This window comes from Planococcus notacanthi, assembly GCF_030407825.1.
GTDB classification, from domain to species: Bacteria; Bacillota; Bacilli; order Bacillales_A; family Planococcaceae; genus Planococcus; species Planococcus notacanthi.
In genome coordinates, this window is the sequence record NZ_JASDCQ010000005.1 from 114,958 (window position 1) to 172,271 (window position 57,314).

Consider the following 57,314-nt stretch of genomic DNA (forward strand, 5'->3'; position numbering starts at 1 on the left):
CATGTTATTACGCTTGATAAAGAGAAAAAACAATTGCACGAAGACATTTTTGCATTTCTCGAATCGCTTGATTGGAGTGTGTGAACCGTCACAAAGGAGGAGTTAGATTTGAGTACTAACGAACGTTCATTGGAACAGCGATTGCTGGTCTTCATGCGTGAAGAAGCATACAAGCCGCTGACTGTACAGGAAATAGAAGAGCAATTCGGTTTTGAAGATGCCGATGAATTTAAGGAATTGGTGAAAACATTGGTGCGTCTTGAAGAAACGGGTGCACTTGTCCGTTCAAGATCAAACCGTTACGGTGTGCCGGAACGCATGAACCTGATGCGCGGAAAATTCATCGGGCATCCAAAAGGCTTCGGCTTTGTCGCTCCTGAAGAAGCAGGATTGGATGATGTCTTTATTCCGCCGACTGAAACAAATGGTGCAATAAATGGTGATACCGTGCTGATCCGTGTATCTGAAGGGTCTTCTGGGGACCGTCGCGAAGGCGCGATTATCCGGATCATCGAACGCGGCACCACAAGAGCTGTCGGAACATTCCAGGACAATAAAGGTTTCGGTTTTGTTGTAACAGATGATAAAAAAATGAACATGGACATCTTTATTGCTAAAGACGATACATTAGGGGCTGTAGATGGCCACAAAGTGGTCGTTGAGATTACCGGCTGGCCGGAAGGCAGAAAATCTGCAACAGGCATGGTCACGCAGATTCTTGGCCATAAAAATGACCCGGGTGTCGATATTCTTTCCATTATCCATAAATACGGCATTGAAACGGAATTTCCGCCGGATGTTCTGGAACAGGCGAATAATGTACCGGATGAAATTGATCCGGCCGATTTGAACGACCGCACCGATTTGCGCAACGAACAGATTGTGACGATTGATGGGGCTGACGCCAAAGACTTGGATGATGCCGTTCAAGTAGTGAAGTATGAAGATGGCACGTATAAATTAGGCGTACATATCGCTGACGTCAGCCATTACGTGACGGAAGGCTCGGCTATTGACCGGGAAGCCTATGACCGTGCAACAAGCATCTATTTGACTGATCGTGTCATTCCGATGATCCCGCACCGTCTGTCAAATGGCATTTGTTCATTGAATCCGCAGGTGGATCGTCTGACTTTGTCTTGTGAAATGATTTTCAATGAACAGGGCGAAGTGCTGTCCCATGAAATCTTCCAGAGTGTCATCAAGACCTCGGCACGTATGACTTACACAGATGTCTATGAAATTCTCGAACAGGACAACCAAGAGCTGAAAGAAAAGTACAGCGAATTGGTACCGATGTTCGAATTGATGAAAGAACTTGCTGAAGTACTTCGTACGAAGCGGATGCGCCGTGGTGCCATCGATTTCGATTTCAAGGAATCCAAAGTGCTGGTGGATGAAAATGGCTACCCGGTGGACGTTGTGGTTCGTGAACGCACAGTAGCTGAACGTCTGATTGAAGAGTTTATGCTGGCTGCCAATGAAACAGTAGCTGAACATTTCCATCACATGAATGTGCCCGCTATTTACCGTATCCACGAAGATCCAAAGCCTGAAAAACTGCAGCGCTTTTTCGAATTCGTTACGAATTTCGGCATCGTGGTGAAAGGTTCAGGAACACAAATTCATCCAAAAGCTTTGCAGGAAATTGTTGAGTCGATTGCAGGGACTCCGGAAGAACCGGTCATTTCAACTATGATGCTTCGTTCGATGCAACAGGCGAAATACTCGAATGAAAGCCTGGGGCATTTTGGTTTGTCTACGGAATTCTACACGCATTTCACGTCGCCGATTCGCCGTTACCCTGATTTGGTTGTACACCGCCTAATTCGAACTTACTTGATCGAGAAGGACCTGTCGAAAAAAACAATTGCCTATTGGGAAGCCAATATGGATGATATTGCGACACATACGTCGGAACGCGAACGCCGCGCAGTGGAAGCTGAACGAGATACAGACGCTTTGAAGAAGTCACAGTTTATGGCTGATAAAATCGGCGAGCAATTTACCGGCATCATTTCTTCTGTAACGAATTTCGGTTTGTTCATCGAACTCGCGAACACCATTGAAGGTTTGGTTCACGTTTCCAATATGACAGATGATTATTACCGTTTCGACGATCGCAGCATGATGATGATCGGCGAACGAAATAAACGCCAATTCCGGATTGGTGATGAAATTGAAATCAAAGTCATCGGCGTAAAACCGGAAGAGTCGTCCATTGATTTTGAAATTGTCGGCATGGTGCAAAACACTCGCCAGTCGAGAAGAGAACAGCCGAAAGTAATCCGTGCCACGAAAAAAGACGGTGGCGGAAAACCGGGACGCGACGGCAAGAAGCCAGAAGGCGGCGGTCCTACACGCAAGCCAAAAAACAAAAAGAAAAAGTTTTATGAAGGCGCCGCAAAACAAGGACGCAACAAGAAAAAATAAAATAGCGGCTTCAGAGCCGCTTTTTTGAATCTAGCTGAGGTGAAACCACATGGCCAAAGGAGAAGGCAAAGTAATTGCCCAAAACAAGAAAGCCGGTTTCGATTTTTTCATCGAAGAAACGATCGAGGCAGGGATTGTCTTGCAGGGTACTGAGATTAAATCTGCACGAAACGGCAAAGTCCAATTGAAGGATTCGTTTGTTCGGATCCGTAATGGGGAAGCCTGGATTTCAAATATGCACATCAACCCTTACGAGCAGGGCAACCAGTTTAACCATGACCCGACACGTTCACGTAAATTGTTGTTGCATAAGAAACAGATCGCTGATTTGCAGGCACATTCGAAAGTCCAGGGTTCTGCAATCATTCCACTGAAAATGTATTTGAAAGACGGCTTTGCGAAAATTTTGCTTGGCGTCGGTAAAGGGAAGAAGAACTACGACAAACGGGAAGATTTGAAAAAGAAAGACGCAAAACGTCAAATCGACCGTGCCATAAAAGAACACAACCGCTAAGACTTGATGTCAGACCAATGTTGCCTTATACTAGAGATATAGCACATGAAGCTGTTTATTCATCTTCCGTGTCTCTTTTTAATAAGGGGACGTTACGGATTCGACAGGGATGATCTGGGCTTGGGTCGCGCGTCGGAGGGTCGGCTCCGTCACCAACGTATTTATAACAACTGGCAAAACAAACCAAAACCTAGCATTCGCAGCGTAAGCTCGGATCTGCTTTATCTATCCATCGCCCATGTGGCTGGGTAAAGCTCAACTTTAGTGGGATACAACGTTTGCTGCCATCTGAGGCAAACGGGAGAGATTCTCAGATTAGTGCCCAGGACGCCTGCTTATTGGCAGAATGGTGCATGAAACCTCAATGAATAAGCTACACGCGTAGACGCTCAAGTAGCGGAGTTTCTGGACGCGGGTTCGACTCCCGCCGTCTCCATAGTGAGATAAAAAACGTCAAAACCCTTACAGGTTTTGGCGTTTTTTTTGTTGTTCTGTTGCTGCTCCTTTCTACTTCTAGCAGAGTCTTCCATCAACAATTTATATTAGAAGGTTTATTAGTGTCATTAGCACTGATTTACAAGGGAATACAGAGCGAAATGGGTTTTTACGAACTTTTAATGATATATGACGTCCTCTTATAAAAGGGCTTTGAAAGAGGTGACACAATGGGATTTTGGTATTTTTTAATTTTAGGCATCGGAATGTATTTGCTGTTGAAAGGAATCTTTTCGAAAAGTCGATTTTCCTTGCTGATTCGAACAGCAGTAATCTGCATAGGAGCAGCAAGTATTGCTTTTTCACTGTTTATGTTTTCACCAGGAAGTGCTGAAATCATTTCACAATTATTGATCCAAGAATGAAGAAGATGAACCCATCTCTCCTTACAAAAGCCAACCTTATTTTACTGTGAAGCCACTGCCTCGACTATATAAGCACTGGAGGGATTTTTTTATGATTTCTCACAAAGTTTCCATTCGCAAAATGGTTCATGCCGATTATGACATTATGGCTCGGTGGTTAAGTACACCGGAAGTTCTGGAATTCTAAGGAGAGGTGGATTCCCCATATTTGTTAGATCAGGTAAAGGCAAAATATAAACCGAGAGTAAATGGAGAAGTTCATGTGTACCCGTTTATTGTAGAGTTGGACACAATGCCAATCGGATTTATGCAATATTATAAATTAGCTCAAGAAATCCAGGCAGAATTCGGCTATCCTTCAACATTGAATATATGCGGTATCGATCAATTTATCGGAGTACCCGAATATTTTAACCGAGGAATCGGGACGACCATGTTCGCAAAATTCACAAACACACTTTCTCATTTGAAAGACGTGGATTTAATTGCATTGGATCCTGAAGTTTCTAATACAAGAGCGGTTCGGTGCTATGAGAAATGCGGTTTTAAGAAAGTGAAAAAAGTACATAATGAAACTTGTTGGTTGATGGAACTAAAGGCAAAAAACGACTTAAATGATGTTAGTAAAGATTTTATGTGTTGAAAGAATTGGAATGGGATAAAACATTGAACAAATCGCCATATTTCTATCCAGTAGTTATCTGCACAAGTCTTCAGCAATGGTTTATGTTTTCACAGCTGGACTCAATGTGCTACACTAACGGACATGATGTTTGAGAGGGGAATTTTAATGATTAAAAAAGTTTTATTGACAATTGTACTTGGTGGATCAATGGCGGCAATGGCAGCTTGCGGTGGCGATGCTGAAGAGAAAACAAACGAGGAAGCAGCGCCACAAGAAGAAACTGCAGCAGCAGATGAAGCAACCGGTGAACAGCCGGAAATGCCGGAACCTGATTTAAAAGACATCCCTGATGTCGTTGCAGAAGTAAATGGAGAAGAAATCGATAAAAAAGAATTTGAATCGGCTTATACAGGCCAATTCCAGCAGATGGCCATGCAGGCCCAAATGTCTGGACAAGAGGTAGACCAGGCTCAGCTGAAAGAGCAAATTGCTGAAAGTTTAGTTGCACAAGAGCTGTTGGTTCAAGAAACGGAGAAACAGAAAATCGAAGTGACAGATGAGCAGACCGATGCCTCGTTGAAAGAATTGGCTGAGCAAAACGGACTGGCATCTTCTGAAGAGTTCTTGGCCGCACTTGAAGAGCAGGGGCTTTCTGAAGAAGAAGTGAGAAAGCAAGTACAAACACAAGTAAAAGTGGATCAATTGGTTGCACAGGAGGCCGGCGAAATAAAGCCGACTGAAGAAGAGCTCAAGAAAGTTTATGAGCAAGCCCAAGCCCAGCAAAAAGAGGCTGGCAGTGATGAAGAGCTTCCGGCATTCGAAGAAGTGAAGCCGCAACTTGAAGAACAGGTTAAAATGCAAAAAGAAAGTGAAGCTGTCCAAGGATTGATCGCTAAACTCCGCGAATCGGCAGACGTCACAATTAACTTATAAAACAGCAGCCAGATCCCGTGTGGATCTGGTTTTTCTATGCCTATTCTACATGTAAGTTCTTTCATTTTATTTCCTATTTATAAGAAAACGGTTTATAGATTGAAGATAAGGGTATTGAAAATAGGTGCAATTATCAGTCATATAACATATCGTCCGTATCATTTTCTAACTAAAACAGCGGGTTTGACAGGAATAGAAATCTTCCGTATGCTTTAAACTTGTGATAATGAGAAACTTGAGGCAGCGGAGGTTCTTCATTCACCGCTGATTTTAAGTTGCTCAATTCGTGCTTTGGCGGTCAGTGGACTCCTACTTAGAGCAGTAGGAGTATTGCTGGCCGTTAAAGCGGAATAAAAATTAAGGAGGGGGTACTATATGAAGAAAGTAACCAATGTTTTTTGGATTGCACTTGCGCTCGTATTATTGGCCATTGGCTACGGAGCAATTGCACCCGATAATTTTGCAGAAGTTACAGGGAATATAGAATCATTCCTGACAACTTCGTTCGGATGGTATTATTTATTGGTAGTTTCCATCATGGTTTTGTTCTGTTTGTTTTTCCTCATCAGTCCGATGGGGCAAATTAAACTGGGCAAAGATACAGACAAACCCGAGTTTTCATTCGGAACATGGATTGCCATGCTGTTTTCAGCAGGAATGGGAATTGGTCTGGTATTCTGGGGAGCCGCAGAGCCGCTGTCGCATTTTGCAATCGATTCGGCTACAGCTGAACCCGGAACCGCAGAAGCTATGCGCGAATCAATGAGATTCAGCTTTTTCCACTGGGGAATTCATGCGTGGGCGATATATGCCGTAGTGGCATTGGCACTTGCATATGCCCAGTTTAGAAAAGGGGAGCCGGGATTGATTTCCGCTACTTTGAAGCCGTTGTTTGGAGATAAGATGAAAGGTCCATGGGGAACATTAGTAGACGTCATCGCTGTTTTTGCAACAGTTGTGGGTGTCGCAACAACTCTGGGCTTTGGTGCTATTCAAATCAATGGCGGCCTTGCGTTCTTATTTGATGGAATAGCAGGAGACAGCTTTGCTGTTCAATTGATCATTATTGCTATTGTAACGGTATTGTTTATGTTTTCTGCATGGAGCGGATTAAGCAAAGGAATTAAATACCTGTCCAATACAAATATGGTGTTGGCAGTCGTATTGCTTATCGCAGTCATCATACTTGGACCAACTTTATTGATTATGAATATGTTCACGAATACAATCGGTACATACTTCCAAAACTTAATCGAGATGAGTTTCCGCTCAGCGCCGATAGATGGAGAAAACCGGGCCTGGATTGATGGCTGGACAATCTTCTATTGGGCATGGTGGATTTCCTGGGCTCCGTTTGTCGGTATTTTCATTGCACGTGTATCCAAAGGCCGGACAATTCGCCAGTTCTTGTTAGGTGTCTTGATGATTCCAACTTTCATCAGTTTCCTTTGGTTCTCAGCGTTTGGTACAACTGCAATTGATGTACAAAGCAGCGGAGTGGATCTGACAGGCTTGTTGACGGAGGAAACTTTGTTCGCAGTATTCAATGAATTGCCATTAGGTGTCTTGCTGTCGGTTATTGCGATTTTCCTGATTACGACGTTTTTCGTCACTTCTGCCGATTCCGCAACATTTGTACTGGGAATGCAGACGACAGGCGGATCATTGCATCCTCAAAATACGGTAAAACTGACATGGGGAATTTCCCAATCAGCAATCGCTGTAATCTTGTTATCCACAGGAGGACTCGATACATTGCAAACGGTGTTGATCATAGCGGCATTCCCGTTCTCGATCATCATGCTGCTGATGATGGCGTCCTTCTACAAAGCACTGAATATCGAATACAAAGCTATAAAACGAAAACGTTAAAACCGCCGCTTCGGCGGTTTTTTCATTGGAGAACAGGTATAATGGGAGTCAGGAAACAACAAGATGGAGGATTTTTAACTATGGAAAAACCGCATGTATTATTAGTGGACGGAATGGCGTTGCTGTTCCGCTCATTTTTCGCAACTTCAGCAGTAGGCCAATATTTCCGCACCACTAATGGATTGGCAACAAACGGAGTACAGGGTTTTGCGCGCCACGTATTGGCGGCGAAATCATTGATGAAGCCGACGCATATGGCTGTTTGCTGGGATATGGGGGCGAAAACATTCCGCACAGAGCTATTCGATGGCTACAAAGCGAATCGTCCGGCACCTCCAGAAGATATGGTTCACCAGTTTGATTTGGCTCAGGCGATTTCTGAACAGCTTGGCTGGAAGAATTATGGGGAGAAGGGAATTGAAGCTGATGACTTTATCGGTTCGTTCACAAAGCAGTGGCAGGATCAAGTGGATTTCACGATCATTACCGGTGATAAAGACATGCTGCAATTGCTGACGCCCTCAGTCAATATCGCGTTTATGAAAAAAGGCTACCACGTCTATGATGTTTACACGGAAGCCAGGTTCATCGAAGAGTACGGCATTCAGCCATCACAATTTGCGGATGTTAAAGCGTTTATGGGCGATCCGAGCGACGGTTACCCAGGAGTCAAAGGCATCGGTCCGAAGACTGCGCTTCAGCTGATCCAAAACTACGGTTCGACGGACGGCGTACTTGAAGCCATTGACGAACTAAAGCCTGCACAGAAAAAGAAAATCGATGAGCATAAGGAAATGCTTTTGCTATCAAAAAAACTGGCTGTCATCAAATGTGACATCCAGTTGGAAGTGGCACTGGAGGAACTCACTGTTCCTGCCTACACCAATGAACATATTCAATTATGCCGCGACCAGCAATTGCTGTTGCTTGCCAAACAACTCGAAAAAGATGTGGGTGTTACTGCCGATCCCTGGGCATAATCTTTACAAAAGTCAACACCTTACGATTTTCCAGATAAGAAACCGTCCGCATTTTACTGGGGCGGTTTTTTTGTCCGTTGTCGTGGATATACAAAACCAGATCATCGGCTTCCTCTTTAAAGCCGATCAGCGGTACCCAATGATAGCTGAAAAGCGGTTTTGAAAACCATTGGAATGTAAAATAGCGGTCGAACTTCATTGCAAGCGGCCGTCCTGCCAACAATTCTTCCTTGACCTCATCGAGGCTTCGAATTTTTTTCACTTCGTAACGTTTCCCGCCGACTTTATGGAAATTTTTAATCAACCGCCAAGTGAACAGTCCGATAGGGGTTGAGCCAAGCATGCGGTAAAGCTGGTCGACTCCAATTTTTAGCCCTTCATGGTGTTGAAGAATCGAGGCGGCAGTGACAGGGCCACATGCAGAAGAACGGTATTTCTCAGAAACGGATTCATCATGCTGAGACAGTCCTTGAAATGCGATCAGCTTTTTCACAGCGAATACCTCCGAATCATTTTGATTGCACAGCTTGTCATATTCTTAAAGGCTAGTTTTTATTTTCCGTAAGCAACTGTTCCAAAGCAACTCTGAAAGTTGTATACACTTCCAGCTCTACTTGGATGCCGGCGTGAACAATCTCACGCACAAACAATGGATTAAATCCTGCGTAAATAGCACGCAGCCCCATTAGTCCAAGAGCAGAATTTAACTGGCTCAATTCACTGCCAAGCCCGTCGTAATCGAATTCTGCAAAATCATCCGTCGTTACGCCGGTGAAATCGAAAATGACGCGTTCTGTTTCGCGATGCTTTTCTGCATACTTCAAGACTTTCGTGCGGATCATATCAAAACGGTCTGTGAAAATGAAACCCGCAATTGGCACTAAAATAGTTTTAGGGACAATCGATGGAATAATGGGTGCCGACATGTTCTTAATAAGCTTTTCGTAATAAACAAGCTGTTCTTTTAATTCTTTAATTTCCTGTTGTGAATCCATTTCCAATACCTCCGCAGTTTTTATAAGATGCTCGAATCAATTAGTGAATATGAGAATAGTATTTGATCAGCCTCTTTGTTCACTACGAATAGAGTTTACATCAGCAGCTGAAAATTTAATACGTTCTATATTATAGCGAAAAAAAGGAGCAGGCGGGAGCCTACTCTTTTTGGTCATTTAAAAATTCAGTAACCGATTCAGGTGATTTGGCGTTGGCGCTGTGAAGATGAGCGGTCTTTTCGCCGTCTTTAAAAATTAATAGACTTGGAATACCCATGACATCATATTTTTCAGCAAGGTCTGGAAGCTCGTCGCGGTTCACGTCAAACCATTGGTACTGGTTGAATTCTTCGATGATAGGATCGATGAACATGTCCATGCGTGTGCAGTCCGGGCACCAGCCTGCTTGGAATTTCACAATAACCGGTTCACTGCCTTTTATAACTTCGTTAAATTGGTCGTTCGTAGTAAGTGATTTCATCATGTTGCCTCCTTCTAGGTTCTCTTTAAGTTTACCGTGCTTTTCTCAAATTGCAAAGAATCTGTTTATGAAAATTTATGGGAATTTTTTAACGATTAAATATTGCGAAAAAAGGAAATATAACTTACACTAAGAGACATAGAGAACGTTCTATTTTTTTAATCAAAAAATGAATGAGGGTTCATTCAAAAATTCAAGGAGGGTTTGCTAGTGGCTTACCAAATTAGAAAAGCGGCTGTACTCGGTTCAGGTGTAATGGGTTCAGGAATCGCAGCGCACCTTGCAAATATAGGAATCCCTGTATTGTTGCTTGATATTGTTCCGCGTGAATTGTCGAAGGAAGAACAGGCAAAAGGGTTAACTTTAGAGGACAAGGCTGTACGCAATCGCATTGCAACTGGTTCTATCCAGAAACTGCTTAAGCAGAAACCGGCTCCATTGACAGCTAAAAAGAATCTTCAATTAATCACACCAGGAAATCTGGAAGACGATCTTGAAAAATTACAGGAAGTCGATTGGATCATTGAAGTCATTGTTGAAAATCTTGACGTGAAAAAATCATTATACGAAAAAATTGATGGCGTCAGAAAAGACGGCACCATCATTTCTTCAAATACATCAGGCATCAGCATTAATGCGATGGTGGAAGGGCGCTCGGAAGATTTCGGCAAACATTTCCTTGGGACCCACTTTTTCAACCCGCCTCGCTATTTGAAACTGTTGGAAGTAATTCCTGCGAAAACTACAGCTCCTGAAGTCGTGGAGTTTATGACAACATTCGGAGAAGACGTTTTAGGCAAGGGTGTAGTAATTGCAAAAGACACACCGAATTTTATCGCTAACCGCATTGGGACATACGGATTGCTTGTCACTTTGCGTGAAATGATGGCACGTGGCTATTCAATCGGGGAAGTGGATTCTGTAACGGGGCCATTAATCGGCCGTCCGAAATCAGCGACATTCCGTACATTGGATGTTGTAGGGCTGGATACCTTTATGCACGTAGCTAAAAATGTCTATGACCAAACTTCAGGTGAAGAACAGAAAGTGTTCGAAGCACCCGTATTTATGAAGAAGATGGTAGAGAACGGTTGGCTTGGCGCAAAATCGGGCCAAGGGTTTTTCTTGAAAAAAGACAAAGAAATCCTGGAGCTTGATCCGGAGACGCTTGACTACCGCGCAGCCGGAAAATTGAAAACGCCTTCACAGGAAATGGCGAAACAGCAAAAAGGCCTTGCGGCTAAAATGAAAACGCTTGTCTATGCAGAAGATCGCACCGGAGAACTGCTTTGGAGCGTACTGGCTCCGACATTGCGTTATTCGGCCGAATTGAACGGGGAAATCGCAGACGACATCGTTGCCATCGATAATGCCATGAAATGGGGCTTCGGCTGGGAACAAGGTCCGTTTGAAACCTGGGATGCCATCGGTGTCCAAAAATCAGTTGAAAAAATGAAACAGGAAGGGCATCCGGTTCCAGCATTCGTGCAGGCCTTGCTCGACAGCGGAAACGAAACCTTCTATAAAGAAGAAAATAACGACCTTCATTTCTTCAACGGCACAAGCTATCAGCCAGTTCCAGTGAATGAAAAAGTGATTGACTTGAAACGCTACAAGAAAAAGCACGGCGTCATCAAATCAAATTCAGGTGCAAGCTTGATTGACTTAGGCGACGGGATTGCATTGCTTGAATTTCATTCACGCTCGAATGCCATTGGCTTGGATATCATGCAAATGATCAATTACGCAGTCGATGAAGTGGAGAAAAACTTCAAAGGGCTAGTCATAGGCAATCAGGGCAAGAATTTCTGTGTAGGCGCGAACCTCGCCATGATTCTGATGGAAGCACAGGATGACAATATTTTTGAACTTGATTTCACCATCAAGACATTCCAAAATGCCATGATGAAAATCAAATACAGCAATAAACCGGTAGTAGCAGCACCATTCGGCATGTCTCTTGGCGGCGGCGCAGAAGTGGCATTGCCGGCTGCACACATCCAGGCTTCGATGGAGACCTATATGGGCTTGGTGGAGGCAGGCGTCGGGCTGATTCCGGGCGGCGGCGGAAACAAAGAGCTTTATATGAAGCAGTTGAAAGGTTTGCCAAATGGCGTGACCGTAGATTATCAAAACGTCGCCAGCAAAGTATTCGAATCGATTGCGATGGCGAAAGTCTCCACGTCAGCAGAAGAAGCACGGGAAAACAACTTCTTGAATTTCGTGGACGGCATCAGCGTCAACAGCGACCATTTGATCTACGATGCGAAACAAGCGGCTCTTGCACTCTACGAAACGGGCTATCAGGCACCGCAGCGTGAAAAAGTACCGGTAACCGGTGAACCTGGCTACGCGACATTGTTATTGGGCGCAGAAGGCATGTTCATTTCCGGCTATATCAGTGAATACGATTTAAAAATCGCCAAAAAACTGGCGTTTGTACTGTCAGGCGGAAAAGTTCCCTATGGCACAAAAGTGGACGAGCAATACTTGCTTGATCTTGAGCGCCAAGCGTTCTTGAGTCTTGTAGCAGAACCGAAAACCCAGCAGCGCATGCAGCATATGCTGGTTAAAGGAAAACCATTACGTAATTAATCGTTGATTATAAAAGGAGGAACTACACATGCGTGAAGCAGTAATTGTGGCCAGTGCTCGAACACCGGTCGGAAAAGCGGCAAAAGGTTCTTTAGCCACGGTGCGTCCGGACGATTTCGGCGCATTGGTTGTTAGAGAAACGCTACAGCGGGCTGGCGGGTACGACGGGCCGATAGATGATTTGATCATGGGATGTGCCATGCCGGAAGCAGAGCAAGGCATGAACATCGCACGCAATATCGGAGCACTTGCAGGTTTACCGGATACGGTCTCAGCCGTTACCGTCAACCGTTTCTGTTCTTCTGGCCTTCAGTCGATCGCCTATGCAGCAGAACGCATCATGGTTGGTTCAGCTGAAGCAATCATTGCAGGCGGCGTAGAATCGATGAGCATGGTGCCGATGATGGGCAATGTCATCCGTCCAAACGCGAAATTGGCAGAAACAGCACCGCAATACTATATGAGCATGGGGCATACGGCAGAACAAGTAGCCACACAATACGGCATCAGCCGTGAAGACCAGGATGCATTTTCTGTCCGTTCCCATGAAAAAGCGGCAGCAGCCATTGCAGCCGGGCACTTTGATGAAGAAGTTGTGCCTGTCGAAGTGACGAAACGATATGTTGATGAAAACAATAAATACCAGGAGAAAACATCTATGTTCGAAATGGATGAAGGTGTCCGCCATGGCACCAGCATCCAAACCTTGAACAAATTGCGCTCTGCTTTCTCAGCCCGTGGCACGGTTACCGCTGGAAACTCTTCACAGACTTCTGACGGCGCCGGCGCATTGCTGGTGATGGACCGTGAAAAGGCAGAAGCTCTAGGCTTGAAACCGATTGCGAAATTCCGTTCGTTTGCAACTGGCGGCGTACCGCCGGAAGTAATGGGCATCGGTCCTGTTGTAGCCATTCCAAAAGCCTTGAAATTGGCTGGATTGACGATTGATGACATCGATGTATGGGAATTGAACGAAGCATTCGCTTCCCAATCGCTTGGCGTCATTCGGGAGCTTGGATTGGATATCGACAAAGTCAACTTCAACGGGGGAGCCATTGCACTTGGCCATCCACTGGGGGCGACGGGCTCGATCCTGACGATCCGTATGATGAGTGAATTGAAGCGCCAAGGCAAGCAGTTCGGTGTCGTCACAATGTGTATCGGTGGAGGAATGGGCGCAGCAGGCGTCTTTGAAATGCTGTAGAACTGAATTTGATAAATATTTTGTAAGGATATGGAGCATATCAGCGGAAACTCCAGCGGAAAGCGTCCGCCTGGAGCGATTTCTTTAAAATAGAACATAATAAGCAATTACAAAATAGGAGGAATACAAAATGGAACAATCAAAAACATTGATCAAAGGCGGCAGTTTCTTAATTGAAGATGCGGATCTGTCACGGGTATTCACACCGGAAGATTTCACAGAAGAACAAAAAATGATCGCGAAAACGACTGAGGATTACGTCAACACAGAAGTAATGCCAGTAGTTGAAAAACTGGAAAACCACGAATTTGAGCATTCTGTCCGTCTGTTGAAAACGGCAGGCGACCTTGGCCTTCTTGGTGCTGATGTTCCGGAACAATATGGCGGTTTAGGATTAGACAAAATCGCATCAGCTTTAATCGCTGAAAAAATGTCGAAAGCGGGCGGCTTCTCAATCACTCACGGAGCACACGTCGGTATCGGTTCACTGCCAATCGTTCTTTTCGGTAATGAAGAACAAAAACAAAGCTACTTGCCGCGCCTTGCGACAGGTGAAATGATTGCAGCTTACGCTTTGACTGAGCCAAGCTCAGGGTCAGATGCATTAGGAGCGAAAACAGTTGCCAAGCTGAACGAAGCAGGCACACATTACGTATTGAACGGTGAAAAGCAATGGATCACCAACGCTGGATTTGCGGATGTATTCGTAGTCTATGCAAAAATCGATGGAGACAAATTCTCTGCATTTATTGTAGAGCGCGAATTCCCTGGCGTTTCTGTTGGACCGGAAGAAAAGAAAATGGGCATCAAATCGTCTTCTACACGGACGTTGATTCTGCAGGACGCTGAAGTTCCCGTCGAAAACCTATTGGGCGAAGCTGGGCGCGGACATATCATTGCGTTCAACATCTTGAACATCGGCCGCTACAAATTGGGAGTCGGCACTATCGGGGCTTCTAAGCGCGCAATGGAATTGACGATCCCTTACACGAACCAGCGGCAGCAATTCAAGACACCAATTTCCTCATTCAACTTGACGCGTGAGAAATTGGCGACAATGGCATCTAAATTATACGCAGTTGAAAGCTCTGTATATCGTACTGTTGGATTGTTCGAAGACCGCATGAGCAGCTTTACGGATGAGCAGCATGCTGATGGCAAATTAGTGGCTGATTCGATTGCTGAGTTTGCAGTAGAATGCTCACTTAATAAATTCTTCGGTACGGAAACATTGGATTATATCGTAGATGAAGGCGTTCAGTTGCACGGAGGCTACGGCTTTATGCAGGAATACGAAATTGAACGCATTTACCGTGATTCACGCATCAACCGTATTTTTGAAGGAACAAATGAAATCAACCGTCTATTGGTGCCAGGAACGCTATTGCGCAAAGCAATGAAAGGTGAATTGCCATTATTGCAGCATGCACAGAAGCTTCAGGAAGAACTGATGATGATGATGCCGGAAGAAGTTGGCACAGAAGCTTTGGCTCAAGAGAAGTACTTGGTGAAAAATGCCAAGAAAATTGCTTTGCTTGCTGCAGGCCTAGCGGCTCAGACATACGGCACGAAGTTGGAAGCGGAGCAGGAAGTGCTTGTCAACATCGCAGACATCGTGAGCAACGTCTTTGCGATGGAATCAGTAGTGTTGCGTACAGAAAAAGCGATTGCTGCTTCAGGTGAAGAAAAAGCCAAGCAAAAACTTCTGTATACGCAGATTTATTGCCAGGAAGCATTCGACCAGATTGAAAAGGATGCCAAAGAAACGTTGATTGCAGCCATCGAAGGCGACAACCAGCGCATGATGCTTTCAGCATTGCGTAAATTGACCCGTTCAACGCCTTACAACGTCATTGCGAAAAAACGCGAAGCGGCTGTTAAGTTGATTGACGTTGAGAAATACATCGTTTAAGGGATAACGGTAACAGGCAGATCCGAACTTATCGGATTTGCCTGTTTTTTTTGCGTCGACCGAAAGCCTTCTTTTTGGTAAGCTTAGAAAAAAGGGAGGTTCTAACTTGATTACTTATTATGCGTACCCGAAATGCACAACTTGCCGGAAAGCGAAAAGCTGGCTGGACAAAAATAATGTGGAATATAATGAAATACATATCGCAGAAAACCCGCCGACAAAAGAACAATTGGCTGAAATCTATCAGGCTAGCGGTGTGGAATTGAAGAAGTTTTTCAATACAAGCGGTTTAATCTATCGTTCGCTTGGCTTGAAAGACAAATTATCGACCATGACCGAAGAACAGCAATTAGAGCTTTTGGCTTCAGATGGCATGTTGATCAAGCGTCCGTTGGCTTGGGATGGAAAAAAGGTGACACTAGGTTTTAAAGAAGCCGATTACCAGAATAACTGGCTTTAAGAAACGGCATCATCTTGTATTTCACAGCTGTTTATGTCAAACTGAAATTGAATCAACTACATAATTTGGAGGGGTCAAGATGAGCACACCAGCAGAACTTCGTTATTCTAAAGAACATGAATGGGTTAAGATCGAAGATGGCAATGCGCGTATCGGAATTACTCATTTCGCACAGGCTGAATTGGGAGATATCGTATTTGTTGAACTTCCACAAGTTGGCGATGAACTGAAAAAAGACCAGCCTTTCGGCAGCGTTGAATCCGTTAAAACAGTTTCGGAATTATATGCACCAATCAGCGGCAAAGTGATCGAAGTCAACTCCGAGCTTGAAGACAGCCCGGAATTCGTCAACGAGTCACCTTACGAGCAGGCATGGATGGTGGTTATTGAAGCCCCTTCTGAAGAAGAAATCAGTGATCTGATGAATGCTGATCAATACAAAGAAATGACCAACGAATAATTCCCGGAAAGCGCCTTTAATTTGGCGCTTTTTTTATTTGCGCCAAAGACGGAGAGAGTTGTGAAGAACCCCTATTCACTAGGTATCGAGTCCAATCTCTTGAACTAACCGTGCACCAACTGGTTTTTGAAAAGCTTATTTGTGGAATAACTCAATATAAAGGGGTATATTTCAACTTATATAGAAACAGCTTTTGAACTTATTCTATATTCGATGGGGTGAGTGTTATGGGAAAGGTGATTGTTGTGGAAGGGCTCAGTGATAAGACGAGAATTGCACCGCTCATTGCAGAACCCGTGACGATTCTTTGCACAAATGGTACAGTAAGTCCAACGAGACTTGAAGAATTGCTGCTGCCATATGAAGGCCAGGACATCATTATATTAGTGGATGCAGACTCTTCAGGAGAAAAATTGCGGAAGCTGGTCAAGCGTGAGTTCCCTGAAGCCCGGCATTTTTATGTGAACCGGAGCTACAAGGAAGTCGCAGCAACGCCGCTCCGGATCCTGATGGATGTGCTCATCTCAGCGAATGTCCAGGTCAATAAGCTATTAACAGAGGGATGAAGACGATGCAGGAATGGACTCATAAAGAATGGATCAAAGAAAAGAATACCAATCGCACTACCGCGTATTACTTATACACACCGATGTGCGGGACTTGTCAGGTAGCTTCCAAAATGCTGTCGGTTGTCACAGAACTATTGCCGGATCTTCCGATTGGCAAAGCGAACTTGAACTATGTACAGGAAATTGCAGGAATGTATGAAGTGGAAAGTGTTCCTTGCCTGCTGATTACAGAGAATGGGAAGCTCAAGGAAAAGATTTACGCTTTCCAATCGGTACCTTATTTATATGGCAAGTTGAAATCTGTTGACGAATATAGCCGGTCATGGTAAATTGAATTTCTGGTAAGAAAAGCGCGGGACTCTATTTGAAATAGGCGAAGCGTAAGATTTACCACCAATTAAAATCTATTCTGTTTTACTAATTTCATATCGAACTCTTATTAAGAGTGGTGGAGGGAAGTGCCCTATGAAGCCCGGCAACCGTCATGAAAATGAAATGGTGCCAAATCACACGAAGCGAAAGCTTTGGAAGATGAGAGATTGGTTTCCGTATAATATACGTTTGCCCTTCTGCTCAGTTATGCGCGGAAGGGTTTTTTATTTTTAGGATTCAGGGGTGTTCAACGAATGATCGAGTTAAAGAAAGTGACGAAAAAATTTGATACAGGCAAGGCGGTTCTTACGGCTGTCGACCAAGTTGATTTATCTATTGCTGATGGAGAAATATTTGGGATTATCGGATATAGTGGAGCCGGTAAAAGTACATTAATCCGCTTGTTGAATGGATTGGAAAAACCGACTTCCGGCACTGTGGAAATCAACGGAAAGGTAATTACGTCCATTAAAGGCGGGGAATTGCGGAAAGCGCGCCAAAAAGTCAGCATGATTTTCCAGCATTTCAACTTATTATGGTCGAGGACGGTTAAAGAGAACATCGAATTCCCTTTGGAAATTGCGGGAGTCTCAAAAGCGCAGCGTGGAAAACGGGTGCAGGAACTGATTGAGCTGGTTGGATTATCGGGCCGCGAAAATGCTTATCCATCGGAACTGTCTGGCGGACAGAAGCAGCGTGTCGGTATTGCCCGTGCGCTGGCGAACGATCCGGAAGTCCTATTATGTGATGAAGCAACTTCTGCACTTGATCCGGAAACGACAGATGCAATCCTAGATTTATTGGTCGATATCAACAAGCGATTAGGCTTGACCATCGTATTGATTACTCATGAAATGCACGTCATCCGAAAAATCTGTCATCGTGTTGCTGTAATGGAAGGCGGGCGTGTCGTGGAGCTCGGGGATGTTCTGAATGTTTTCCAATCACCAAAAGAAGAAATCACCAAACGCTTTGTGGCCCAGGTCACTGATAGTGGAGATTCACAGGAAACCATCAAAAACCTTCGTGAGTTGTATCCGACAGGCGAACTGGTGAAATTGGTTTTTGTCGGAGAACAAACCGAACAGCCAATTCTGACAAAACTGATTCGCAGCCATTCGGTGGAAGTCAATATCGTCCAAGGCAATATTTCGCATACGCAACGTGGAGCTTATGGAACATTGATTCTTCAGTTGAAAGGCTCTCCTGGTGAAATGGAAGAAGCTTTGGCATTTCTCCACTCAGAAGATGTTCAAACGGAGGTAATGCACAATGATTGATTCGTTATTCCCCAATGTAGATTGGGACAGTATGTGGGAAGCCACACTTGAAACTCTTTATATGACAGCTTTATCAACGTTGTTTACATTCATCATCGGTTTGGCTCTTGGAATCCTGTTATTTTTGACAGCTCCGAAGCAATTATGGGCCAATAAAGTGGTCAATTGGCTGACAGGTGCATTCGTTAATATATTCCGCTCCATTCCATTTATCATTTTGATTATTTTATTGATTCCTTTTACGTTATTCCTGATGGGTTCCATTCGGGGGCCAAACGCAGCTTTGCCCGCATTGATCATCGGCTCAGCTCCATTTTATGCACGCATGGTGTTGATTGCATTAAAGGAAATCGACAAAGGAGTCATCGAAGCAGCACGCTCTATGGGCGCGACGACCGGCACAATCATTTGGAAAGTGCTGCTGCCTGAATCGAAACCGGCATTGATTTCCGGAATTACGGTAACAGCCATCGCATTGGTCGGCTATACGGCTATGGCAGGCATCATCGGTGCAGGCGGCCTTGGGACATTGGCTTTCCTGGATGGTTTTCAGCGCAGCCGTGAAGACGTCACATTGATGGCGACGATCCTAATCTTGATCATTGTGTTCGTCATTCAATATATTGGTGATTTGGTAACAACAAAAGCAGATAAACGGTAATTGCGGATTTTCCGTTCCATAAACTAAAACACAGCAAAAGGGAGAGATAAAGATGAAGAAATTTGTAGTAGGAACAGCGTTGACAGCTTTAGTACTTGCAGGATGCGGAAATGGCGGAGCGGGTGAAGAAGAATCTAAGACTTTGCGTGTTGGTGCTTCCAATGTACCCCATGCTGAAATTCTAGAGCAAGCACAGCCACTTCTTGAAGAACAAGGAATCGAATTGGAAATTGAAACATATCAGGATTATGTCCTCCCTAACGAAGACTTGGAGTCTGGTGAAATTGATGCCAACTACTTCCAGCATATTCCGTATTTAGAATCACAGGTAGCGGATCATGGCTATGAATTCGAAAATGCTGGCGGAATCCACATCGAACCAATCGGAGTCTACTCACAGGATTACGCATCTCTTGATGAACTTCCAGAAGGCGGTACGATTTTGATGAGCAACTCGGTAGCGGATCATGGGCGTATTCTGTCACTGCTTGAAGCTGAAGGTTTGATCAAATTGGCTGAAGGCGTTGATAAAACAGCTGCTGAAGTAAGCGATGTTGTTGAAAATCCTAAAAATCTTCAGTTTGACGCGAACTATGAGGCAGCCCTGCTGGTTCAAATGTATGAATCCGGTGAAGGCGATGCTGTCTTGATCAATTCCAACTATGCCATTGATGCAGGAATTAGCCCGTTGGAAGATTCAATTGCACTTGAATCATCAGAGTCGCCTTATGTAAACATTATTGCTGTTCGCGCTGGCGATGAAGAGAATGAAAATGTAAAAGCATTGGTAGAAGTTTTGACATCTCAGGAAATCCAGGATTTCATTCTGGAAGAGTGGGGCGGAGCGGTCGTACCAGTAGATTGATTTTAAAAAGCATCTTTCGGGATGCTTTTTTATTTTTGGTGAAATAATAAAAATATTCCGTAAATTAATGTATAACTTACATTTTGTCTTAGTCTGTGCTACTTTTGAATAATAAAAAAGAAGCATTTGTTCATATGAGGAGGACAATTTCGTGAAATTCAATTTTGGTTTATTGCCGAGAATCATTGTGGCAATCGTTTTAGGTGTCCTTATTGGATTAGTTGCACCGGAAAGTATGGTGCGGGTTTTCGCTACCTTTACATCGCTTTTCGGAAATTTCCTAAACTTTGTGGTGCCGTTGATCATTCTTGGGTTCATTGCTCCAGGTATTGCGAAATTAGGAAAAGGTTCAGGCAAATTACTGGGGATGGCTACTGGTGCAGCATATGCGTCTACCATCATAGCAGGCGTGTTAGCTTTTTTTGTGGCAGTTACAGTCTTGCCTAATTTTATGCAAGAAGGTTCTTTAAGTGGCATGGAAGATCCGGAAAAGGCATTAGCAGCGACGTTCATTACATTAGACATGCCCCCTGTCTTTGGTGTGATGTCTGCACTGATTCTCGCGTTCTTGCTCGGTATCGGCATGGCGTCAACGGGCAGCAAAGTTATGGTTTCGTTTTTTGATGAATTCCAGGCGATTATTGAAAAGACAATTTCTTATGTCATCATTCCTCTTTTGCCATTTCATATCTTTGGTATTTTTGCGAACATGGCGTATGGCGGAGCCGTATTTGAAATTCTGTCATTGTTTGCGATTGTCTTTGTCATGATCATCATTCTGCATTGGGTAATGCTATTGCTGCAGTATTCAACAGCAGGAGCATTGAAAGGAAGAAATCCATTTATCCTACTAAAAACCATGATGCCGGCTTATTTTACAGCTCTAGGAACGCAGTCTTCAGCAGCGACTATCCCGGTGACGCTTCGCCAGGCACGCAAATCGGGTGCCAATGAACGGGTAGCGGACTTTACAGTTCCTTTGTTTGCGACGATTCATTTGTCAGGCAGTACCATTACTTTGGTGTCCTGTGCCATCGGTGTCTTATTGTTGACGGGCGGAACCCCAGTGTTCAGCGATTTCTTTCCATTCATTTTAATGTTGGGCGTTACGATGATAGCAGCTCCAGGAGTTCCGGGAGGCGCTGTTATGGCAGCAATCGGATTGCTGGAAGTCATGCTTGGATTTGACCCTACTATGGTGGCGTTGATGATCGCCCTTTACATGGCCCAGGACAGCTTTGGAACAGCTGCCAACGTCACGGGTGACGGCGCTTTGGCACATATTGTAGATCGTTTTACAAATGGCAAGAAAAGTTTGCAATAATTAAGCGATTCTGGAGATTGCGGCTATTTCATCTAGTCTATTCTATTGGTAATTTCTGTGCTATTATAACGGAGATATTACACAATAGGGGGAAACATCATGAAGAAATTTGCAGCAATCGCGTTAACTGCCACCGTTTTTTTGGCGGCATGTGGAACAGATGAAACATCCGATACGAAAGAAGCGACTGCAGACTCAGGCGTTTCTGAAACGGACAAAGATGTAAAGCAAGAATTGATGAAGTTTTATATGGCCATTCCAAATACGATCAATGCAGTTGACGGCGATTTGAATTTGTTTGAAATGGGCCAAGCTGAAGGTACATTGCCAGAGGGTGAGGAACTGCAGACAATGAAGGATGCAGCTATCCTATCTGCTGAAAATGCGGCAGATGCTGTAGAAACCTTAGAAATTCCAACAGCATTGGAAGGTCAGCAAGAACAAATCGAAACAGCATTTACAGCGATAATGGAATCTTATGAGATGAAAGCCGAAGCATTGGCGAAAGACGCTTCTTTTGAAGCAGCTGACAAAAAGTTTGGTGAAGCGGATGCTTTGTTAAATGAATTGTTGGTGGAGCAGGATTTAGCCCCTTCGAGCGTCTACAATGAAGTTTCACAGTAAATAGATTGAACCCCAGACATTCACTTGTCTGGGGTTTTCTGATATTGGTAGATTAATAAGGAAATAGTTCTATTTTCAGATTAATTAGACAATAGCCGTGTTTATATGGTTGTTGATGGGGTATACTTACAAACGTAATCCTAAATCCCAAAAGATTGAAAGGAATGGTTCATTATCGAATCGCAAGGAATTGAAAAGACGGAGAAAATGGAACAGGCATTCAGAAACGCACATGGTTTCGGAATTGACGAGTACCAAAATGACCCTGACAAAATCATCGAAGTAGAACAGCGCCGTGAACAGGATTATCAGCTAGGCCAAAAAGTAGCCAGCCAAATCGAACGGCAGGTACATCGAGACTAAACATATAAAAACGGAACCAGCATCCTCGGATGCTGGTTTTTTATTGATACGGATTCTCATTTAGATACCTTTTATTGAAAATATAGAAGCATGACAGTTGTCATACAGCGCTTTTAGAAAATACTAGGAAATACAGTATTCTAAAATGTTTTGCTTAAACTTTTGAAGCAGTTTAATGATTTGCCAGTAAGGTGAATATGGGTTAAGATTAGAATGATACTAATTAAGAATGCTTTGCCATTCAAAATTAACTTTATGGAGGTATTTACATGTCAACTTTGGTCATTAAAGATTTACACGTTAAAATCGAAGACAAAGAGATTTTAAAGGGTGTAGACTTAACAATTAATACAGGTGAAATACATGCAATCATGGGGCCTAACGGCACAGGGAAATCTACTTTAGCATCGGCTATCATGGGGCATCCAAAATATGAAATTACTCAAGGATCTATCACTTTGGACGGCGAAGACGTTCTCGAGATGGAAGTTGACGAACGCGCACGCGCTGGCCTTTTCCTAGGTATGCAATATCCAAGCGAAATTTCTGGAGTGACCAATGCTGACTTTATGCGTTCAGCAATGAACGCACGCCGCGAAGAAGGCGATGAAATTTCTTTGATGAAATTCATCCGCGAGTTGGACAGCAAAATGGAAGTGCTTGATATGCAGGAAGATATGGCACAGCGTTACTTGAACGAAGGCTTCTCAGGCGGGGAAAAGAAACGCAATGAGATTCTTCAATTGATGATGATCAAACCGAAATTCGCGATTCTGGACGAGATTGACTCTGGTTTGGATATCGATGCATTGAAAGTTGTTTCAGAAGGCATCAACCAAATGAGAAGCGAAAGCTTTGGCTGCTTGATCATCACTCATTACCAGCGTTTGCTGAACTACATCACTCCTGACCATGTCCATGTAATGATGCAAGGACGCGTAGTCAAATCAGGTGGAGAAGAACTTTCTCACAAACTTGAAGCTGAAGGCTACGACTGGATCAAAGCTGAACTTGGCATCGAAGATGAGACTGTAGGACAACAAGCTTAATTGGAAGGGGCAACTAACGTGACGGTTGAAACAAATCTATCAATAACCGAGCAGGAAGTACGTTCCTTCTCGGCTTCTAAATCAGAACCTGAAGAGTTTACAAACTTGCGTGTTCAGGCGCTTGCAGCTGCAGAAACATTGCCGTTGCCAAAACCTGATAAAACAAAAATCACTGCCTGGAACTTTACAGAATTTCCGGTTCATTCAACAGAGAGTTCAACTTACTCATCGCTTACAGAGCTGCCTGAAGAGGTTCAGTCTCTTGTTGACTTGAAACAGAAAAGCTTGTATATCCAGCATAACAATACACCAGCCTATTTAGCATTGCCTGAAGAGCTGAAAGCACAGGGAGTTATCTTGACAGATATCTTCACAGCGATTCGTGACCATGCAGATCTTGTCGGGAAATACTTTATGAATGAGGCAGTAAAAGCGGAAGAACATAAATTGACATCCCTTCATGCAGCTTTATTAAACGGTGGAGTATTCCTTTATGTTCCTAAAAACGTCATAGTTGAAGAACCTGTACAAGTGGTATTCATTCATGACAATGAAGATGCTTCGCTGTTCAACCACGTGTTGGTGGTAGCAGACACAAGCAGCCAGGTGACTTACGTTGAAACCTATATCTCAACTGTTCCACACGCGAACGGATTGGCGAATATCGTTTCTGAAGTCATTGCGGAAGATAATGCAAAAATCACTTACGGCGCAGTAGATGTATTGGCTGAAGGATTTACTGCTTATATCAACCGCCGCGGAGTGGCAAAACGCGATGCGACGATTGAATGGGCACTTGGCATGATGAACGACAGCGACACCATCTCTGAAAATACAACTTACCTGATTGGCGATAACTCAACAGGCGATACAAAAACAGTGGTAGTTGGAAGAGGATCCCAGAAACAGAACTTTACAACAACTGTAAGACATTGGGGCAAAAATTCAGAAGGCCAGATCTTGACTCACGGCGTGATGAAAGAAGCCGCATCTGCTATTTTCAACGGGATCGGTAAAATCGAACACGGTGCATCAAAAGCCAATGCCGAACAGGAATCGCGTGTGCTGATGTTGAGTGAAAAAGCACGTGGAGACGCTAACCCGATTCTTCTAATCGATGAAGATGACGTAACTGCAGGACACGCTGCATCAGTCGGACGTGTTGATCCGCTTCAATTGTATTATTTGATGAGCCGAGGCATTACAAAACAAGAAGCTGAACGTCTTGTTATTCACGGCTTCCTGGCACCGGTTGTCCGTGTATTGCCAATCGAAGGCGTTAAAAAGCAATTGACGGAGGTTATCGAAAGGAAAGTCCGCTAATGATCAACCAAGAGATAAAAAGCTATTTTCCGATACTCAACCAAGAAATAAATGGGCATCCGCTTGTTTATCTGGACAGTGCAGCCACTTCACAGAAGCCGGTTCAAGTGATCGAAGCCATGAAGAACTACTATGAGTTCGACAATGCCAACGTACATCGGGGCGTCCATACGCTCGGGAACCGTGCAACTGAAAAGTACGAAGGCGCGCGCGACAAAGTCCGGAAATTCATCAACGCCAATTCAACGGAAGAAATCATTTTCCTGCGGGGAACGACAACAGCCATTAACCTTGTTGCGCAAAGCTACGGCCGAGCCAATGTGAATGAAGGCGATGAAATTGTCATCACCTACATGGAACACCATTCCAATATTATTCCGTGGCAACAATTGGCGAAAGAACGTGGAGCCATTTTGAAATATGTTGAACTTGAAAAAGATGGCACGATTTCCTTGGAGCAGGTTCGCGCTGCTGTAACCGAACGGACGAAGATTGTTTCGATGGTCTATGTCTCGAATGTTCTCGGCACTATGAACCCGGTCAAAGAAGTCGCTCAGATCGCCCATGAAAATGGAGCGGTTATGGTTGTCGATGGCGCTCAAGCAGCACCGCATCTGAAAATAGATGTACAGCAGCTTGACTGTGATTTCTTTGCTTTTTCCGGCCATAAAATGTGCGGCCCTACAGGGATCGGCGTTCTTTATGGCAAAAAAGAATTATTGAACAACATGGAACCGGTGGAGTTTGGTGGAGAAATGATTGATTTTGTCGGATTGTACGATTCGACTTGGAAAGAGCTGCCCTGGAAGTTTGAAGGCGGTACACCTATTATTGCAGGTGCTGTCGGATTAGGCGCAGCGATTGATTTTCTCAACGAAATCGGCTTAAATGAAATTGAGAAACATGAGCACCAAATGGCTGCTTATGCGATGGATAAAATGGGCGGCATCGAAGGACTGGAAATCTACGGTCCAGCTGATCCCCAGCATCGGGCAGGCATCGTCACCTTCAACTTGAACGATGTCCATCCGCATGATGTTGCCACTGTCCTTGACATGAGCGGTATTGCGGTTCGTGCAGGCCATCACTGTGCGCAGCCTTTGATGAAATGGCTGGAAGTTACAGCTACAGCACGCGCAAGCTTCTACTTATACAATAGCGAGTCAGATGTTGACCGCTTAGTGGAAGGTCTGCGTTCAGCAAAGGAGTATTTCAACGATGTCTTCTAATTTAGATCAATTATACCGACGCGTCATTATGGACCATTACAAAACGCCCCGCAATAAGGGCACAATTGAAAACAACAGCGTCAATATCGAGATGAACAATCCGACCTGTGGAGATCGCATCCATCTGACTTTGCAGGTCGAAGACGGCATCGTCAAAGATGCGAAGTTTGACGGTGAAGGATGTTCGATTTCTATGGCTTCAGCTTCGATGATGACGCAGGCAGTTAAGGGGCAGGAAATTGATACGGCATTACGGCTTTCCGGCATCTTTTCTGATATGATGCTTGGCAAAGAGTACGATGATTCGATTGACCTTGGTGACATTGAAGCATTGCAAGGCGTCTCTCAGTTCCCGGCCCGTATTAAATGTGCGACTTTAGCTTGGAAAGCCATGGAAAAAGGCGTGCAAAACGAAGAAAAATCGTAACACAGAACGGAGGAACGACGATGGCGAAAAAAATGCCGGAAATCGGTGATTATAAATATGGGTTCCACGACAAGGATGTTTCAGTTTTCAGATCCAAACGTGGACTTACTGAAGATATTGTAAGAGAAATTTCGAAGATCAAAGAAGAACCGGAATGGATGTTGAAATCCCGTCTGAAAGCATTGAAATTGTTTTATTCAATGCCGATGCCACAATGGGGCGGAGATTTGGGTTCGTTGAACTTTGATGAAATTACGTATTACGTAAAACCATCTGAAGCAAGTCAGACTTCTTGGGATGAAGTTCCTGAAGAAATCAAACGCACATTCGACAAGTTGGGCATTCCAGAAGCAGAGCAAAAATATTTGGCTGGTGTATCGGCTCAGTATGAATCTGAAGTGGTTTACCACAACATGAAAGTTGAATTGGAAGATATGGGGATCGTCTTTAAAGACACCGGTGCCGCTCTTCGTGAAAACGAAGACCTGTTCAAAGAATACTGGCAGTCGGTCATCCCGGCAGCTGACAATAAATTCGCTGCATTGAATACTGCAGTATGGTCTGGTGGATCTTTCATCTACGTGCCTAAAGGCATCAAAGTGGAATCTCCTCTACAGGCTTACTTCCGTATCAACTCTGAAAACATGGGTCAATTCGAACGTACATTGATCATTGTCGATGAAGGCGCAAGCGTACATTACGTGGAAGGCTGTACAGCTCCAGTCTACACAACGAATTCACTTCACTCAGCGGTAGTTGAAATCATTGTGAAGAAAGATGCATATTGCCGTTACACGACCATCCAGAACTGGGCGAACAACGTCTATAACCTAGTGACCAAGCGTGCATTTGTTGACGCTAACGGTACAATGGAATGGATCGATGGCAACATCGGATCGAAATTGACAATGAAATACCCAGCTGTTTACTTGAAAGGCGAAGGCGCACGCGGCATGACGTTGTCGATTGCAATCGCCGGCAAAGGACAACATCAGGATGCTGGAGCGAAAATGATCCATTTGGCTCCTAATACATCTTCTTCTATTGTTTCGAAGTCAATCTCGAAACAAGGCGGTAAAGTTTCGTATCGCGGAATCGTGCACTTCGGCCGCAAAGCCGATGGCGCTCGTTCAAACATCGAGTGTGATACATTGATTATGGATAATCAGTCTACTTCTGATACCATTCCATACAATGAAATCCTGAACGACAACGTATCTTTGGAGCATGAAGCGAAAGTTTCGAAAGTATCTGAAGAGCAATTGTTCTACTTGATGAGCCGTGGCGTTTCTGAACAGGAAGCAACAGAAATGATCGTAATGGGCTTTATCGAACCATTCACGAAAGAACTTCCAATGGAATATGCGGTTGAAATGAACCGTTTGATCAAGTTCGAAATGGAAGGCTCGATCGGTTAATAGATTAATCCAAAACCCTTGGCATGACATTGTTCATGCCAAGGGTTATTTTTATTTCTTTCAGGGGAATAAGAGGCGATTGCTGGATTCTTCAGTTTTAGGGTCTACAGAATGGGTATAGGAACTAAGAGCTTAAATTTAAAAGGAGGAATGTAGGACATGAGTCAAACATTCGATGCATTGAAAGAAAAACTGAGCAATGCAGATTTAGGACAGGCGAAAGAAGTCATGGAACAAGCCAAACAAGCATATGAAGACGGGAAAATCGATGAAAATGAAAAGAAAGAGCTTTTCGAATCGGCTAAATCCGTAATTGGCGGAAAAGGGCTAGGCGGATTATTTTAAGTCATTAAGATAAAACTTCTTAACCGATGAAAATAGTGAATAGGAAAAAACCCGGCGCATTGGTGCCGGGTTTTTTCGGATTGCCGAAAGCCATTGCCAACTTTTTTGGACCGCACTACAGCTCGTGTTCTATCAGAAACTTTGGCACAACGATGGAAAATCCATATGAACGATTGCCAATTCCGACGAACGACCAGAAAGCGGCAAAGCCTTTTGCCCAGTTATCTTATTCGGATATTTTCCGTCATTACAAAAACAGCGTTTCTGCATGACCAATGGGATTTTTAACAAGAGAAGAGACACAGCAGAAACGGATTTCCTGTGAAACGAAGGCTTTTAGTATTTAATATTCTTCAACGCTTCACGTTTACTGAGCGGCATTAGGGAGTGCTCGAAAACGAAAGTCCGAACCCACTCCAAATCTGTTTTAGCATACTCGCGCAATGCCCAACCAATGGCTTTTTGAATGAAAAATTCAGAAGAACCAGCGTGCTTCAAAATGATTTGGCTGAGTGCTGCAGGATCGGTATCTTGCTTATATTTTAATTGATGGAGAATGGCAGCGCGGTTTGTCCACATATTTTCTGCTTTTGACCATTTAAGCATATGAAGAGTTCCGGCAGCGCGTTCTGTTTGAATAACATGCCCCAAAGTTCGCGGTGCAATGGCGTCGACGCTGTCCCACCAGGATTTGCTTTCAATCACTTGCTGTAAAAACGGCAGGTCCTCCAAAGTCAGCTGCGTTTTCATTTTTTCAAGCACAGCAATGGCGGCGTATTGGTACTCGCGCTCCGGCAACTCATAAAGTTTCCATACCTCTTCGGTTAAATGCCTGCGTTCGGGCAAATGGAATTCGCGGAACTGCTGATTCAATAAAGCTTTTCGCAAAGGTGTTTTAATGCCTAAAAAAGCAAATTGATTGCGCATATAAGCAGCCATTGGTGCGGCCATTTCCATGTTGCGGTGAGCTTCGAACTTATTTATAATTCCTTTGGAGTCCCAAGGCTGTTTTTCCATCAAATCAACCTCCCAAGTCTTTTGTGAAAGTGTAGCATACCCAAAAGCAGGGAACTGAATAATAAGAATAGATTCCCTCAGTTCTGCTTAATCTATCGGCAGAAATCTATTATAAAGACGCTGGTTTTTTTCTATGCTATCATAAAATAATAACGAAAAAATGGAGGCGGGACAATGATCTATGTAGGTTTGACGGGTTGGGGAGACCATCCGGATGTCTATAGCCCAGGCTCAAAGAAAACAGAAAAATTGATTGATTACAGTGCACATTTTCCAATCGTTGAATTGGATTCCTCTTTCTATGCTGTACAGCCCGAGCGGAATATCCGCAAGTGGATTGAGGAAACTCCTGATCAATTTCAGTTTGTGGTAAAAGCTTATCAGGGCATGACCGGCCACCAGCGGGGAGAGAATCCATTTGAAACGCGCGATGAGATGTTTGATGCATTCAGCAAATCCATTCGTCCATTGAAAGAAGCCGGTAAACTGGCGATGGTGCTGTTGCAGTTTCCGCCATGGTTTGACTGCCAAAAAGAAAATGTCGACCAGCTTCGTGAAATAACGGAGCGACTGAAGGAATTTGATATGGCTATCGAGTTCCGCCACCAATCCTGGTATGCTGAAGGGATGAGCGAAAAGACATTGGAGTTTCTGCGAGAAAACCATCTGATCCATTCAGTCTGTGATGAACCACAGGCAGGGGATGGTTCCATTCCCCTTGTTCCAGTGTCTACACGTCAAGACAAAGTCTTGCTGCGTCTTCACGGCCGTAATGTGCACGGCTGGCTCAATCCGGGGCACGGCCAAAAATGGCGTGAAGTACGCTATCTCTATGATTACAATCAAAAAGAATTAGAAGAAATAAGCCGCGCCGTAAAGGCTTTATCCGACACCACAGAAAATGTTTATGTCATCTTCAATAATAATTCGGGAGGTCATGCGGCAGGCGACGCCAAACAGTTTCAGGAAATGAATGGTTTGGCATTTGAAGGCCTTTCGCCGAAACAAATGGATCTGTTTGAAGGTGAATTTTGATGGTTTTTATCGTCATGGCGCTTGTCGGAATCGTTTCCGGTATCGTAGGCGCTTTGATTGGTTTAGGGGGAGGCGTCATTCTGGTTCCGGCACTATTATTTCTTGGAACAGGCTTTGCTTTTTTCCCTGAATTATCTCCTCAACAAATTGTTGGCTTATCCGTTATTATGATGATTTTCACTGGTCTGTCTTCAACCTTGGCTTATATGAAAGTCGGAACGGTCGATTACAAAAGTGGTATCATTTTCTTTGCGGGCAGTGCGCCGGGAACGGTAATCGGTGCTTTTGTCAATAAAAACCTGGATCTTCCTTCATTCAATCTTTATTTCGGCATTCTTTTGGTCCTGCTCTCTTTGCTTTTATTGATTAGAGATCATTTAAAGGAAGTCCATTGGTTTGTTGATAACGGCCGCCAGACGACTTTTATAGATAAGCAGCAGAAAGAATATATATATGGTTACCCTATTTGGTTTGCTTTGCTGCTGACCTTTTTTGTGGGGTTTGCTTCAGGGCTTTTCGGAATCGGTGGAGGATCCATCATTGTCCCTGCCATGATTCTATTGTTTTTGTTTCCGCCTCATGTGGCGATCGGAACATCGATGTTCATGGTCTTTTTATCAGCCATCATCAATTCCATCACTCACATCTCATTGGGGCATGTGCCATGGATCTACACAGCGGCAGTAGTCCCAGGTGCATACATTGGTGCGAAACTCGGAGCTCGGCTAAACAAACACCTTAACTCCGAAACGTTGGTCATTATTTTACGTCTAGTGCTCCTGGTTCTGGGGCTTCGATCGATTTACGAAGGAATATTTAGTTCTTAAAGAGGTGTTTTCATGAGCGAAACCATTCATATTTACCATACCAATGATTTGCATAGCCATTTCAAGAATTGGCCGCGCATCAAGTCTTTTCTCGCTGAGCGGAAAAGCTGGCATGAAGAGGCTGGCGATGTTTGTTTGATTCTGGATATTGGTGACCACGTTGATCGCTCGCATCCGTATACGGAAGGAACAGCTGGCCAGGGTAATGTGCTTTTGCTTAACGAAGTGCATTACGATGCCGTTACTATCGGCAATAATGAAGGCATCACCTTGTCCAAGGACGAACTCAATAATTTATATGTTGAAGCGGATTTTGAGGTAGTGGTATCGAATTTATTTGACTTGCAAGGGCGCCGGCCGGATTGGGCAAAGCCTTTCCACGTTATTCATACAAAAAATGGCACACGCATCGGACTGGTGGGAGCGACTGCAGAATTCACCCCCTTTTATCAGAAACTTGGCTGGAAGATCACCGATGCAAAACAATCGATTATAGAAGCAGTAAAGGAAATTGAAAACGAAGTGGATCTAATCGTCTGCCTGTCTCATCTTGGTGTTAAGGAAGATGAATTATTAGCCGAGCTTTGTCCACAGATCCACCTTATTTTAGGTGCTCATACCCATCATATTTTTCATGACGGGAAGTGGCAAGGAAATACGCTGATGGGGGCTGCTGGTAAGTTTGGTTTTTATATCGGCCATGTCACTGTAGAGGAGCAGTTTGAGAAATCTTCTGCACAACTGATCGAGACTTCCCAACTAAGAAAAGTGGAGGAAGGATTTGATGAATTCCTGGTCGAGCAGGGAAAACTGCAATTGGGGGAACTGGTCTTCCACAGCACGAAAAGCTTAAAAGCAGAGTGGTTTAAAGACTCCGAGATGGGTCTATTATTCGGACAGGCATTGATCGAATTTACGGAAGCAGACTGTGCGCTTTTTAATGCTGGAATTTTTATGCAAGATATGCCGAAAGGTGCTCTGACTCGCTATGATTTCCATAAAATGCTGCCACATCCGATCAATCCGTGTCTTGTCGAACTGAGTGGAGCGGAGTTGAAAGAAATCTACCTGCAATCGCTGAATGCGGAATGGCCACAGCTTGAATTAAAAGGAATGGGATTCCGTGGTGTGGTTTTTGGGAAGATGCTTCATATGAATATGGAGATAACTGATCACCATTTTTATATCAATGGACAGCTGGCGATGCATGACCAAATCTATAAACTGGTGACGTTGGATATGTTGACATTCGGTTATTTTTTCCCGAGTTTAAAGAGAGCGCCTAAAACGTATTTCATGCCTGAGTTCCTGCGGGATGTTTTCAGTCAGTATTTTCACAGCAAAGCCCTTAAGTAGAAGGAATGTTCAGACTAAAAAGGCATTTGATTTTGTCAGTATTTTGGGCTATGCTAACAAAGAAATATATATTGGTGGGTAGAGGCTGCAGAGCTGATCAGTAGGATGTGCGAGTTTGACCGCGTTGACCGCATCTGAAAGGAAGTTTTGCCGAAATCGATTTTCTGGGGTCTCCGGAAATTGGATTGGGATCATTCTGAACAAGAATGATACTGTCATTTAGGCGGAAGCGTAAATGGAGGGCTACAGGGTTGTTTGATGTGTATCGCACAGACGAATTGTAGAAGGCTGACTGATCCAACTGGAGAGGTCGGCCTTTTTTGTCTCATTTTTCACCCATCAAAAAATAAGGAGGAGTTTTCATGGAGAATACGATTTTTTCGATTTTGCCGCCGATTATTGCAATCGTTATGGTGTTATTGACACGCCGTGTCCTGTTGTCACTGGGGACAGGTATTGTCGCGGCAGCCGTAATTTTGACTTGGTTTGCACCAATTGATGCTTTACAGGAGCTTGTCAAATCATTTACGATCATTTTTTGGGACGAAGGCTTTAACGCTTATAATGTCTTTATCATTCTTTTTCTTTTATTGCTTGGCATCATCACCGCATTCGTCAGCTTATCCGGCGGCAGCCATGCCTTTGCTGAGTGGGCTTCGACACGCATCAAGTCAAGAAGAGGCGCAAAAGTCCTTACAGTGGTTTTAGGCATCGTCATCTTTATCGATGATTATTTCAATGCTTTGGCTGTCGGACAGGTTGCACGCCCAATCACCGACCGCTACAAAGTTTCACGTGCGAAACTTGCCTATTTCATCGATTCGACTGCAGCGCCAGTTTGTGTAATCTCGCCAGTTTCAAGTTGGGGAGCTGCAATCATAGGGATTGTTGCTACGATCTTGGCTGGCCAGACTTTTGTGGAATATTCCGCTTTAGAAGCCTTCCTGTGGATGGCACCGATGAATTTCTATGTAGTTGCTTCGTTGGCGATTGTTTTCTTTGTAGCTATCCGGGATGTGGATTTCGGGGAAATGAAGAAACACGAAGTGCTGGCAATTACAAAGGGACAGCTTTTTGACCCTAAGAAAACCATACCGGGTGAAATGAAAGAAGAGTTCCCTTCGCATTCTTATGGACATGTAAGAGACCTATTGCTTCCAATTCTATTGTTGATTGTCGGTACTGTAGGCGCGATGATCTGGACGGGTTATCAGAATGCTGGACATGTTTTCGATATTTGGTTGATTTTTGAAAATACCGATGTTCCCGCTTCCCTGTTAGCAGGCGGAATTTTGGGTGCATTGACGTCGATCATTCTATATGTTCTGCAGATGAAAAAGAACGAAACAGCTACTGTTGGATGGATTGGAAAAGGCATCTGGGCTGGCCTTAAATCAATGATAGGAGCCGTACTCATTTTAGTCTTTGCCTGGTCTTTGACTTCTTTGATCGGTTCTCTTGAAACTGGCGCTTATCTAGCGGGTGTGGTTTCTGATGGCAATATTCCAACTTCAATTCTCCCAGTCTTATTATTTGTTCTCGCAGGAATCATGGCTTTCTCAACAGGAACTTCATGGGGTTCATTCGGCATCCTGTTGCCGATTGCTGGAACCATTATGATTGAAGCGGAACCTTCGCTGCTGCTGCCGGCGCTATCCGCAGTCTTGGCGGGAGCTGTGTTTGGAGATCATTGTTCACCTATTTCCGATACGACGATTTTGTCTTCAACTGGAGCGGGGAGCAATCACATGGACCATGTCTTAACGCAGATACCGTATGCATTAACAGCTGCAGTCATTGCTGCAATAGGGTATATTGTCATAGGTTTGACCGGTTCTTTGCTGCTGTCATTAGGAACAGTGGCTTTGGTGCTGGCAGTGTTATTCATTGTCTGGTCACGACGGACAACTATTATTGAAAAACAACAAAATGCTTAAGTAAAAGAAGGCAGAGAAGCTTATTCTCTGCCTTTTTACTTTTGCTGCAATAGTTTTTTTAGAAAATATTTTGATTTCATCTTTACATTAAAGGAGCCTCTCGGTATACTATTTCTAGATTAACTAATAATCTGAAAATAATCAAAATTCCTATTTTTATGTAAATAAAATGGGAGAAAACAAAGGGGGAAGAGAGATGGAACGTTCGCAATGGGGTACACGTGCCGGCTTTATCATGGCTGCCGTCGGCTCTGCAGTAGGTCTTGGGAACATATGGCGTTTTCCGTATGTTGCGTATGAAAATGGCGGGGGTGCATTTTTCATACCGTATCTATTTGCATTGTTGACTGCAGGGATACCGATTCTTATACTTGAATTTACCATTGGCCATAAGTATCGCGGGTCAGCACCGTTGTCATTCTTTAGAATGGGCGGCAAGAAGTTGGAATGGATGGGATGGTGGGCTGTCTTTGTGTCCTTTATCATATCTGTATATTATGCTGTAATCATCGCCTGGGCAATGCGCTATACTATATTTTCTTTCAATCAGGCATGGGGTACGGATACACAAGATTTCCTGTTCAATGATTTTTTACAGCTGACAGTTCAACCGGGACAGACCGGCGGAATTGTCTGGGGTGTATTCATTCCATTGGCATTGGTGTGGATCATTACATTGGGGATTCTGCTGGCAGGTGTTAAAAAAGGAATTGAACTGGCCAACCGGATTTTCATTCCGACATTGGTGGTCATTTTCCTTGCTGTTGTAATTCGAGCGGTCACATTGGATGGCGCATTGACAGGATTGGAAGCCTTCTTCCAACCAGATTTTGATGCCATACTGAATCCGACGGTTTGGGTAGCGGCCTATGGGCATATTTTCTTCAGTTTATCAGTAGCATTCGCTATCATGATCACATACTCAAGTTATCTTCCGAAAAAATCAGATATCACAAATAATGCATTTATCACAGGATTCGCCAACTCTGCTTTTGAATTATTAGCAGGGATTGGAATATTTGCAGCTCTTGGATTTATGGCTGCTCAGCAGGGCGTCGCTGTAGGTGATGTCGCAACTGCAGGCGTCGGTCTTGCTTTTGTGGTTTTTCCACAGATCATCAATGAGTTTCCAGGATTCAATGGCTTGTTCGGGACTCTGTTCTTCTTGTCTCTGACACTTGCGGGTTTGACTTCATTAATATCAATTACTGAAACTTATGTCGCTGGATTCTCTGAGAAATTTGGAATTTCCCGTAACAAAGCGGTGTTATTCGGAGGCGGACTTGCTGCTTTGATTTCGATTCTGTTTGCGACACAAGGTGGATTGTACTTCCTGGATCTGGCAGATTACTTCATTAACCAATTTGGGGTTGCAGCAATCGGATTAGTGGAAGTTGTGCTGGTTGTTTGGGTCTTCCGCAAAGCGGATCTTCTCAAAGGCCATGCCAACGAAATCTCGGATATCCGACTTGGCGCCTGGTGGAAATTCAGCTTAGGAATCATTACGCCAATCGTTCTGGGTTATATGATGTTTGGACTTTTGAAACTGAATATCCTGAAAGAGTTTGAAACGGAAACCGGAAATTACGAAGGATATTCCGATATGTTCACCTTAGCAGGTGGTGTGGCTGTTGCTGCAGCTGCATTGATCTTTGGAATCCTCTTCTCTATCGGTAAATGGCATAAAGAACAAGGCGAATATGACGAGCGCAATTAAAAGGGGGAGCTTCATATGACAGTAAGTTCGATTGTCGTCATGATTATTGGGATGGTCATCATTTGGGGTGGCTTAGCTGCTAGCATCATTCATGCAGTTAGAAGCAGCAAAAAGAATAAAGCAAGAGATGCTGCAAATAACGTTTAATTTAAAGGCCCGGAAACTCCTAGTTTCCGGGTTTCTTTATGCTTTCATGGCAGTAGGTGAGCTTGTGAGGAACATGCCTTTATGATACATTTGGAATAGAATCGGATTCCATCCATAAATCAGATAGATAGGGGACGATGTGCGTGTCAACAAAGCAGGAACATCTTAGAAAGCCCGATTGGTTAAAGATTAAACTCAATACCAATGAAAACTATACCGATTTGAAGAAAATGATGCGAGAAAATAACTTGAACACAGTCTGTGAAGAAGCAAGGTGTCCGAATATCCATGAATGCTGGGGAACGCGGAGAACCGCTACGTTCATGATCCTCGGTGCCGTCTGTACAAGAGCATGCCGTTTTTGTGCAGTGAAAACCGGGTTGCCGAATGAGTTGGATCTTCAGGAGCCGGAACGGGTAGCCGCTTCTGTAAAAATGATGAACCTGAAACATGCGGTCATCACGGCAGTCGCACGTGACGATTTGAAAGATGGCGGCTCTGCTGTGTTTGCAGAGACAATACGTGCGATTAAACGAGCCAACCCATTTACAACTGTTGAAGTCCTGCCATCTGATATGGGTGGAATCTATGAAAATCTGGAACGGCTGATGGATGCTAAACCGGATATTTTGAACCACAATATAGAAACTGTGCGCCGTTTGACGCCAAGAGTCAGAGCACGAGCCAAATATGACCGGTCACTGGAATTGCTGAAGCGTTCGAAAGAATTGCATCCGGATATTCCAACAAAATCATCTTTGATGATCGGTTTAGGGGAGACCAAGGAAGAGATCATTGAAGTCATGGACGATCTCCGTGCTAACGATGTGGATATCATGACGATTGGCCAATACTTACAGCCCACAAAAAAACATTTGAATGTACAGAAATATTATTCGCCGAAGGAATTCAAGGAATTTTGGGAAATTGCGATGGCCAAAGGGTTCTCGCATTGCCAGGCAGGCCCTCTGGTGCGAAGCAGCTATCATGCGGATGAGCAAGTCAATGCAGCTGCTAAAGAGCGTCAGCGACTCGGAGAAGAGCAAGCAGCTGCTATAAACAGCTAATGGATGGTGAGGAAAATGATTACACTGGAACAGTTGAACTATGAAATACTGATCGATTACCGGGAAGGTTTCAAAGAAGAGGCATTAACTGCCCGCTATAGCGAAATTCTTTCGAAATACGATTATATCCTGGGGGATTGGGGTTACGGCCAATTGCGGTTAAAGGGCTTTTTCGAAGACACTAACCACAAAGCAACCTATGATACGAAAATCAGTACACTGCAGGATTATCTCTATGAATACTGCAATTTTGGCTGCGCCTATTTCGTTATCCGGAAAACCGGTAAAGCGGTAATGCCGATTGAAGAATCAGAACAGCAGGCTCCCGAAGCGGACATATAATCCGCCGGGGGTTTTTTCATGCAATATGATATGATTAAAGTAGAAATGAAAGATTTTTAAACGCCTATTGGAGGGTTTTTTATGTATTTTATTGACCGCAACAATATCACTGAAACGATTCAGTATATGAATTCTTTATTGAAGCATTACGAAAGCCAAGAACAGTGGACTTCGTTCGGCGACCAGCTGGCATTGGAACGGATTGGAGCGAACCTCATCGAGTCGATTATTGATGTCGGCAACTCCATGATTGATGGATTTATCATGCGCGACCCTGGAAGCTACGATGATATTATCGATATATTGGTGGACGAAAAAGTGATTACAGAAGAAATGGATCAACCGCTGAAGCAGGTTATTACATTGCGGAAAATGCTGGTGCGGCAATTTATGAAAGTTGATCACCAGGCCATTACGAATGCAATCGATGAAAACATGGAATCGTTGAAAGCATTTGGCCCGAAAGTCGAACATTACCTGGTTCATGAACTGGGGCCTGTTTCAGCATTTATACCGGAGACGAAGGATGGCAATTAAAACGTATCAAGCTTATTGCCTTGATTTGGATGGGACAATTTTTCGTGGATCGGAAGCGGTTGAAGAAGCGGCAGGTTTTGTCGAACGGCTGCAGGAAAAAGGTGTAGAGCCTTTTTTTGTTACAAATAATGCATCCATGACGCAACAGCAGCTAAAAGACAAAATGGCTGGCTTCGGAATCCGGGCAAAAAAAGAACAGATCATTTCCTCTGCGATTGCTGCAGCAAAATACATCAAACGCTGGTATGCCGGAGATACAGTCTATATGATCGGTTCAGATGGTTTGGATCAAGCATTGCGCCAGGAAGGTTTGACGCGGGTAGGCGATCAGGCGGGAATCGTGCTGATGGGGATTGACCGCAATATTACGTACGACAAGCTGGCAACAGCCTGCCTGCAAATTCGGAATGGGGCAGTCTTTTTATCGACCAATCAGGATATGGCTTTTCCTTCTGAAAAAGGGTTACTGCCCGGAAATGGGGCATTCACAACTTTGGTAGCCGCTTCGACTGGAGTAGATCCCGTTTATATCGGAAAACCGGAGATGCATATGCTGGAAGCCATTCAGCTGGAGTTCGGTTTCGACAAACAGGATATGGTGATGGTCGGCGATAACTACGATACGGATATCCAGGCGGGTATTCGTTTTGGGATCGACACGGTCCATGTCAATACCGGTGTCAGCCGGATGGAGGAAGTGCTGAGAAAAGAAAAGCCTCCAAACTTTGCGATTGAAAATCTTGGATTTTGGGAGATATAAATTAAGGCAGTCTTATATTTTCCCGAACTTCCTGCTATGGATGCCGCTGGCTTTGACAGCTTTCAAGGCAGCAAAAAAGCCGTTTTTCAACGGCTTAAAACAAAGGGTTCTCCTCTATGAATTCATAGACTTTTTTCGTCAGTTCATCTGGAGAGTCCGCTTCAACAATCTCTCCGTTAACCAGGGCATAAAGAGACTCGGAACATTTTGTGCAATAGCTTAAACAGCCGTATTCCAAAACGTCGAGATTGGGATCCCGTTCGAGTTTTTCAAAAGAATCTTGTGCGCCATTGGCAATATTGCTGATGCAAAATTCTACAATCGGTTTCATTCTAGGTCACCTCACTACAACGAAATCCTACCTTTTTTCGCAGCTGGAGTCAATTAATTGATTTCTAGTAAAAGCATTGTGAAAGTTATCACAATCAGCTATACTCATATTTGAGAAATTGATGCGACAGACGAAAATTAAAGGAGATTTTTATGCGAAAACTAGTCTTACTTGGAGGCGGTTACGGCAATATGCGGATTTTGCTTCGTTTATTGCCAACCAACCTTCCTCGGGATACAGAAATCATTTTAATTGACCGGACACCATTCCATAGCATGAAGACCGAGTTTTATGCATTGGCTGCTGGAACAGAAGCAGACCATGAAGTCCGTGTTCCTTTCCCGGAACATGAGCGGCTGACAGTGGTAAATGGCGAAATCCTGGAAATTGGCCTGCAGGAAAAATGCATTTTCATGGAAAGCGGCGAACGCGTTGCCTATGACGATTTGGTGATCGGACTCGGTTGCGAGGACAAATACCATAGCGTGCCGGGAGCGGATGAGTTCACTTTCAGCATTCAGACGATCGGCAAATCCCGTGCCACTTACCAAGCATTGCTTGGTCTTCCATCAGGCGCTGTAGTCGGTGTTGTTGGAGCGGGGCTCAGCGGAATCGAGCTTGCCAGCGAATTGCGTGAAAGCCGAAGCGATTTGAAGATTAAGTTGTTCGACCGCAGTCCTCGGATCTTGCGTGATTTCCCTGAACGCTTGAGTAACTTTGTGAAAAAATGGTTCGAGAACCACAACGTTGATGTAGTATCAAACTCCAACATCACAAAAGTTGAACCGAACCTTCTTTATAACCATGAAGAGACGATTCCAGTTGATGCTGTTGTTTGGACAGCGGGAATCCAACCAGTCAAGCCGGTCCGTGACCTTGGTCTTGAGAGCGACAATAGCGGACGGATCGTCATCAACCAATATCATCAGCTGCCGAATGATGAACATGTCTATGTTGTCGGGGATTGTGCCGCATTGCCGATGGCACCTTCAGCCCAATTGGCGGAAGAACAGGCTGAACAAATTGTGAAGATCTTGAAAGCGACTTGGAAAGGTGAACCATTGCCTGAAACCATGCCTGAAATCAAACTTAAAGGATTCCTTGGCTCTTTGGGCAAAAAACAAGGCTTCGCTTATTTGGCTGATCGCACAGTTACAGGCCGCATCGCCCGATTAATGAAGTCCGGCGTATTGTGGATGTATAAATGGCATAATGGATAATGAAAAAAAGCGCTCATGATTGAGCGCTTTTTTCATTGGCTTCAGTAAATCCATGTTTTTCAAGTTCACGGTAGACAGGCTTCAACTGAACATAGCCTTCCCCGACAACTTCCCCTTCAACCAATACCAATGGATAAAAGAATTCGTCATCCAATATGCGCTGGGCATAATCTTTCTGGTGGTCGAGTTCAATGGGTTTCTCAATATCAATGTAGGTAATTGAAAATGGCTGATCCTTGTATTTTCTTGAGATGGCGGCTTCCAGCCATTCGTACGTATCGATTGAAGACGGTGCATTGACACAGCTGGCACAAATAACTTCGGTTCCGTAGACTTCGATGGATATTTCTTTCTGCATAATTTTGAACCTCCTATGAATTCATTAGTGGCTTTTTCTCTCTAATCACATTATAATGATTATAATGAAAGGAGTCGATATAAATGACTGAAGCTTTGATTGAAGATCAAGTAATGGAAGTCTTAGATAAATTACGTCCATTCCTTTTGCGTGACGGGGGAGACTGCGAACTTGTTGATGTAGAAGATGGTATCGTAAAACTTCGTCTGCTCGGTGCATGCGGCAGCTGCCCAAGTTCGACAATTACATTAAAAGCAGGGATTGAACGCGCGTTAGTGGAAGAAGTTCCTGGCATCGTAGAAGTAGAACAAGTATTTTAATGCCAAGGGACCTTAATGGGTCCCTTTTTTTGTATTATATAATCTCTCTAGGCAGTCTTTTTATCGATTTCCGATTTGTTCAAGCGTTTCAAGGCGGACAGCTTGAATAGTAATGGAAACAATTGCTATGATAACCCATATAGGAAGGTGATTTCATTGACAGAAGTAGTAGAAATTACAGAAGCGGCCTCATTTCAAGTAAAAGAAATGATGCGCCATAACGAAGAAGAAGGATCCTTTTTGCGTGTTGCAGTCAAAGGCGGCGGATGCAGCGGACTGACATACGGTATGGGGTTTGAAAAAACTCAGAGTGACGCTGATGATCTGTATGAGCAATTTGGAATCCCGATTTTGGTTGCAAAAGAAGATGCACCTATTCTCCAAGGTACGGTTGTTGATTACAAACAGTCCTTGATGGGTGGAGGATTTACAATTGAAAATCCGAATGCCATCGCTTCATGCGGCTGCGGAACTTCGTTCCGAACAGCCAAAAAAGCGGGGACACCGGAAAACTGTTGAAAGTCGGTCACAAACCGGCTTTTTTGTTGTGGAAAAACAGCGATAAATTACAGTCACCAGTTGAAATCATGCTGTAAAAGGTCTAGTATAGTGTATAGGTGTTTATCGGTATAACAGGAGTAGGACTCTTAGTGAATATACGATGAAAAAATGACTTGAAGGTGGTTGCGATTGTGTTGAAAAGACCGTCAATATTAGTATTAGGAGCAGGTTATGGTGGATTGACTACTGTAGTGAACCTGCAAAAAGAGTTTGGCACAGATGCTGTAGATATTACTTTGATCAACAAAAACGAATACCATTATGAAAGCACATGGCTTCATGAGGCAGCTGCAGGAACATTGCTTCCAGAGCAGGTGCGTTACGATATCAAAGACGTGATCGATGGTGTGAAAGTGAAGTTCGTCCAAGCTACTGTCGAAGCTATTGATGTAGTTGGCAAAAAAGTTTCTACAGATAACGGCGAGTTTACATACGACTATATCGTTATTGCACTTGGTTTTGAAGGAGAAACTTTCGGAATCGAAGGCCTTGATAAATATGCACTTTCAATTGCTAACGTTAAAGCTGCACGTTATATCCGTGAGCACATTGAATTCCAATTCGCTACATGGTCTGCAGAACCGGTTAAAGATGACAGCCGCCTAACGATTATTGTAGGTGGAGCTGGATTCACTGGAATCGAATTCCTAGGGGAATTGGCTAACCGTGTACCTGAATTGTGCAAAGAATACGATGTCCCGCGCGAAAAAGTTCGTGTCGTCTGTGTAGAAGCTGCACCAATGGTATTGCCAGGTTTCGATCCGGAATTGGTCAATTATGCAGTAGGCCATTTAGAGTCCAAAGGAATTGAATTCTCAATTGGTACGCCGGTTGTAGAAGCAACTCCAGAAGGCGTTAAAATCAAAAAAGGCGACGATGAGTTTGAATTCATCAAAGCTGGTACTGTTGTATGGGCTGCAGGCGTTCGCGGAAACCGTTTGATTGAGGCGACTCCAATCGAAAATATGCGTGCTCGTGTGAAAGTTGACAAAGATTTGCGTGCTCCAGGATTCGACGATGTCTTCATCATCGGAGATTGCGCATTGATGATCAACGAAGAGACAAACCGTCCATATCCTCCAACTGCACAAATCGCTATGCAACAAGGTGAAAATGTTGCGAAAAACTTGAAAGCTTTGATCAGCGGTGATACTACTGTTGAATTCGTTCCAGATCTAAAAGGAACTGTTTGTTCGCTTGGTGAAGATGATGCTATCGGTGTTGTATTCGGCAAAAAAGTGACAGGCAAAAGAGCTTCATTTATGAAGAAAATGATTGATAACCGTGCGTTGTTCATGATCGGTGGACCAAAGCTGGTAATGAAAAAAGGTAAATTCAACGTTCTGTAAAGATTCGATCCAAGCTCCCTTCGCGGGGAGCTTTTTTTGTAGATTCGAAAATATTGACTACAGGCATTCAGTGCTTAATGGCTCATTCTGAATTTCAAGTAAAGGGGGAGATTGTTGGTGGCACGTTCAAAACGCGGCAATGTCTGGCTTGGGGCCGCAGGGCTGGTCGTGAATTCCAGTGGCCAATGGCTGGTCGTTAAAAAAAGATACGGGGGACTTCACGGAAAATGGTCACTTCCGGCAGGATTTGTACAAGGCGATGAAACTATTGATCAAGCGGCAGTTAGGGAAGTGAAAGAAGAAACTGGCATCAATTGTAGACTGGTTGGAATGATCGGGTTTCGTTCAGGGGTCATTCGGGAAGAAATCAGCGACAATATGGCGATTTTTTTACTGGATGCTATCGATGAAGGACAGCCTATCCAAGCGCAATTGTCTGAGCTTTACGAAGCAGGTTGGCAATCGCCTGCTGATTTATCCAATGATGCAGAAGCATCTGTTATGCTTCATGAAATGGCTTCTTTCGTATTAGAAGAAGGATTGGGGTTAATTGAAAACGTAGATCCGGGCAAAGTATTCGGATATTCGGATTATAGGTTATTTTTCAGAAAATGAAAATTCATACACAAAAGAGACAAAAATAACGCGAGATGCGTTATTTTTTTTCTTTTTAGTTGCACTTTATTTGAATTCCATGCTATATTATCAGAATATTACAAACAAGAACAGAAGGAGGTGTTTCGAATGACGATCTTCAAAAAGACTAAAAACGTCAACCAATGCCCTTATTGTGCTGGACAAGGATATTTTCAATTGCGGCTGGGCGGTTCAGAAACTTGCTCCTGCTGTTCCGGTTCCGGTAAAAAATAACAAAAAGAAACGAACGGATCACTTAACACCGTTCGTTTCTTTTTTTATGGAGAATTTCTGTATAAGGGTCTCCACGCTTTTGCCGGTGTCCTACTGCTACTTCGGTTGCCCCACTTTTCGGTGTCTAGGCTCCAGCAGCCAACACCTCGGAACACAAGCCACTCCAGCTGTGCAGCTGAAAAAATGCTGAACAGCCAGAGGGTCTTATGCCTGTCGAAGTTGAACGGCTGCCTCCGCTTTTCTATCATAAGTGACAAAGCGATGAACTCTGTTCTCCTAGATTGAAAGCCTCTGTTTTTTCGGGTAAACTGATGAAGGGAATAACGGAGGTTAGAATTCATGAACAGTTCATTTACGATTGTGCAATTGATTATATCTATGTTGCTTTTTTATGTAATGTTTTTTGGGATCGGGTTTTTGTTGAATATGTTGCTGCGCATGACTTGGCTGATGGCTATCGTTTATCCGATTGTCATTTTGCTGGTGGTGGATGACGTAGGCGTATTCGATTACTTTACGAATCCGGGTGAATCTTTTTCAATGCTTGGAGACACGATCACTTCCATGACTGGCAGTGATATTGCCGTATTATTAGCCGGTTGGGCTGGCGCCATCACAGCAGGATTTGTGATGAAGATCCTTCGTAAAATGGGATATCAAATGTTTTAAAAAAATCGCCTTTCCGGTTATCCGGATCGGCGATTTTTTAATGATTCTATTGGTTAGCGCAGTATGCCATAGAAAACGAATGAAATCGCTATACCTGTCAAAGCGCCCATGAAAACTTCACTTGGTTTGTGGCCTAGAAGAGTTTTCAGTTCTTCAATCTTTTCTTCTTCTTTTTTCTGCGGCCATTTTCTGGTTTCATCCATGAAAAGGTAGATATCCTGCCGCATTTTGTTGATTGTCAAAGCTTGCTGGCCTGCCTGAAACCGAACGCCGGTAGCATCGTACATGGTAATGACTGCGAACATCGTTGAAACAGCAAATATTGTGGAAGAGACGCCATGCTCGAAAGCCACTGCCGTCGTTAAAGACGTTACTGCAGCTGAATGGGAACTGGGCATTCCGCCGGTTGAAGAAAACAGCTTCCAATCAAGTTCACGCGTTACAGCGTACTGAATAGGGATTTTTATAAATTGAGCGAACAGAATTGCGAATAAGGCAATCATTAAAGGCAAGTTAGAAAAAATTTCCATGTGGGACCACAACCTTTCTGTCTGACTATGGTTTTATCGTACATCAGAAAAGTGGAATTTGCGAACGCTGATTATTCCTTCGTCACACGAACTACTCGAATTTCGAATTAAATGCTACACTTAAAGAGAACAGATAAAGGAGGAATTTTATGCAAATCAACTTACAGCAGCATTCACAGAATAGCGGTGCCGAAATCCTTATTGTCGGCTTAAGCCGACATCCGGAAAACAGCAGAGGATGGGATGAATTTGCAAAGCGTTTTGATGGCAAATTAGAAGGCTGGGTCAAAGATGATCTGTCATTCGATTTAAAATCGTTGATCACCTATCCGGCAATGTCTGGAGATGTTCCACGCGTCTTATTTATTGGGTTGAATGACCGCAAGAAATTGACGGAAGAAGACCTGCGTTCATGCTTTGGATTGGCAGGCAAAGAATTAGCCAAGAAAAAAATTAAGCATGCAGCAGTCTACCTGGAATCGTTTGAGAATGACAAAGTCACATCAGAAGATGTTGCCTTTTTGGCTGCAGAAGCGATTACCATGGGAGGCTATAGTTTTGATGATTACAAGACGACTTCCAATGAAACACAAGTAAAATTGGAAGCTTTGACTTTCCTATCCAATGACGGTTCTGAGGATATTGAATCGGCTGCAATCATCGGTTCTGTTTTCGGCCAGTCTGTTAATGAAGCCCGGACCCTTGTCAATATGCCGGCGAACATCTTAACGGCAACAGCGATGGGAGAGTATGCACGGGAGCTTGGCGAAACCTACGGCTTTGAAACGGATATATTAGGCAAAGCCGAGCTTGAAGAATTGGGCATGGGTGCAATTCTTGCAGTTAACCAAGGATCGATTGAAGAGCCTCGCCTGATCGTTTTGAAATACAAAGCGACAGAAGGCTTTGAAAACCCATTGGCGCTTGTCGGCAAGGGGATCACCTTTGACACTGGCGGCTATTCGATCAAGCCGAAGGACGGCATTGTCGGCATGAAAGGCGATATGGGCGGTGCCGCTGCAGTGCTAGGAGCAATGCGGATCATTGGAGAGCTGCAGCCGAAGCAAAATGTCATAGCGGTTATTGCCTCAACTGATAACATGATTTCAGGAAATGCTTTCAAACCAGATGATGTCATTACATCCATGAGTGGTAAAACCATTGAAATCCTTAACACCGATGCTGAAGGGCGATTGGTGCTGGCAGATTCCGTGAGCTATGCGAAGCAACTTGGTGCCACTCGTATTGTCGATGTAGCGACGCTGACAGGCGGCGTTATTGTAGCGTTAGGAAAAGACAAAACAGGTGCTTTGACGAATGACGAAGCATTTTTCGAAACTTTCCTGGAGGCCTCTATGGAAAGTGGCGAGTTTGTCTGGCGTTTGCCTTTAACAGAAAGCGATAAGAAGCGCATCCGGAAAAGCAACGTGGCCGATTTGAATAATTCGCCTGGCCGCGATGGCCATATGATTTTCGGCGGGGGGTTTGTCGGTGAATTCGCCGGCGATACTCCTTGGATTCATTTGGATATTGCAGGTACCTCTGATGCAGACGGCCCACATGATTTGGGGCCAAAAGGCGGAACCGGTGCAATGGTCAGAACTTTAGCGATGCTAATTGAAAAGGTGGCAGACGAAGACTGAAACACAACAGAAGCTTTAGAAAATAAAAGAAGAATCAAATAGAAAGCAGCCTGCAGAATTTTTTCTGCAGGCTGCTTTTCAATGTTCGATACTTTTGTTTTCGTCTATTTCTTTCTTTTCTTCTTTCAAAGCGTCTTTCATATCGTCACGGACCGTTTCTTCAGCCACTTTGATGCCGGACATATAGGAAGCGCGTCCAATCAAATGGCCGCCTACAGGAGCCGTGATAAAGAGGAAGACAATGGCGATGACCATCTGTGTATTGAAGATGCCTTCAATCATCCAAAAATGGATGAAGGTGGCCATCAATACGCAGAGAACGCCAAGCGTAGAGCTCTTGGAGGCGGCGTGTGTGCGTGTATAGACATCCGGCAAACGGATAAGCCCTAACGCTGTAACTACGCTGAAAAGGACTCCTGTGCTCATTAATACAATGATGAGGATATTAACGATGGTCGTTTCGATCGAAAATCTCTCCTCTCTCAAGGAATTTCGCGAAGGCAGTAGTTCCAATAAAGGACAGAATACTCAACAACAAGATGATTTCCAGGAAGAATTCCGTTTCATTTATCAAGGACAGCAAAGCAACAATTGACACCAGTGAAATTCCGATGGCATCCAGTGCCACTACACGGTCAGCGATTGTCGGACCTTTAACAAGCCGGTAAAGCAACCCTGTAAATCCTATGCTGACAATGATAAGTGAAATCCAGTAAAACATCATCATGGGCGGCTCACCTCCAGAATGGCACGTTCGAATGTATCCTTGATTGAATTGACAGCATCATCGATGTCTTCAAAATCGAGTGCGTGGATAAAGAGCCTTTTCTGATCGTTTGAAATACCGACAACCAGTGTTCCAGGCGTCAATGTGATTAAAGCAGACAAAAGGGTGATTTCCCAATCCTCTTTCAACTCAGTTTCCAGTTCGAAAATAGCTGGTTTTAAGTTCATATTGGGTTTAAGGACAATCCGCAGTACCTGGATGCTCGACATGAGCAGTTCTTTAAGAAACAACAGGATCAGAAAGATGACGGCCCACACCCGGGAAGTATACAGCCGGTAGGAAAAGAACCGGCGCATTAAAATGATGATGCCGAGGCCCACAAGGAAGCCGATGGCGAATCCTGCAGGGCTAAAGGAAACGGTCATGAACATCCAGACAAAGGCCAGGAAGAAATTCAATAAGATTTGTAAAGCCATATGTCACCTACTCCTTTAATACCGCATCTATATAGATGGATGGATTCAGCAGCACTTCACCCGCGCCTGAAATGAACGGCATGAAGAGTTCCGCACCGACCCCAAATACCACTGTAATGGCAACGAGGATGACCGTCGGGATAAACATTTGATTAAAAACGGATTTCTTTAGAGGAACGGTTTCAACCGGTTCGCCCCAGAATGCATAGATGAAAATGCGTACAGCACTCAATAGCACAATCAGGCTAGTTGCCAGGATGACAATGCTGCCCCAGAATTGCGGACCTTCAAAGCCGCCTTGGACAATCAGCAGCTTGCCTGGAAATCCGCTAAGCGGAGGTATGCCGGCAAGGCCGAATGCTGCAACCAGATAGGTCCAGCCGAGAAACGGGTAGGTTTTGATCAATCCACCCATTTTCCGGAGGTCGGTCGTACCGAACAAGACCGCTACAATGCCGACTAAGAAGAACAAGGCTGCTTTGATCAGCATATCATGTAGCAGATAAAAGATGGAGCCATCAACTCCAGGCTGGTTTAATTGCGCAATCCCGAATAGAATCACACCGACAGCAATGATGATGTTATAGATGATGATCTTTTTAACGTCAAAATAGGCAAGGGCACCGATACATCCGGCTAGGATGGTCAATATTGCAATGATTCCAAGCAATTCATGGGTAAAGGTGATATTCATGTTAAAGAACAGCGTGTATGTACGCATGATTGCATAGACGCCGACTTTTGTCAGCAAAGCGCCAAACAGAGCCAATATTGGAACAGGAGGCGAGTAATACGACCCCGGTAGCCAGAAGTACAGTGGGAAGATTGCGGCTTTAAAACCGAAGACTACTAGGAACATGACAGCTATGACAGTCAGGATCCCGGTTTCTTCAATTTGTGGAATCTTCACTGCCAAATCCGCCATGTTCAACGTTCCGGTAACAGAATAGAGGAAAGCGACAGCTGCTACAAATAAAGCGGATGAAATGATGTTCACCAACAGATATTTGATGGATTCGCGCAGTTGCGGTTTTTCTCCACCATGGACGATTAAGGTATAAGAAGCCATTAGCAGCACTTCGACAAATACGAACAAGTTGAAAATATCGCCTGTCGTAAAGGCGCCATTGACACCGACCATCAAAAATAGGACAGCCGGATAATAAAAGGACTGCTCACGTTTCACACCAATTGTCGGAAAACTGTAAAACACAACAAATAAGGTGATGATCGAAGTTGTGACCACCAGTAAAGCGGACAATGGATCCGATACCATGGATATGCCGAACGGTGCCGGCCAGCTGCCAAGTGTCACAGCTTGGACACCCTCTGCATTTACTTTAGCCAATAGCACCAAAGCAGCAATCAACGTTGCGGAAGCGCCGGTTGCAGCAAGAAATCGCTGAAGTTTCAGGCGCTTCGGGAAAATCATCAGGACAGTAGCAAAAAACAAAGGAATGATGATTGGAAATAGCAGTAAATTACTCATGGTCTTCAGTTCCTCTCAGCAAATCCATATTGTCGGTACCGAGCTCCTGATAAGACCGGTAAGCAAGCACTAGGAAAAATGAAGTAACAGCAAATGAAATGACAATTGCCGTCAAAATCAATGCCTGTGGGAGCGGATCAGCGTAATCGCTGACACTGACTCCGTCTGCCACGACAGGAGGGGAGATTCCTCCAAGGCCACCCATCGTCAATAACAGCAAATGGGCGCCATGGCTCAATAGCCCAGTCCCGATGATGATGCGTATCAAGCTTTTTGAAAGCATTAAGTAAACAGCTGCCATAAAGAGAAATCCGATGACAACCGACATTATTATCTCCATTATTCATCCTCTCCAATCGTTTGAATAATGGTCATCGTTACACCGACAACAACCAGGTAAACACCTGCATCGAACAGCATCGCTGAATGCAGAGAAGTTTTACCGAAAAGCGGTAAATCAAAATAATCATAAGCGTGTGTAAAAAATGGAACATCAAAGATGATGGAGGCGGCAGCAGTGGCAAGTGCCAACAGCAAGCCGATCGCTGTCATCGTCACATAATTGAGCGGCAGTATTTTTTTAACGGTTTCAATATCAAACGCAAGCATCAGCAGCACGATTGCACTGGTAGTCAACAAGCCGCCGACAAAGCCGCCGCCCGGTGTGTAATGTCCAGCAAAAAATATATGGACGGCAAACATCAGGATGATGAAAGTCACTACTTTTGTAGCCGTTTGAAGCATGACATCATTTGTTCTCATGCTGACCCTCCTTTTTGGTCATACGCAGTTTAATCATGGTAATGATGCCAATACCGGCAATGCCCAGCACTGCAATCTCAAACAATGTATCAAACCCGCGATAATCAACTAAAATAACGTTGACGATGTTTCCGCCGCCTGCTTCGGAGTAAACCGTTTCCTTGTAGAACTCAGAAATCGAAGGCAAGAACTTCTGGGAGTGAGCGGACAGCGCGACCAATGTCATAGTGACCCCAACACCCAATGCAATCAATGCGTTACCAAGGCGGAAACGCATGCGCTCTTCTTTGCGGCTGATCTGCGGCAAGTGATAGAAAGCCAGCAGGAACAGCGCAACGGAAATGGTCTCGATCACCAGTTGTGTCAACGCCAAATCCGGCGCACGGAAAATGACGAAAAACAGCGCAACTGAATAGCCGACTGCACCGAGAGCGATAATCGCCGTCAGCCTTGATTTTGAAAACAAAATCGTTAATGTCGAGCCGACCAAAGCCAGCAGAATAACGATTTCATAAAAACCGATTGGTGCCAGGTTAGTCACATCAAAAGCGAAAGATTCAGTCAAGAACAGCGTTCCAAGAACAATGATGACAACAAAGCTGAACATATACACCAAATAAGAGCGGATAAATCCGGTCATGTAAAGCTTGGAAAAACGGTTCGCTCCGGTATCGCTCATAAACATCAGGTTGTCATATAACGCATTCAATGAAACAGAATCAGGGAAGCGGTCGTAGCTCTTTTGCCACTTGTGCAGCGTCCAGAACATCAGGCCGCCGACAGCAAAAATGCCGAGTGTCATAAAGAGCTCAGTATTGAAACCATGCCAAGCTGATACATGGACATCCACTTCTGACGGTGAGTTATACAAGAATGGCTGGATAGCCATTACAGCTGGTTTCACAAGCCAGTCGCCGACGCGATTCGGAATAAAGAAAATCACGATAACAAGTAAAGCAAGGAATATAGGTGAAATCAGCATACCGATCGGTGCTTCGTGCGCTGGTTTCGGCAATTCCTCCGGCTTGTGCTTGCCTGCAAAAGTATGAAACACAAAATAGAAACTGTAGATGAATGTGAAAACAGAACCAAGCCATGCCACAATCGGGAACAGAACGCCCCAAACGTCCATGGAGAATAAATCGAATTCAGTTAAAGACAGCATGGCTGTCAGGAACATTTCCTTGCTCAGGAAACCGCCGAATGGAGGCAGTCCTGCCATAGAAAAGGCGCCGACCATGGCGACGGTGAAACTGATCGGCATTAAGCCCATGAGGCCGCCGAGTTTTCGGATATCCCGTGTGCCGGTCTCATGATCAACGATACCGGCAATCATGAACAGGCTGCCTTTAAAGACCGCATGGTTGATCAAATGGAAAATAGCTGCAAACCCTGCATACTTGAATGTGGTTTCCGCTATATTGTCGATATGATAGCCGGCAGCAGAAGCTCCCAGTAACGACATGATCAAGCCCAGCTGGGAAACGGTCGAGAAAGCCAGAATCCCTTTCAGGTCTTTTTGTTTCAAGGCGAAGAAAGAACCCCAGAACATAGTAAACAAGCCGACTCCGGCGACCAGCCACATCCAGGTGCCGGATAGTGCGAAAATAGGAGTCAGCCGAGCCACCAGGTAAAGGCCCGCTTTAACCATCGTCGCTGAGTGCAAGTATGCACTGACTGGAGTAGGCGCTTCCATTGCATCCGGAAGCCAGATATAGAACGGAAACTGTGCAGACTTCGTGAATGCACCGAACAGCACCAAAACGAGTGCCCAGATGAAGAAGTCATGTGTTGCCAACTCAGCTGCCTGCGGAATTAATTCGCGGATGGAATATGTATCGCCCATAATGCTCAATAGCACAAATCCCCCGAGCATCATCAATCCGCCAAAAACAGTAATCATCATTGACTTCAATGCGCCAAATCTCGACCGGTCGCGAGTATACCAGTAACCGATCAAAAGGAAAGATGAAATCGATGTCAATTCCCAGAACAAGTAAAGGGTGATTAAATGGTCACTTTGGACAATGCCGAGCATTGCCGTCATGAACATCAATAAATAAACGTAGAAGTTATGTAATTGTTCACGGTGTTTGTCCAAATAAAATATGGAATACAACACCACTAGCGCCCCAATGCCGGTAATCAGCAAAGTGAACAGTAGGCTTAACCCATCGATATATGCAACGAATGCGATATCAAGCGAAGGGATCCATTGGAATTCAGAAACTAAATTGCCGCCGTCGATGGTAGTAGGAAGCAATGAGAGATAGTAAATGAATAGCGCGACAGGGACAACCAGTACAAACCAGCCAGTATGGATTTTTCCGACTTTCTTAAATAGCAGCGGAATAAACAAAGCTGCAAGCAATGGTAAAAAGATTAAAAATACAAATGACAAATGAATCCTCCTTCCAGCATAAAGAGAAACTTCAATCAGCGGGTGCTTCATCCCTCAAGAATTGTTTGTTGATCCAATTGGGTTCTGTGGACAGCATATCTCCTGGCATAAAAGTGGGAGCATGGCTTTCCGTTAAAGCGGGATAAACGTGAAGAGTTTCTAATTAGAAATTATAACGCAAATCAGGTGGATTTGCACCGTTCATCAATTAGCACAGCTGAATTCCTATGGCTTTCTCTGAGCTTTTGTAATAGGAAGAAACCTGATTATGTTAATTTTGTGAATTTGAAAAAAGAGCAGCAAAAAGCCGGTTTTCCGATGAAAACCAGCTGAGCTTACATATTCTTTAATTCCTGTTCCAACAATACGTCTTCAAAATCCTGTTCAGGTTTTGCTAACGTATAGCGCAGGAAGCCGAAAGCAAGGACGAACAGCACACCTGTTACGATAAAGACGGAAGAGATGCCGATAAAGCCGCTGACGATACCCCCGAACATGGGACCGATGATATTGCCGAGGAAACGGAAACTGGTATTATAGCCCATGATTTCGCCCTGGATTTCAATCGGTGCTTCCCGGCGCATCAAAGCGGTGGTGGTTGGAATCATTCCGCCGACTGCAATGCCGAATAGCAGGCGCAAAATGATCAATTGCCAAAGCTCGGTGACGAATGCCTGCGGAATGATAAAAATGAATGCCAACAACAGCAGAAATCCGAGAACTTTCTCATAGCCGATGGAATCACCCAAACGGCCCCAGCGCCGCGCAAATAGCAAGTTGCCGACACCCGTTGCACTGAACGTGATCCCTGCAAGAAACGCCACTTGCCCACTGCCTTCTGTCAGATGCGCAACGTAGAGAGACAATAGCGGTTGGATGCTGAAATTCCCGATTTGAATCAACGCGGTAATGATCATGACATTTAAAATCAGGCGATGGCTTAAAATACCGTTGACAATGGTCTTCGGTGCATAGACATGGGCGCCTTTTTGTTTGACGCGTCTGATTTCATGGAGACCGAAAACCACAAACAAAGCGGCAATGGCAATTACACTTGCTGTAATGAGGAACGTATACTGGAAGCCGAATGCATCTGCCATCAAGCCACCGAGGACAGGGCCAAACAGCGTCCCGGAAACACTGCCCATTTGCAATGTTCCGAGTGTTTTCCCAGCCGTTTCTTTAGAAGTCTGCGAACTGACAAATGCCAGGGAAGTAGGGATGAACCCGGTCACCACACCCATGAACAGACGGATTAAAAACAGTTCGGTAACGGAGTCGGCGGTGCCCATCATGAAAATGCTGATGGCAATCCCAAAGCCGTTGATGATTAATATCGGCTTAAAGCCGTATTTGTCAGCAATGCGCCCCCAGATTGGAGACATGATCAAGGCGGCGACAAACGTAACGCCGAATACCAGGCCCGACCAGCGCTGGACGTATTCATCCGTGAAATTGCCGAGCGATTCGATGTAAAGAGATAAGAATGGCATAATCATCGTGGTGCTGCCGGCAACCAGGAAATTGGTGAACATGATAATAAAGAAATTCTTTTTTTGAGTATCCATATGGACCCCTTCTTTCTGAACGGAGCATCTGTTCCTATTATATGATATTTCGCTTCACGAAGAAAGTGTTGAAACTTACCAATGAATTCAAAAAACTTCTATGCTAAAATAGAACGGGGTGAAAACGATGAAAAAAACAATGATAACGCCAATTTTATTAGCATTACTTCTTGGCGCATGCTCAGAAGAAGCGGGTCCGAAGACTGAAGAACCAACAGAAGCGACAGAAACCGCAGCTGTTGAAGTGGACGGTTATCCGCAGTTGTCCACTGAAGTGGCAGACAACGAAGCACTAGTCGAACTGACGACTTCCATGGGAACCATGCAAATTAAGCTATTCCCGGAAATTGCACCAAAAACCGTGGAGAACTTTTTAACACATGCAGAAGAAGGCTATTATGACGGGTTGACTTTCCACCGGGTCATTGAAGACTTCATGCTCCAGACCGGAGATCCGACCGGTACAGGGGGCGGTGGCGAAAGCATTTACGGTGCTCCATTTGAAGATGAATTTCATGACCACCTTTTCAACATCCGTGGTGCATTGTCGATGGCCAATGCCGGACCTGGGACTAATGGGAGCCAGTTCTTCATTGTTCAGGCTCCTCCGGTAGCGGAAGGGGATTTGGCTGGCGATTATCCGGAAGAAATTCGGAAAGCTTACCTGGAACAAGGAGGCACACCTTGGCTTGACGGCAAACACAGCGTATTCGGCCAGGTGATCGAAGGCATGGACGTGGTCGACGCCATTGCTGCGGTTGAAACAGAGCAGGAAAAACCTGTCGAAGACGTAACCATCGAATCTATAGAAATTTTAAAACAGTAGTTCACTGCAGAAAATCCTTGTAACGGGATTTTCTGCTTTTCTTTTTTTGAGTATGTGCTATTATAGCCCTTAACGCTAGAGAAATGTTAGGTGAAAAACTAATGGAAATAAGGGAAATGAACAGAAAAGCTGTTTTGGTCCTGGAAGAATGGGATCCTTTCACCATCGGTTCTGAAGGTTATGAAACGCAAATTGCAGACGTTATTACGCAATTGGGAGTTTTAGACCATCCATCAGATCTTGCAAAAGAAATACAAAGTATTTACAAAACGTCTTTTGAAAAGTGGATTCCACTGGAGCGCTGTGTGGACATTTCCTACAAATTGATTGCCCTTAAGTATAAGGCGAAGCACATTATTTAACAAAAAAAAGAGCTATCGACGAATTTTCGTCGAAAGCTCTTTTTTGTTGATGGTTTATCCCGCTTTAACGGGCAGTAAGATTCCCGCTTCTACAAGCGGGAGATCAACTGACCGTAAAAGTCCGATTGGATCGGGCCGACAGGATGTCGGTTACATAGGCGTTGCCGCAGGACGCGGCGCGTTTAGCCTATGTTCTGCTTTTTATCAGTGGGGGATGAAGAAAACCCCCACTGATTGAAGTTTCTCTTTATTTTGATCCTAATCCGTCTACTAAGTTCGAAGCAGGAACTTCCAACGCATTTGAAAGAATCAAAATGGTTTGGTTTGATGGGACTTCTGCGCCGCTTTCATAGGCTTGTAGCTTAGCGACACCGATTCTTGTTTTTAGGGACAATTCATCTAATGAAAGGTTACGCTCTTCACGAAGCGCTTTTAATTGGGCGTGTAAATCGTTTTTCACATTTATCCACTCCTTCTATATGGAACTTTCTTCTATTTATATAGTATCATGCACAGAATTTTTTCGATAGAACAAGTTGTGGCTTTTTTTGAACAGTTTCCACTCATTGGAAAATAGCGATGATTCCTTGGATAAAGACGACAATGATGGCAATCGGTGCGACATAACGCACCAGTACCCGCCATACATCAACCCAGACTTTCTGTTGGGAAAGCTCGTTGTGGGCGTCTTGCTTTGTCAAAACATAGCCTGCAAACAAGGATGTAAATAAAGCCCCAAGCGGCAAGCCGACTCTGCTGGTCAAAGTATCAATGAAATCAAAGAACGTAAAGCCGAAGAATATTTCCTGCGGCATAACACCGAAAGACAAGGCACTCGGAATACCGACGATGAAAATCATTAAGCCAAAAATCAACGCGACTCGGCGGCGGCGGTCATATTTGTTTTTGACACCGATCGATACCGTGATTTCAAGCATAGAAATAGACGAAGTCAACGTAGCGAACAACAACAAGATAAAGAAGATAATCATCAGGAACTCACCCATGAACAATTGGTCGAATATCGCTGGCAAAATGATGAACACTAACCCCGGACCCTGATCTGGCGTATAGCCTAAAGCGAAGACGGCCGGGAAGATGATCAGCCCAGCCATGATGGAAATCACGATGTTCAACGAGACTACGCTGACAGAAGAGCGTGTGAGATTTTCCGACTTGGACAGGTACGACGCATAAGTGATCATTCCTGCAACACCGACACTCAAAGAGAAGAACGCTTGTCCAAGTGCAACCAATGCGGTCTCGAAATTAAAGAAAGACCAGTCCGGAATAAACATGAAGCGTACGCCTTCCATGGCGCCGTCCAACGTCAGTGACCGGATCATCAGAATCAGGAAGAAAATCAACAAAGCCGGCATCATGATTTTGCTGGCACGTTCGATTCCGCCTTTAATCCCTCCTTGGACAATCCAGATGGTCAAGCCCAGGAAAGCGGCTTGGGCAAGAAGGACTTCCCATGGATTAGTGATGATGCCATTAAACAAGTTGGCAAACTCGGCATCTCCTAAATCCGAGAGCTGGAACAGAATGGAGCGTCCCAAATAAGATAGGACCCATCCTCCCACAACACTGTAAAACGACAATATAAGAAACGAAAAGATAAATCCAGACCATCCGATCAAATACCATGGTTTACCGGGAGCTTGTTTTTTCAATCCGCTGACAGCATCCGCCTGGCCTCGACGGCCGATAACGAATTCTGCAAGAAGAATCGGCAATCCGATTGCCACGGTGCTGATAATGAACAGCAGAATAAAGACACTGCCTCCGTTTGCACCGGTTTCGTATGGGAATTTCCAAATGGCGCCTAAGCCGATGGCACTGCCTGCAGCTGCAAGAACAAAGCCCAGCTTAGAACTCCATTGATCACGTTTTTTCATCATGTCACTCCTATCTCATATAGATTCACTCATTTT

At 44.3% G+C, this 57,314-nt stretch carries 64 protein-coding genes, 1 other RNA gene and 2 riboswitches (1 of these 67 running past the window's edge); of the genes, 48 read left to right on the forward strand and 17 right to left on the reverse strand.

Going from position 1 to position 57,314, the window contains the following annotated elements; genetic code table 11:
- From QMA01_RS15980 to QMA01_RS16020, 9 genes are all read left to right on the forward strand, one after another.
- On the forward strand, positions 1-84 hold the 3' end of the coding sequence (locus QMA01_RS15980) for an alpha/beta hydrolase (protein ID WP_191716541.1). The gene continues 663 nt to the left of window position 1, outside the view; only the last 84 of its 747 coding nucleotides appear in the window; its start codon lies off the left edge, out of view; the stop codon is at positions 82-84.
- Between the two features lie 24 nt (positions 85-108).
- Positions 109-2,433 (forward strand): ribonuclease R, encoded by a 2,325-nt coding sequence (rnr, locus tag QMA01_RS15985; RefSeq protein WP_290215479.1) that lies wholly within the window; start codon positions 109-111, stop codon positions 2,431-2,433.
- A gap of 49 nt (positions 2,434-2,482) precedes the next feature.
- Entirely contained in the window at positions 2,483-2,947 is a 465-nt protein-coding gene (gene smpB / locus QMA01_RS15990; protein ID WP_191716539.1) for an SsrA-binding protein SmpB, read from the forward strand.
- A gap of 85 nt (positions 2,948-3,032) precedes the next feature.
- Positions 3,033-3,386: a transfer-messenger RNA gene (ssrA, locus tag QMA01_RS15995) on the forward strand.
- Positions 3,387-3,612: 226 nt separating this feature from the next.
- The gene (locus tag QMA01_RS16000) at positions 3,613-3,807 is read left to right on the forward strand and encodes a hypothetical protein (protein ID WP_191716538.1); all 195 of its coding nucleotides are present in this window, start codon (positions 3,613-3,615) and stop codon (positions 3,805-3,807) included.
- A gap of 208 nt (positions 3,808-4,015) precedes the next feature.
- Positions 4,016-4,450 (forward strand): GNAT family N-acetyltransferase, encoded by a 435-nt coding sequence (locus tag QMA01_RS16005; RefSeq protein WP_290215480.1) that lies wholly within the window; start codon positions 4,016-4,018, stop codon positions 4,448-4,450.
- Between the two features lie 147 nt (positions 4,451-4,597).
- Positions 4,598-5,365: a SurA N-terminal domain-containing protein gene (locus tag QMA01_RS16010; RefSeq protein ID WP_290186640.1), complete on the forward strand. Its 768-nt coding sequence runs from the start codon at positions 4,598-4,600 to the stop codon at positions 5,363-5,365.
- A gap of 375 nt (positions 5,366-5,740) precedes the next feature.
- Positions 5,741-7,237 (forward strand): glycine betaine uptake BCCT transporter, encoded by a 1,497-nt coding sequence (locus QMA01_RS16015; protein ID WP_191716536.1) that lies wholly within the window; start codon positions 5,741-5,743, stop codon positions 7,235-7,237.
- An 80-nt stretch (positions 7,238-7,317) separates the two neighbouring features.
- A complete protein-coding gene (locus QMA01_RS16020) occupies positions 7,318-8,217 on the forward strand; it encodes a 5'-3' exonuclease (protein WP_290215481.1) in 900 nt (299 codons plus the stop codon).
- On the opposite strand, the gene QMA01_RS16025 is transcribed toward QMA01_RS16020, so the two are convergent.
- The 3 genes from QMA01_RS16025 to QMA01_RS16035 all read right to left on the reverse strand — a co-directional run bounded on the left by QMA01_RS16025 (position 8,195) and on the right by QMA01_RS16035 (position 9,693).
- Positions 8,195-8,710 (reverse strand): C39 family peptidase, encoded by a 516-nt coding sequence (locus QMA01_RS16025; protein WP_191716534.1) that lies wholly within the window; start codon positions 8,708-8,710, stop codon positions 8,195-8,197. The genes QMA01_RS16020 and QMA01_RS16025 overlap by 23 nt on opposite strands.
- 52 nt (positions 8,711-8,762) lie before the next feature.
- Complete coding sequence (locus QMA01_RS16030) at positions 8,763-9,212, reverse strand: STAS domain-containing protein (protein ID WP_191716533.1); 450 nt, start codon at positions 9,210-9,212, stop codon at positions 8,763-8,765.
- A gap of 160 nt (positions 9,213-9,372) precedes the next feature.
- Complete coding sequence (locus tag QMA01_RS16035; RefSeq protein WP_191716649.1) at positions 9,373-9,693, reverse strand: thioredoxin family protein; 321 nt, start codon at positions 9,691-9,693, stop codon at positions 9,373-9,375.
- 210 nt (positions 9,694-9,903) lie between these two features.
- On the opposite strand from QMA01_RS16035, the gene QMA01_RS16040 reads away from it, so the two are divergent.
- The 19 genes from QMA01_RS16040 to QMA01_RS16130 all read left to right on the forward strand — a co-directional run bounded on the left by QMA01_RS16040 (position 9,904) and on the right by QMA01_RS16130 (position 28,173).
- Positions 9,904-12,288, forward strand: coding sequence for a 3-hydroxyacyl-CoA dehydrogenase/enoyl-CoA hydratase family protein (locus QMA01_RS16040; RefSeq protein ID WP_191716532.1), 2,385 nt, complete (start codon positions 9,904-9,906; stop codon positions 12,286-12,288).
- A 28-nt stretch (positions 12,289-12,316) separates the two neighbouring features.
- Positions 12,317-13,492 carry an acetyl-CoA C-acetyltransferase gene (locus tag QMA01_RS16045; protein ID WP_191716531.1) on the forward strand — a complete coding sequence of 392 codons (1,176 nt, stop codon included), beginning with the start codon at positions 12,317-12,319 and terminating at the stop codon, positions 13,490-13,492.
- Positions 13,493-13,622: 130 nt separating this feature from the next.
- Positions 13,623-15,404, forward strand: coding sequence for an acyl-CoA dehydrogenase family protein (locus tag QMA01_RS16050; protein WP_191716530.1), 1,782 nt, complete (start codon positions 13,623-13,625; stop codon positions 15,402-15,404).
- A gap of 106 nt (positions 15,405-15,510) precedes the next feature.
- Positions 15,511-15,864 (forward strand): arsenate reductase family protein, encoded by a 354-nt coding sequence (locus QMA01_RS16055; RefSeq protein WP_191716529.1) that lies wholly within the window; start codon positions 15,511-15,513, stop codon positions 15,862-15,864.
- A 79-nt stretch (positions 15,865-15,943) separates the two neighbouring features.
- Complete coding sequence (gcvH, locus tag QMA01_RS16060; RefSeq protein WP_191716528.1) at positions 15,944-16,324, forward strand: glycine cleavage system protein GcvH; 381 nt, start codon at positions 15,944-15,946, stop codon at positions 16,322-16,324.
- Positions 16,325-16,551: 227 nt separating this feature from the next.
- Positions 16,552-16,890, forward strand: coding sequence for a ribonuclease M5 (locus QMA01_RS16065; RefSeq protein ID WP_191716527.1), 339 nt, complete (start codon positions 16,552-16,554; stop codon positions 16,888-16,890).
- Between the two features lie 5 nt (positions 16,891-16,895).
- Positions 16,896-17,222 (forward strand): thioredoxin family protein, encoded by a 327-nt coding sequence (locus QMA01_RS16070; RefSeq protein WP_191716526.1) that lies wholly within the window; start codon positions 16,896-16,898, stop codon positions 17,220-17,222.
- A gap of 104 nt (positions 17,223-17,326) precedes the next feature.
- Positions 17,327-17,431: riboswitch (SAM riboswitch) on the forward strand.
- A gap of 88 nt (positions 17,432-17,519) precedes the next feature.
- A complete protein-coding gene (locus QMA01_RS16075; protein ID WP_191716525.1) occupies positions 17,520-18,545 on the forward strand; it encodes a methionine ABC transporter ATP-binding protein in 1,026 nt (341 codons plus the stop codon).
- The gene (locus QMA01_RS16080; RefSeq protein WP_191716524.1) at positions 18,538-19,206 is read left to right on the forward strand and encodes a methionine ABC transporter permease; all 669 of its coding nucleotides are present in this window, start codon (positions 18,538-18,540) and stop codon (positions 19,204-19,206) included. Before QMA01_RS16075 ends, QMA01_RS16080 begins: the two co-directional genes overlap by 8 nt.
- A 52-nt stretch (positions 19,207-19,258) precedes the next feature.
- Positions 19,259-20,071 (forward strand): MetQ/NlpA family ABC transporter substrate-binding protein, encoded by an 813-nt coding sequence (locus tag QMA01_RS16085; RefSeq protein WP_191716523.1) that lies wholly within the window; start codon positions 19,259-19,261, stop codon positions 20,069-20,071.
- A gap of 151 nt (positions 20,072-20,222) precedes the next feature.
- The gene (locus QMA01_RS16090; protein WP_191716522.1) at positions 20,223-21,395 is read left to right on the forward strand and encodes a dicarboxylate/amino acid:cation symporter; all 1,173 of its coding nucleotides are present in this window, start codon (positions 20,223-20,225) and stop codon (positions 21,393-21,395) included.
- 99 nt (positions 21,396-21,494) lie between these two features.
- Positions 21,495-22,019, forward strand: a complete 525-nt coding sequence (locus tag QMA01_RS16095; RefSeq protein ID WP_191716521.1) for a hypothetical protein — start codon at positions 21,495-21,497, stop codon at positions 22,017-22,019.
- Positions 22,020-22,226: 207 nt separating this feature from the next.
- The gene (locus QMA01_RS16100; RefSeq protein WP_191716520.1) at positions 22,227-22,382 is read left to right on the forward strand and encodes a YuzK family famiily protein; all 156 of its coding nucleotides are present in this window, start codon (positions 22,227-22,229) and stop codon (positions 22,380-22,382) included.
- A 263-nt stretch (positions 22,383-22,645) separates the two neighbouring features.
- Entirely contained in the window at positions 22,646-23,431 is a 786-nt protein-coding gene (sufC, locus tag QMA01_RS16105; protein WP_290186712.1) for a Fe-S cluster assembly ATPase SufC, read from the forward strand.
- A gap of 18 nt (positions 23,432-23,449) precedes the next feature.
- Positions 23,450-24,754, forward strand: coding sequence for a Fe-S cluster assembly protein SufD (gene sufD, locus QMA01_RS16110; protein ID WP_191716518.1), 1,305 nt, complete (start codon positions 23,450-23,452; stop codon positions 24,752-24,754).
- A complete protein-coding gene (locus tag QMA01_RS16115) occupies positions 24,754-25,983 on the forward strand; it encodes a cysteine desulfurase (protein ID WP_191716517.1) in 1,230 nt (409 codons plus the stop codon). Before sufD ends, QMA01_RS16115 begins: the two co-directional genes overlap by 1 nt.
- Positions 25,973-26,410 (forward strand): Fe-S cluster assembly sulfur transfer protein SufU, encoded by a 438-nt coding sequence (gene sufU, locus QMA01_RS16120; RefSeq protein ID WP_191716516.1) that lies wholly within the window; start codon positions 25,973-25,975, stop codon positions 26,408-26,410. Before QMA01_RS16115 ends, sufU begins: the two co-directional genes overlap by 11 nt.
- Positions 26,411-26,430: 20 nt before the next feature.
- The gene (gene sufB, locus QMA01_RS16125; RefSeq protein WP_191716515.1) at positions 26,431-27,828 is read left to right on the forward strand and encodes a Fe-S cluster assembly protein SufB; all 1,398 of its coding nucleotides are present in this window, start codon (positions 26,431-26,433) and stop codon (positions 27,826-27,828) included.
- A gap of 159 nt (positions 27,829-27,987) precedes the next feature.
- Entirely contained in the window at positions 27,988-28,173 is a 186-nt protein-coding gene (locus QMA01_RS16130; protein ID WP_191716514.1) for a hypothetical protein, read from the forward strand.
- A gap of 336 nt (positions 28,174-28,509) precedes the next feature.
- Here the strand turns inward: QMA01_RS16130 and QMA01_RS16135 are convergent, their stop codons facing one another.
- Positions 28,510-29,190 (reverse strand): DNA alkylation repair protein, encoded by a 681-nt coding sequence (locus tag QMA01_RS16135; RefSeq protein ID WP_191716513.1) that lies wholly within the window; start codon positions 29,188-29,190, stop codon positions 28,510-28,512.
- Between the two features lie 174 nt (positions 29,191-29,364).
- On the opposite strand from QMA01_RS16135, the gene QMA01_RS16140 reads away from it, so the two are divergent.
- The 10 genes from QMA01_RS16140 (at position 29,365) to QMA01_RS16185 (ending at position 38,915) form a co-directional block, all read left to right on the forward strand.
- Positions 29,365-30,225, forward strand: coding sequence for a DUF72 domain-containing protein (locus QMA01_RS16140; RefSeq protein WP_290215482.1), 861 nt, complete (start codon positions 29,365-29,367; stop codon positions 30,223-30,225).
- The gene (locus QMA01_RS16145) at positions 30,225-31,052 is read left to right on the forward strand and encodes a sulfite exporter TauE/SafE family protein (RefSeq protein ID WP_191716511.1); all 828 of its coding nucleotides are present in this window, start codon (positions 30,225-30,227) and stop codon (positions 31,050-31,052) included. Before QMA01_RS16140 ends, QMA01_RS16145 begins: the two co-directional genes overlap by 1 nt.
- A gap of 12 nt (positions 31,053-31,064) precedes the next feature.
- Entirely contained in the window at positions 31,065-32,408 is a 1,344-nt protein-coding gene (locus QMA01_RS16150) for a bifunctional metallophosphatase/5'-nucleotidase (protein WP_290186666.1), read from the forward strand.
- 71 nt (positions 32,409-32,479) lie between these two features.
- Positions 32,480-32,662: riboswitch (Lysine riboswitch) on the forward strand.
- Positions 32,663-32,770: 108 nt separating this feature from the next.
- Positions 32,771-34,345, forward strand: a complete 1,575-nt coding sequence (locus tag QMA01_RS16155; RefSeq protein ID WP_290186668.1) for a Na+/H+ antiporter NhaC family protein — start codon at positions 32,771-32,773, stop codon at positions 34,343-34,345.
- Between the two features lie 196 nt (positions 34,346-34,541).
- Entirely contained in the window at positions 34,542-36,062 is a 1,521-nt protein-coding gene (locus tag QMA01_RS16160; RefSeq protein ID WP_191716508.1) for a sodium-dependent transporter, read from the forward strand.
- Positions 36,063-36,077: 15 nt separating this feature from the next.
- The gene (locus QMA01_RS16165) at positions 36,078-36,209 is read left to right on the forward strand and encodes a methionine/alanine import family NSS transporter small subunit (RefSeq protein WP_191716507.1); all 132 of its coding nucleotides are present in this window, start codon (positions 36,078-36,080) and stop codon (positions 36,207-36,209) included.
- A 143-nt stretch (positions 36,210-36,352) separates the two neighbouring features.
- The gene (gene lipA, locus QMA01_RS16170) at positions 36,353-37,276 is read left to right on the forward strand and encodes a lipoyl synthase (protein WP_191716506.1); all 924 of its coding nucleotides are present in this window, start codon (positions 36,353-36,355) and stop codon (positions 37,274-37,276) included.
- A 15-nt stretch (positions 37,277-37,291) separates the two neighbouring features.
- The gene (locus QMA01_RS16175) at positions 37,292-37,618 is read left to right on the forward strand and encodes a YutD family protein (RefSeq protein ID WP_290186671.1); all 327 of its coding nucleotides are present in this window, start codon (positions 37,292-37,294) and stop codon (positions 37,616-37,618) included.
- Positions 37,619-37,699: 81 nt separating this feature from the next.
- On the forward strand, positions 37,700-38,155 hold the full coding sequence (locus tag QMA01_RS16180; RefSeq protein WP_290186673.1) for a DUF86 domain-containing protein: 456 nt from the start codon (positions 37,700-37,702) through the stop codon (positions 38,153-38,155).
- Positions 38,145-38,915 (forward strand): TIGR01457 family HAD-type hydrolase, encoded by a 771-nt coding sequence (locus QMA01_RS16185; RefSeq protein WP_290215483.1) that lies wholly within the window; start codon positions 38,145-38,147, stop codon positions 38,913-38,915. The genes QMA01_RS16180 and QMA01_RS16185 overlap by 11 nt, the downstream gene beginning before the upstream one ends.
- A gap of 94 nt (positions 38,916-39,009) precedes the next feature.
- Here QMA01_RS16185 and QMA01_RS16190 read toward each other — a convergent pair whose 3' ends face one another.
- Positions 39,010-39,246 (reverse strand): YuzB family protein, encoded by a 237-nt coding sequence (locus QMA01_RS16190; RefSeq protein WP_058385862.1) that lies wholly within the window; start codon positions 39,244-39,246, stop codon positions 39,010-39,012.
- A 152-nt stretch (positions 39,247-39,398) separates the two neighbouring features.
- On the opposite strand from QMA01_RS16190, the gene QMA01_RS16195 reads away from it, so the two are divergent.
- Positions 39,399-40,466, forward strand: a complete 1,068-nt coding sequence (locus QMA01_RS16195; RefSeq protein WP_290215485.1) for an NAD(P)/FAD-dependent oxidoreductase — start codon at positions 39,399-39,401, stop codon at positions 40,464-40,466.
- Between the two features lie 13 nt (positions 40,467-40,479).
- Here QMA01_RS16195 and QMA01_RS16200 read toward each other — a convergent pair whose 3' ends face one another.
- Entirely contained in the window at positions 40,480-40,824 is a 345-nt protein-coding gene (locus QMA01_RS16200; RefSeq protein ID WP_290186678.1) for a YuzD family protein, read from the reverse strand.
- Positions 40,825-40,907: 83 nt separating this feature from the next.
- Here QMA01_RS16200 and QMA01_RS16205 point away from each other — a divergent pair, with 83 nt between their 5' ends.
- From QMA01_RS16205 to QMA01_RS16230, 6 genes are all read left to right on the forward strand, one after another.
- Entirely contained in the window at positions 40,908-41,144 is a 237-nt protein-coding gene (locus QMA01_RS16205; protein ID WP_142828952.1) for a NifU family protein, read from the forward strand.
- Positions 41,145-41,300: 156 nt separating this feature from the next.
- Positions 41,301-41,663, forward strand: coding sequence for a HesB/IscA family protein (locus QMA01_RS16210; protein WP_191716500.1), 363 nt, complete (start codon positions 41,301-41,303; stop codon positions 41,661-41,663).
- Positions 41,664-41,839: 176 nt separating this feature from the next.
- On the forward strand, positions 41,840-43,054 hold the full coding sequence (locus QMA01_RS16215) for an NAD(P)/FAD-dependent oxidoreductase (RefSeq protein ID WP_191716648.1): 1,215 nt from the start codon (positions 41,840-41,842) through the stop codon (positions 43,052-43,054).
- Positions 43,055-43,171: 117 nt separating this feature from the next.
- Positions 43,172-43,669: an NUDIX domain-containing protein gene (locus tag QMA01_RS16220; protein ID WP_191716499.1), complete on the forward strand. Its 498-nt coding sequence runs from the start codon at positions 43,172-43,174 to the stop codon at positions 43,667-43,669.
- Between the two features lie 129 nt (positions 43,670-43,798).
- Positions 43,799-43,924: a YuiA family protein gene (locus tag QMA01_RS16225; RefSeq protein WP_191716498.1), complete on the forward strand. Its 126-nt coding sequence runs from the start codon at positions 43,799-43,801 to the stop codon at positions 43,922-43,924.
- A 339-nt stretch (positions 43,925-44,263) separates the two neighbouring features.
- On the forward strand, positions 44,264-44,593 hold the full coding sequence (locus tag QMA01_RS16230) for a YuiB family protein (RefSeq protein WP_191716497.1): 330 nt from the start codon (positions 44,264-44,266) through the stop codon (positions 44,591-44,593).
- 53 nt (positions 44,594-44,646) lie between these two features.
- Here QMA01_RS16230 and QMA01_RS16235 read toward each other — a convergent pair whose 3' ends face one another.
- Positions 44,647-45,123: a divergent PAP2 family protein gene (locus tag QMA01_RS16235; protein ID WP_191716496.1), complete on the reverse strand. Its 477-nt coding sequence runs from the start codon at positions 45,121-45,123 to the stop codon at positions 44,647-44,649.
- Between the two features lie 149 nt (positions 45,124-45,272).
- On the opposite strand from QMA01_RS16235, the gene QMA01_RS16240 reads away from it, so the two are divergent.
- Positions 45,273-46,766 (forward strand): leucyl aminopeptidase, encoded by a 1,494-nt coding sequence (locus tag QMA01_RS16240; protein ID WP_290215486.1) that lies wholly within the window; start codon positions 45,273-45,275, stop codon positions 46,764-46,766.
- A 78-nt stretch (positions 46,767-46,844) separates the two neighbouring features.
- Here the strand turns inward: QMA01_RS16240 and mnhG are convergent, their stop codons facing one another.
- The 8 genes from mnhG to QMA01_RS16280 form a co-directional block, all read right to left on the reverse strand.
- Entirely contained in the window at positions 46,845-47,252 is a 408-nt protein-coding gene (gene mnhG, locus QMA01_RS16245) for a monovalent cation/H(+) antiporter subunit G (RefSeq protein ID WP_225218616.1), read from the reverse strand.
- Entirely contained in the window at positions 47,212-47,493 is a 282-nt protein-coding gene (locus QMA01_RS16250) for a Na(+)/H(+) antiporter subunit F1 (protein WP_191716494.1), read from the reverse strand. Before QMA01_RS16250 ends, mnhG begins: the two co-directional genes overlap by 41 nt.
- The gene (locus QMA01_RS16255) at positions 47,490-47,969 is read right to left on the reverse strand and encodes a Na+/H+ antiporter subunit E (RefSeq protein WP_191716493.1); all 480 of its coding nucleotides are present in this window, start codon (positions 47,967-47,969) and stop codon (positions 47,490-47,492) included. The genes QMA01_RS16250 and QMA01_RS16255 overlap by 4 nt, the downstream gene beginning before the upstream one ends.
- Positions 47,970-47,976: 7 nt before the next feature.
- Positions 47,977-49,458, reverse strand: coding sequence for a Na+/H+ antiporter subunit D (locus QMA01_RS16260; RefSeq protein ID WP_290215487.1), 1,482 nt, complete (start codon positions 49,456-49,458; stop codon positions 47,977-47,979).
- Complete coding sequence (locus tag QMA01_RS16265; RefSeq protein WP_191716491.1) at positions 49,451-49,798, reverse strand: Na(+)/H(+) antiporter subunit C; 348 nt, start codon at positions 49,796-49,798, stop codon at positions 49,451-49,453. Before QMA01_RS16265 ends, QMA01_RS16260 begins: the two co-directional genes overlap by 8 nt.
- Entirely contained in the window at positions 49,798-50,220 is a 423-nt protein-coding gene (locus QMA01_RS16270; protein ID WP_191716490.1) for a Na(+)/H(+) antiporter subunit B, read from the reverse strand. Before QMA01_RS16270 ends, QMA01_RS16265 begins: the two co-directional genes overlap by 1 nt.
- Positions 50,207-52,621 carry a Na+/H+ antiporter subunit A gene (locus QMA01_RS16275; protein WP_290215488.1) on the reverse strand — a complete coding sequence of 805 codons (2,415 nt, stop codon included), beginning with the start codon at positions 52,619-52,621 and terminating at the stop codon, positions 50,207-50,209. The genes QMA01_RS16270 and QMA01_RS16275 overlap by 14 nt, the downstream gene beginning before the upstream one ends.
- A 335-nt stretch (positions 52,622-52,956) precedes the next feature.
- Positions 52,957-54,189, reverse strand: coding sequence for an MFS transporter (locus tag QMA01_RS16280; RefSeq protein WP_191716488.1), 1,233 nt, complete (start codon positions 54,187-54,189; stop codon positions 52,957-52,959).
- Positions 54,190-54,316: 127 nt separating this feature from the next.
- Between QMA01_RS16280 and QMA01_RS16285 the strand changes: the two genes are divergently transcribed.
- Positions 54,317-55,015 carry a peptidylprolyl isomerase gene (locus QMA01_RS16285; protein WP_290215489.1) on the forward strand — a complete coding sequence of 233 codons (699 nt, stop codon included), beginning with the start codon at positions 54,317-54,319 and terminating at the stop codon, positions 55,013-55,015.
- 101 nt (positions 55,016-55,116) lie between these two features.
- Positions 55,117-55,377 (forward strand): DUF1871 family protein, encoded by a 261-nt coding sequence (locus QMA01_RS16290; protein WP_290215490.1) that lies wholly within the window; start codon positions 55,117-55,119, stop codon positions 55,375-55,377.
- Positions 55,378-55,624: 247 nt separating this feature from the next.
- Here QMA01_RS16290 and QMA01_RS16295 read toward each other — a convergent pair whose 3' ends face one another.
- Positions 55,625-55,837, reverse strand: coding sequence for a helix-turn-helix domain-containing protein (locus QMA01_RS16295; RefSeq protein WP_203341030.1), 213 nt, complete (start codon positions 55,835-55,837; stop codon positions 55,625-55,627).
- Between the two features lie 103 nt (positions 55,838-55,940).
- Positions 55,941-57,278: a sodium-dependent transporter gene (locus tag QMA01_RS16300; RefSeq protein ID WP_191716646.1), complete on the reverse strand. Its 1,338-nt coding sequence runs from the start codon at positions 57,276-57,278 to the stop codon at positions 55,941-55,943.
- Between the last annotated feature and the right edge of the window lie 36 nt (positions 57,279-57,314).

Bases quoted from the DNA above. Each gene is read 5' to 3' on its own strand.
- QMA01_RS16260 (WP_290215487.1), bottom strand. From the start codon at position 49,458: ATGAGTAATTTACTGCTATTTCCAATCATCATTCCTTTGTTTTTTGCT.
- QMA01_RS16225 (WP_191716498.1), top strand. From the start codon at position 43,799: ATGACGATCTTCAAAAAGACTAAAAACGTCAACCAATGCCCTTATTGT.
- QMA01_RS16145 (WP_191716511.1), top strand. From the start codon at position 30,225: ATGGTTTTTATCGTCATGGCGCTTGTCGGAATCGTTTCCGGTATCGTA.
- QMA01_RS16140 (WP_290215482.1), top strand. From the start codon at position 29,365: ATGATCTATGTAGGTTTGACGGGTTGGGGAGACCATCCGGATGTCTAT.
- QMA01_RS16065 (WP_191716527.1), top strand. From the start codon at position 16,552: ATGGGAAAGGTGATTGTTGTGGAAGGGCTCAGTGATAAGACGAGAATT.
- QMA01_RS16075 (WP_191716525.1), top strand. From the start codon at position 17,520: ATGATCGAGTTAAAGAAAGTGACGAAAAAATTTGATACAGGCAAGGCG.
- QMA01_RS16155 (WP_290186668.1), top strand. From the start codon at position 32,771: ATGGAGAATACGATTTTTTCGATTTTGCCGCCGATTATTGCAATCGTT.
- QMA01_RS16045 (WP_191716531.1), top strand. From the start codon at position 12,317: ATGCGTGAAGCAGTAATTGTGGCCAGTGCTCGAACACCGGTCGGAAAA.
- QMA01_RS16080 (WP_191716524.1), top strand. From the start codon at position 18,538: ATGATTGATTCGTTATTCCCCAATGTAGATTGGGACAGTATGTGGGAA.
- QMA01_RS16190 (WP_058385862.1), bottom strand. From the start codon at position 39,246: ATGAAACCGATTGTAGAATTTTGCATCAGCAATATTGCCAATGGCGCA.
- gcvH (WP_191716528.1), top strand. From the start codon at position 15,944: ATGAGCACACCAGCAGAACTTCGTTATTCTAAAGAACATGAATGGGTT.
- smpB (WP_191716539.1), top strand. From the start codon at position 2,483: ATGGCCAAAGGAGAAGGCAAAGTAATTGCCCAAAACAAGAAAGCCGGT.
- QMA01_RS16100 (WP_191716520.1), top strand. From the start codon at position 22,227: ATGGAACAGGCATTCAGAAACGCACATGGTTTCGGAATTGACGAGTAC.
- QMA01_RS16135 (WP_191716513.1), bottom strand. From the start codon at position 29,190: ATGGAAAAACAGCCTTGGGACTCCAAAGGAATTATAAATAAGTTCGAA.
- QMA01_RS16095 (WP_191716521.1), top strand. From the start codon at position 21,495: ATGAAGAAATTTGCAGCAATCGCGTTAACTGCCACCGTTTTTTTGGCG.
- QMA01_RS16195 (WP_290215485.1), top strand. From the start codon at position 39,399: ATGCGAAAACTAGTCTTACTTGGAGGCGGTTACGGCAATATGCGGATT.
- QMA01_RS16010 (WP_290186640.1), top strand. From the start codon at position 4,598: ATGATTAAAAAAGTTTTATTGACAATTGTACTTGGTGGATCAATGGCG.
- QMA01_RS16255 (WP_191716493.1), bottom strand. From the start codon at position 47,969: ATGGCTTTACAAATCTTATTGAATTTCTTCCTGGCCTTTGTCTGGATG.
- QMA01_RS16035 (WP_191716649.1), bottom strand. From the start codon at position 9,693: ATGAAATCACTTACTACGAACGACCAATTTAACGAAGTTATAAAAGGC.
- QMA01_RS16265 (WP_191716491.1), bottom strand. From the start codon at position 49,798: ATGGAGATAATAATGTCGGTTGTCATCGGATTTCTCTTTATGGCAGCT.
- QMA01_RS16185 (WP_290215483.1), top strand. From the start codon at position 38,145: ATGGCAATTAAAACGTATCAAGCTTATTGCCTTGATTTGGATGGGACA.
- QMA01_RS16150 (WP_290186666.1), top strand. From the start codon at position 31,065: ATGAGCGAAACCATTCATATTTACCATACCAATGATTTGCATAGCCAT.
- QMA01_RS16200 (WP_290186678.1), bottom strand. From the start codon at position 40,824: ATGCAGAAAGAAATATCCATCGAAGTCTACGGAACCGAAGTTATTTGT.
- QMA01_RS16180 (WP_290186673.1), top strand. From the start codon at position 37,700: ATGTATTTTATTGACCGCAACAATATCACTGAAACGATTCAGTATATG.
- QMA01_RS16280 (WP_191716488.1), bottom strand. From the start codon at position 54,189: ATGGATACTCAAAAAAAGAATTTCTTTATTATCATGTTCACCAATTTC.
- QMA01_RS16235 (WP_191716496.1), bottom strand. From the start codon at position 45,123: ATGGAAATTTTTTCTAACTTGCCTTTAATGATTGCCTTATTCGCAATT.
- sufB (WP_191716515.1), top strand. From the start codon at position 26,431: ATGGCGAAAAAAATGCCGGAAATCGGTGATTATAAATATGGGTTCCAC.
- QMA01_RS16230 (WP_191716497.1), top strand. From the start codon at position 44,264: ATGAACAGTTCATTTACGATTGTGCAATTGATTATATCTATGTTGCTT.
- QMA01_RS16015 (WP_191716536.1), top strand. From the start codon at position 5,741: ATGAAGAAAGTAACCAATGTTTTTTGGATTGCACTTGCGCTCGTATTA.
- QMA01_RS16085 (WP_191716523.1), top strand. From the start codon at position 19,259: ATGAAGAAATTTGTAGTAGGAACAGCGTTGACAGCTTTAGTACTTGCA.
- QMA01_RS16205 (WP_142828952.1), top strand. From the start codon at position 40,908: ATGACTGAAGCTTTGATTGAAGATCAAGTAATGGAAGTCTTAGATAAA.
- QMA01_RS16250 (WP_191716494.1), bottom strand. From the start codon at position 47,493: ATGATGATGTTTTACTGGATTTCACTTATCATTGTCAGCATAGGATTT.
- QMA01_RS16000 (WP_191716538.1), top strand. From the start codon at position 3,613: ATGGGATTTTGGTATTTTTTAATTTTAGGCATCGGAATGTATTTGCTG.
- QMA01_RS16130 (WP_191716514.1), top strand. From the start codon at position 27,988: ATGAGTCAAACATTCGATGCATTGAAAGAAAAACTGAGCAATGCAGAT.
- QMA01_RS16030 (WP_191716533.1), bottom strand. From the start codon at position 9,212: ATGGATTCACAACAGGAAATTAAAGAATTAAAAGAACAGCTTGTTTAT.
- QMA01_RS16285 (WP_290215489.1), top strand. From the start codon at position 54,317: ATGAAAAAAACAATGATAACGCCAATTTTATTAGCATTACTTCTTGGC.
- QMA01_RS16070 (WP_191716526.1), top strand. From the start codon at position 16,896: ATGCAGGAATGGACTCATAAAGAATGGATCAAAGAAAAGAATACCAAT.
- QMA01_RS16050 (WP_191716530.1), top strand. From the start codon at position 13,623: ATGGAACAATCAAAAACATTGATCAAAGGCGGCAGTTTCTTAATTGAA.
- sufU (WP_191716516.1), top strand. From the start codon at position 25,973: ATGTCTTCTAATTTAGATCAATTATACCGACGCGTCATTATGGACCAT.
- QMA01_RS16175 (WP_290186671.1), top strand. From the start codon at position 37,292: ATGATTACACTGGAACAGTTGAACTATGAAATACTGATCGATTACCGG.
- QMA01_RS16270 (WP_191716490.1), bottom strand. From the start codon at position 50,220: ATGAGAACAAATGATGTCATGCTTCAAACGGCTACAAAAGTAGTGACT.
- QMA01_RS16240 (WP_290215486.1), top strand. From the start codon at position 45,273: ATGCAAATCAACTTACAGCAGCATTCACAGAATAGCGGTGCCGAAATC.
- QMA01_RS16300 (WP_191716646.1), bottom strand. From the start codon at position 57,278: ATGAAAAAACGTGATCAATGGAGTTCTAAGCTGGGCTTTGTTCTTGCA.
- QMA01_RS16020 (WP_290215481.1), top strand. From the start codon at position 7,318: ATGGAAAAACCGCATGTATTATTAGTGGACGGAATGGCGTTGCTGTTC.
- QMA01_RS16115 (WP_191716517.1), top strand. From the start codon at position 24,754: ATGATCAACCAAGAGATAAAAAGCTATTTTCCGATACTCAACCAAGAA.
- QMA01_RS16160 (WP_191716508.1), top strand. From the start codon at position 34,542: ATGGAACGTTCGCAATGGGGTACACGTGCCGGCTTTATCATGGCTGCC.
- QMA01_RS16165 (WP_191716507.1), top strand. From the start codon at position 36,078: ATGACAGTAAGTTCGATTGTCGTCATGATTATTGGGATGGTCATCATT.
- QMA01_RS16290 (WP_290215490.1), top strand. From the start codon at position 55,117: ATGGAAATAAGGGAAATGAACAGAAAAGCTGTTTTGGTCCTGGAAGAA.